Below are 57671 nucleotides of genomic sequence, written 5' to 3'. Positions count from 1 at the left end.
AGATATAAAAATAAAACTTACAAATGGTAAACATCATTTAGAGCATACTCATGGGGGAGATTTTAGAATAGCAACTATAAGAGCTATTTATCAAGCCATGGAGAAAAACAAGAATATAATTTTAGAGCCTATATATAAGTTTAAAATAGTAGTTAATAAAGAAATGGGCGGAAAGATCATGACTGATATTTTAAAGATGGGTGGAAGTTTTAATGAACCAGAAGTAAAGGGAGAGAAAATCATAATAACTGGAGAAGTGCCAGTTGCAACTTCTATGAATTATAAATTAGAACTTTTATCATCAACATCAGGAAAAGCTGTATTTAATATGCAGTTTTCAAAGTTTGAAGTATGTCATAATCAAGAAGAAGTAGTTAAGAACTCAGAAAACATAGTTGAAAAGGAAGATTCTATTTATAATGGAGTATCTTTATTTAGAGAAAAGAAAAAGATGAAAAAGGTAGTTTTAAATGAAAATTAAATTAATTAAATAAAAAAATAAATAATATAACTAAAAAAGCTATTCTTCAGTATGATTAAAATACTAAGAATAGCTTTTTATAATTAAATTAGTATACTTATAAAGTTTAAAGTTAAATTAATTATTTTAAAGTTCTTATTTTGTTTCTAAATATTCATCATAAGACATTTTCTTATCGATTATTCCATCAGGAGTAATTTCTATAATTCTGTTAGCTATAGTTTGTATAAATTCATGGTCGTGAGAAGTAAATAATACGTTACTCTTAAAGTCACGAAGACCATTGTTAACAGCTGTTATAGATTCAAGGTCAAGATGGTTTGTTGGTTGATCTAAAATTAATACGTTAGCGTTAGATAACATCATTTTAGATAACATACATCTTACCTTTTCTCCTCCAGATAATACATCAGCTTTTTTAAGAGCTTCTTCACCAGAGAATAACATTCTTCCAAGGAATCCTCTTAAATAGCTTTCAGATTTTTCTTCTGAATATTGACGTAACCAGTCAACTAAGCTTAAATCTACACCGTTGAAGAATTCAGAGTTATCTTTAGGGAAATAAGAAGTTGTTATAGTAACACCCCATTTAAATGTTCCACTATCAGGTTCCATTTCTCCAGTTAATATTTTAAATAGTGCAGTTTTAGCTATTTCATTTTCACCTACAAAGGCAATTTTATCATCTTTAGAAACTATAAAACTTACATTGTTTAAAACTTTTTCACCATCAATAGTTTTAGTTAATCCATCAACCATTAATATGTCTTTTCCAACTTCTCTTTCCATAGTAAATCCTACAAATGGATATCTTCTGCTTGAAGGCTCGATATCATCTAAAGTGATTTTGTCTAAAAGTTTTTTACGAGAAGTAGCTTGTTTTGATTTAGAAGCATTAGCACTAAATCTTGCAATAAAGTTTTGTAATTCTTTAATCTTTTCTTCTTTTTTCTTATTTTGATCTTTTGCCATTTGAAGAGCAAGTTGGCTAGATTGATACCAGAAATCATAGTTACCAACATATAATTTGATTTTACCAAAATCAACGTCAGCTATATGAGTACAAACATTATTTAAAAAGTGTCTATCGTGGGATACAACTATAACTGTACCTTCAAAGTCAATTAAGAAGTCTTCAAGCCAGTTTATAGATTGTATGTCAAGGTGGTTTGTAGGCTCATCTAGAATTAGTATTCCAGGCTTACCGAATAGTGCTTGAGCAAGTAAAACTTTAACTTTTTCAGCACCACTAAGGTCTGACATTTTCTTGTAGTGTAAATCCGTATCTATTCCAAGACCTTGAAGTAATGAAGAAGCTTCACTTTCAGCTTCCCATCCGTTTAGGTCAGCAAATTCACATTCAAGTTCTGAAGCTTTAATTCCGTCTTCATCTGTAAAAGGATCTTTTGCATAAAGAGCTTCTTTTTCTTTTATAATCTCGAATAATCTTTCATTTCCCATGATAACTGTTTCTAATACTTCGTGTTCGTCGTATTTGTAGTGATCTTGTTTTAAAACAGACATTCTAATATCAGAAGGAATACTTACATCTCCTGTATTAGGTTCTATTTCTCCAGATAATATTTTTAAAAATGTACTTTTTCCAGCACCGTTTGCCCCTATAATACCATAACAATTTCCAGGAGTGAACTTCAAATTAACATCTTCAAATAGTTTACGATCGCCGTATCTTAAACTTACGTTATTTACTGTAATCACTGCATTACCATCCTCTACTTAAATTTTCATAATCATTGCGATATTATATCATAAAATTCATTCAATTACATCTTGAAAATTTTTAATAACAGTAAAAATAAATATTTTAGGGAAAAAATTTACATAATATGGGACAGAAATAAAATTAAATGGTAATATAATAAAAGAGAAAACTAAGAGAGAAAGGTTATTATAAATGAATAAAATAAAAAAGTATTTATGCATAATATCCTTTGATGCACTTTCGTCATTGGATTTTGATTATATAAAGGAGCTTCCAAACTTTAAAAGTTTTATAAGAGAGGCATCTTATTGTAAAAATGTGCGTAGTGTATTTCCAAGTTTAACTTATCCAGCACATACTACAATAGTTACAGGCAAATATCCTAAAGGTCATGGAGTTATAAACAATACTTTGTTTCAACCTAATTGTAAAAACCCAGATTGGTATTGGTACAGAAAGTATATAAAAGGGGACACTTTGTATGATTTAGCTATAAAAGAAGGTATGAAGGTAGCAGCTTTATTATGGCCAGTAACAGGAAAATCAAAAATACAATATAATATGCCAGAAATATTTGCGAATAAGTTTTGGAAAAATCAAACGATGGTTTCACTTTTTAGTGGTAGTCCAATGTTTCAATATAAATTGAATAAAAAATATGGATATTTGAGAAGTGGAATAGGACAACCATACTTAGACAATTTTACGCATAAGTCCATGCTATACACTATAGAAAATAAAAAGCCAAATTTAACTTTTGTTCATTATACTGATTTAGATTCTATGAGACATAGATATGGATTTAATTCTAAAGAGGCAAGAGAAGCATTGTTAAGACATGATTCAAGACTTGGTGATATAATATCCACTTTAAGAAAAAATAATATGTACAAAGACACAACAATTGTTGTACTTGGAGATCATAGTAGTTTAGATGAAAATAAGATTATAAATTTAAATGTATTGCTAAAAGAAAATGGGTATATAAATGCAAATAAAAATGCAAAAATTATAGATTATAAGGCTATTGCAAATAGTTGTGATGGCTCAACATATATATATACAAAAAAGTATAATTTTCAGTTAGTGAATAAAGTGTATGATTTGTTAATGGAATTTAAGAAAAAATATAATTGTATAGAAAAGATTTATTCTAGGGAAGAAGCTACAAGGCTAGGAGCTGATCCTAATTGTACCTTTATGATTGATGCTAAAAAGGGATATTATTTTTTAGATAATATAAATGGGAAGTTAATTCAGGAAATAACTGATGATAATATTGATAAAATAGAAGGAGCTACAAGGGCAACTCATGGATATTCACCATTTAAACCTAATTATGATACAGTGTTTATGATGAGTGGAAGAGGGATTAATAAAGGAGTTATTGTAGATAAAATGAATTTAGTAGATGAAGCACCTACCTTAGCTAAGGTGATGGGACTTGACTTAAAAGATTGTGATGGTCGTGTTATAGAAGAATTTTTATTAAAAAAGCGAGGATAAATATATATCCTCGCTTTTGATTTTTATTAAATTTTATTATTTTATTTAAGAAGCTTCAACCTGTACTTCAGGTGAATTTTTTTCTTTAGCTAAAATTATTACTGAAAGTAATATTAAAATAGTTCCAAATATAATTGCTGAAGTTAATTTTTCTTTAAATAATAATATACCCATTATAATACTTACTATAGGTTCGCAAGTGGCAAGTATAGATGTAGAGGATGCACCTATTATTTTTAATGCTTTTATAAATAATACTGTTGCAGCAATAGTTGAAATAACGGATATACCTAAAATAGATACATTTGCATATAAATCAAAGGTTACTACAAAGTTTTTAGTTAAAAGAGAAAATATAAGTAGTGTTATTCCTGAAAAAAGTGAAAAATAAAATACAACTACAGTATTATCAAGTTCCTTTATTTCCTCTTTATTCATTGCAATAATACATGCTGCATATGTTAATCCAGATAAGATTGCAAGAGACACACCAAGTGGGTTTATGCATTGACCTGCTTTTCCAGCTAATACATATACACCAGCTAAAGAAAAAATTAGTGCTAAAACTTTGTTTTTAGTAAAGTTATCTTTATATAATATATAACTCATCAATATAACCGCTGCAGGATAAACAAAATGCATTGTAGTTGCAAGTCCTACAGATATATATTTATAAGATAAAAACAATCCAATTCCTGTAGAAGTATAACCTATGCTTCCTATTAAAAATACTTCATTTAGTTGTTTTTTATTTATTTTAAAGTCTATCTTTTTTATCATAAAATATACAAATAATATAAGTGCAGCAATTAAAAATCTAAAAGTTAAAACTGAAAAACAGTTACTGCCGTGATTATATGCTACTTTGGCAAAAATAGGCATAAATCCAAAAGCAGTGGATGATAAAAGAGCATAAATTATACCATTAATTCTTTTCATATTCTCACCTCAAAACTCTATAAGTTTATAGTAATTTAATTAAACCCAATTAAATACCAAAAGTTATTATAGCATAGAATTCATTTGTATTATCTATAAAATAAAAATAAATTTTAATAAAATAAAAGTACTTATTTTCATACTATTTTTTTAAGAAAAAATGGTTATATTTTAATATGAATTTTAAGAAAAAAATACAGGATATAATAAAAAAATTAAAATAAAAGAAAGATAATGTTCAGAAATTACTGAAAATTCAAGGGATAGCGGTTTAATTATAATATATACTAGTATATTGTCAAAAATAGCTCAATTTAAAAGTATATACAATATATATTTAGTATAAGGATAATTACAGTATTAAATTAAGCTAAATATTTAAAAAATAGAAAAAAAGTTAAAAAAACGAGAGTATTTTAAAGATTAACTTCCAAAATTACAATATATAAACAAATATCTAATGACAAAAATTTAACAATTGGTTTATAATAGTGATATATAAATATTAATCAATAAACCAATACATTGAAATTACATGGGGGTGTAGTTAATGGCTGTTATCACAACGACAGAGGAAGCGGTAAAGAATATTAAAGATGGTATGAAAGTGGCAATAGGAGGATTCTTCGGAGTTGGATCTCCTATAGAAACAATTGATGCAGTTGTAAAAAGTGGTGTTAAAGATTTAACATTAATTTCAGTTGCTGGTGGTTCACCAGGTGGCGGAAGAGATATAAATAAGCTTGTTAGAAATAGACAAATAAAAAGATTTATAGGAACTCACATAGGAACAGATAAAGACTTTATGGATCAATACAATAAAGGAGAAGTTAAAGTTGAATTTAATCCTATGGGAACTTGGATAGAGAGAGTAAGAGCTGGTGGAGCAGGATTAGGTGGAATAATTACTCCAACAGGACTTGGAACAGAAGTTGAAGAACATGCTGAAAAAATAACAGTAGAAGGAAAAGAATATTTATTATATCCACCACTAAAAGCAGATGTAGCAATAATTAAAGGATATAGAGCTGATAAATACGGAAACGTAGAATATAGAGGAATATCTTTAAATACAAATCCTGTACTTGCAACAGCAGCAGATATAGTTATTGCAGAAGTTGATGAAATCGTTGAACCAGGAGAAATAGAAGCAACAGCTATTGGAACTCAAGGTATTTTTGTAGATTATATTGTTAAGAGTATGCCTTTTGCAGAAAGAACTCAAAATTATGAAGAATATTGGAAAGAAAATAATAAATTAAGATAGGGGGCAAATAACGATGGATGCTAGAGATATTATGGCACGTAGAATAGCTAAAGAATTTAAAAATGGAATGGTAGTTAATTTAGGAATCGGAATCCCTACAGGATCAGCTAACTATATACCAGAAGGAGTAGAAGTTATACTTCAAACTGAAAACGGTGGACTTAGATTTGGAGCTGCACCAAAGGTTGGAGAATCAGATCCTGACTTTGGTAATGCAGGTGGAGAACCCGTAACAATGTTACCAGGTGGATCTGCATTTGATCTTGCTACTTCTTTTGGAATCATAAGAGGTGGACATGTTGATATGACAGTTTTAGGAGCTCTTGAAGTAGACCAAGAAGGAAACATAGCAAACTGGAAAATACCAGGAGTATTTGTACCAGGAATGGGTGGAGCTATGGATTTATTAGTTGGAGCGCAAAAAGTTATAGTTTCACTTACACATACAAATAAAAAAGGTGCACCTAAAGTATTAAAGAAATGTAAATTACCTTTATCAGCTGCAAAAGTTGTTGACTTAATAATTACAGAAAAAGCTGTTATGAGAGTAACTGACCTTGGATTAGTACTAGAAGAAGTTGCACCAGGAGTTACAGTGGATGAAGTTGTAAAACTTACAGATGCTGATTTAATAATTCCTGAAAATGTTAAAACAATGGATATATAGAATATAAATTTAATTATAAATACGTAAAGTAAAATTAAATAAATGAGTTAAATAAAAAAATCAGCTTGAATAAAGAGCTGATTTTTTTTATTTAATTATTTTTGGATAAATACTTAGATAAATAGAGAAAATAGTATAAAGAAGGGAAGTGAAGTATAAATGGAAAAAGAAATAAAAGATATGTTATCAGATATTCAATCTGAAATAAAAAAAATGAATGAAAAATTAGAAGGTGTTGCTAAAGTATCCCAAAATGGAGATTATACTTATACAAGTGACCCGAATGTTAGTGATGATAGAAATTAAAGAAAATTAAAATCGACAGGTAAGTTTTACCTGTCGATTTTAACCTTAACTATATTGAGTATTAAAGCTAGACAGTATAAAAATATGTGTTTTAATTATATGATATCCCTATATAGCTTAGTGTAATGAATTATATAGACAAGCTTTGGCTTAAAATTAGTATATGAGTATAATAGTATTATATTAATTAATAATAATAGTATGTAATAGCTTGTATTTTTCGTTAAAAAAGGTGTCATAATTAAATTTTTATTGTATAATTAAATGTATTATGTAGTTTTAGAGGAAAATATCGAAAGTATTAATATAATTAATATGTATAGTTAAATGAAAGAAAGGTGAAAAAAATGGAAAACAATAATTCTTCATCTAACTTTATAAAAAATATAGTTATAGAAGATTTAAAATCCGGAAAAAGAAAAGAAATAATTACTCGTTTCCCTCCAGAACCAAATGGATATCTACATATAGGTCATGCTAAATCAATTACATTAAATTTTGAACTTGCAGATGAGTTTAAAGGAAGAACAAATTTAAGATTTGATGATACAAACCCAATAAAAGAGGATACAGAGTATGTAGAATCTATAAAAGAAGATGTAAAATGGTTAGGATTTGATTGGGAAGAATTACATTATGCATCAGATTATTTTGATGAAATGTACAAAAGAGCAATTCTTTTAATTAAAAAAGGTAAGGCATATGTGTGTGACTTATCACCAGAAGAAATGAAAGAATATAGAGGTACTTTAACTGAACCTGGAAAAGAAAGCCCATATAGAAATAGAACTGTAGAAGAAAACTTAGATTTATTTGAACGTATGGCTAAAGGAGAATTCAAAGATGGAGAAAAGGTTTTAAGAGCTAAAATAGATATGGCATCCCCTAATATAAATATGAGAGATCCTATAATTTACCGTATAGCTCATGCAGAACATCACAACACAGGAAATAAGTGGTGCATATATCCAATGTATGACTTTGCTCATCCACTTGAAGATGCAATAGAAGGAATAACTCACTCAATATGTACACTAGAATTTGAAGATCATAGACCATTATATGATTGGGTAGTTACAGAGTGTGAAATGGAAAATCATCCACAACAAATAGAGTTTGCAAGATTAAACTTAACTAATACAGTAATGAGTAAAAGAAAATTAAAGCAACTTGTAGATGAAGGATTTACTGATGCTTGGGATGATCCTCGTATGCCTACTATCTCTGGATTAAGAAGAAGAGGATATACACCAGAAGCTGTACGTAATTTCTGTAGAGAAATTGGTGTTGCTAAAAATAATAGTTTAGTTGATGTAAGAATGCTTGAACATTTTATAAGAGAAGATTTAAAAACAAAAGCTGCTAGAACAATGGCTGTTCTAAGACCATTAAAAGTAGTTATAACTAACTATCCAGAAGGTCAAGTAGAAATGTTAGAAGCTGAAAACAATCAAGACAATCCAGAAATGGGAAGTCGTGAAATTCCATTTACAAGAGAAATCTATATAGAACAAGAAGACTTTATGGAAAATCCACCTAAGAAATATCATAGATTATATGTAGGAAATGAAGTAAGATTAAAAAATGCTTACTTTGTTAAATGTACAGATATAGTTAAAGATGAAAATGGAAATGTAGTAGAAGTACATTGTACTTATGATCCTGAAACTAAGAGTGGAAGTGGATTTACTGGAAGAAAAGTTAAAGGAACAATTCATTGGGTAAGTGCTGAATATGGTGTACCAGCAGAATTTAGATTATATGATTCATTAATACTAGATGATGAACAAGATGAAAATAAAACTTTCCTTGATAATGTAAACCCTAATTCTTTAGAAATACTTCAAGGATTTATAGAGCCATATATGAAAGATGCAAAACCAAATGATAAATTTCAATTTGTTAGAAATGGATATTTTAATGTAGATCCTAAATATACAACAGAGGATAAGTTAGTGTTTAATAGAACTGTATCTTTAAAGAGTTCATTCAAATTAGGAAAATAAGCACAACTTTTAAGTTTGCGATTTTAAATTTAAATTACTTTATAATATAAGTAATAAAATCCCTTTGTTTTTTAATAAGGGGATTTTATTTTTATATAAAAATTGAATACTTTGCCACGAGTGTCTATAATAGTAATTAAGAGCATATATTAAAATATAAAAGAAATATGGATTTAAATTAATTCAATAAAGTAATACTGAATTCTAAGATATTAAAATTGTGATAAGATACTACATGTCGTCACGAGAGACGACAAGAAATCAGAAAAACAACTAAAAAACAAAATAGTTTTTAAATGAAAATTTAAAAATAAAAAGTTAAAAAAAGTTGTTGACAAAGAGATTTCAAATTGATATAATGAATAAGCTGTCAAGAGATGGCGAAAGAAAATGGTCTTTGAAAATTAAACAGAATATAGGTAATAAACCAGTCAATAAATTTGAGTAAGATTAAACTTTTAAATTGAGAGTTTGATCCTGGCTCAGGACGAACGCTGGCGGCGTGCCTAACACATGCAAGTCGAGCGATGAAGCTTCCTTCGGGAAGTGGATTAGCGGCGGACGGGTGAGTAACACGTGGGTAACCTGCCTCAAAGAGTGGGATAGCCTCCCGAAAGGGAGATTAATACCGCATAACATTATTTTACGGCATCGTAGAATAATCAAAGGAGCAATCCGCTTTGAGATGGACCCGCGGCGCATTAGCTAGTTGGTGAGGTAACGGCTCACCAAGGCAACGATGCGTAGCCGACCTGAGAGGGTGATCGGCCACATTGGAACTGAGACACGGTCCAGACTCCTACGGGAGGCAGCAGTGGGGAATATTGCGCAATGGGGGAAACCCTGACGCAGCAACGCCGCGTGAGTGATGAAGGTTTTCGGATCGTAAAACTCTGTCATTAGGGACGATAATGACGGTACCTAATGAGGAAGCCACGGCTAACTACGTGCCAGCAGCCGCGGTAATACGTAGGTGGCAAGCGTTGTCCGGATTTACTGGGCGTAAAGAGTATGTAGGTGGGCATTTAAGTCAGATGTGAAATTCCCGGGCTTAACCTGGGAGCTGCATTTGATACTGGGTGTCTAGAGTGCAGGAGAGGAAAGTGGAATTCCTAGTGTAGCGGTGAAATGCGTAGAGATTAGGAAGAACACCAGTGGCGAAGGCGACTTTCTGGACTGTAACTGACACTGAGATACGAAAGCGTGGGTAGCAAACAGGATTAGATACCCTGGTAGTCCACGCCGTAAACGATGAATACTAGGTGTCGGGGGGTACCACCCTCGGTGCCGCAGCAAACGCATTAAGTATTCCGCCTGGGGAGTACGGTCGCAAGATTAAAACTCAAAGGAATTGACGGGGACCCGCACAAGCAGCGGAGCATGTGGTTTAATTCGAAGCAACGCGAAGAACCTTACCTAGACTTGACATCTCCTGAATTACTCGTAACTGAGGAAGTCCCTTCGGGGACAGGAAGACAGGTGGTGCATGGTTGTCGTCAGCTCGTGTCGTGAGATGTTGGGTTAAGTCCCGCAACGAGCGCAACCCTTATTGTTAGTTGCCACTATTAAGTTAAGCACTCTAACGAGACTGCCGCGGTTAACGTGGAGGAAGGTGGGGATGACGTCAAATCATCATGCCCCTTATGTCTAGGGCTACACACGTGCTACAATGGCTGGTACAACGAGCAGCAATCCCGCGAGGGGGAGCAAAACTTGAAAGCCAGTCCCAGTTCGGATTGTAGGCTGAAACTCGCCTACATGAAGTTGGAGTTGCTAGTAATCGCGAATCAGCATGTCGCGGTGAATACGTTCCCGGGTCTTGTACACACCGCCCGTCACACCATGAGAGCCGGTAACACCCGAAGCCCGTGAGGTAACCGTAAGGAGCCAGCGGTCGAAGGTGGGATTGGTGATTGGGGTGAAGTCGTAACAAGGTAGCCGTAGGAGAACCTGCGGCTGGATCACCTCCTTTCTAGGGAGAATGGAAGCAAAGCTTCCAGACTGGAAACCTGATTCTGTTTAATTTTGAAAGACTAAGTCTTTCAAAAAATTGTTCTTTGAAAATTGCACAGTGATAAAGAAACGAATTAATAAGATTAGAAATAATCTAAACCTAGACACTAATGAAAATTAGTAGATGATGATAGATCAAGCTACAAAGGGCGCACGGTGAATGCCCTGGCACTAGGAGCCGATGAAGGACGTGATAAGCTGCGATAAGCTACATGTAGGCGCACATAGCCTGTGATATGTAGATTTCCGAATGGGGAAACCCATCTAGCTTTGCTAGATACTGTATACTGAATACATAGGTATATGGAGGTACACCTGGGGAACTGAAACATCTAAGTACCCAGAGGAAGAGAAAGAAAATTCGATTCCCTAAGTAGCGGCGAGCGAAAGGGGAAGAGCCCAAACCAGGAACTTGTTCCTGGGGTTGCGGATAGATCACAACGCTTTGATTTCTTTAGTTGAAGAGAGCTGGAAGGCTCCGCCATAGAAGGTAATAGCCCTGTAAGCGAAAAGGAAAGAAAAGTAGATCTACTCCAGAGTACCACGAGACACGTGAAACCTTGTGGGAAGCTGGGAGGACCATCTCCCAAGGCTAAATACTACCTAGTGACCGATAGTGAAGCAGTACCGTGAGGGAAAGGTGAAAAGAACCCCGGGAGGGGAGTGAAATAGAATCTGAAACCGTGTGCCTACAATCGGTCGGAGCACATTAAAGTGTGACGGCGTACTTTTTGTAGAACGGGCCAGCGAGTTACGATGTGCAGCAAGGTTAAGCACTTATGGTGTGGAGCCGAAGGGAAACCGAGTCTGAACAGGGCAACTAGTTGCATATTGTAGACCCGAAACCGGGTGACCTATCCATGGCCAGGATGAAGCGGAAGTAAAATTCCGTGGAGGTCCGAACCACGTTGGCGTTGAAAAGCCATGGGATGAGCTGTGGATAGCGGAGAAATTCCAATCGAACTCGGAGATAGCTGGTTCTCCTCGAAATAGCTTTAGGGCTAGCGTCGGGTAATTAAGTAGTGGAGGTAGAGCACTGAATGGGCTAGGGGCTGACAACAGTTACTGAACCCTATCAAACTCCGAATGCCATATACTTGTACCCCGGCAGTCAGACTACGAATGATAAGATCCGTGGTCAAAAGGGAAACAGCCCAGACCATCAGCTAAGGTCCCAAAGTGTAAGTTAAGTGGGAAAGGATGTGGGATTTCTAAGACAACTAGGATGTTGGCTTAGAAGCAGCCACTCATTTAAAGAGTGCGTAATAGCTCACTAGTCGAGAGATCCTGCGCCGAAGATGTAACGGGGCTCAAACTTACCACCGAAGCTATGGATGTATACTTTGTATACGTGGTAGAGGAGCTTTCTGTACAGGTTGAAGCCATACCGTAAGGAGTGGTGGACAGTACAGAAGTGAGAATGCTGGCATAAGTAGCGAAAAACAAGTGAGAATCTTGTTGACCGAATATCTAAGGTTTCCTGGGGAAGGCTCGTCCTCCCAGGGTTAGTCGGGACCTAAGCCAAGGCCGAAAGGCGTAGGTGATGGACAACTGGTTGATATTCCAGTACCACCATAATGCGTTTGACAAATGGGATGACGCAGGAGGATAGGATGTGCGCACTATTGGATGTGCGTCTAAGCACTTAGGGTGTTAAGTAGGCAAATCCGCTTAACATTAAGCCTGAGGTGTGATGGGGAGTCATTTTTGACGAAGTATCTGATTCCACGCTGCCAAGAAAAGTCTCTATGGAGCAAAATGGTGCCCGTACCGCAAACCGACACAGGTAGATGAGGAGAGAATCCTAAGGTCGTCGGAAGAATTACTGCTAAGGAACTCGGCAAATTGACCCCGTAACTTAGGGAAAAGGGGTGCCTACGAGAGTAGGCCGCAGTGAATAGGCTCAAGCAACTGTTTATCAAAAACACAGGTCTCTGCTAAAGCGTAAGCTGATGTATAGGGGCTGACGCCTGCCCGGTGCTGGAAGGTTAAGGGGAATAGTTAGCGCAAGCGAAGCTATGAACTTAAGCCCCAGTAAACGGCGGCCGTAACTATAACGGTCCTAAGGTAGCGAAATTCCTTGTCGGGTAAGTTCCGACCCGCACGAATGGCGTAATGATTTGAGCACTGTCTCGGCAGTAAATCCGGTGAAATTGTAGTGCAAGTGAAGATGCTTGCTACCCGCGGTTGGACGGAAAGACCCCGTAGAGCTTTACTGTAGCTTAGCATTGAATTTCGGTATTGTCTGTACAGGATAGGTGGGAGACTTAGAAGCCAGGGCGTCAGCTTTGGTGGAGTCATCCTTGGGATACCACCCTGATAGTACTGGAATTCTAACTGGAGGCCATGAATCTGGTCACAGGACATTGCTAGGTGGGCAGTTTGACTGGGGCGGTCGCCTCCTAAAAGGTAACGGAGGCGCCCAAAGGTTCCCTCAGCGCGGTCGGAAATCGCGCGTAGAGTGCAAAGGCAGAAGGGAGCCTGACTGCGACACATACAGGTGGAGCAGGGACGAAAGTCGGGCTTAGTGATCCGGTGGTTCTGTATGGAAGGGCCATCGCTCAACGGATAAAAGCTACCTCGGGGATAACAGGCTGATCTCCCCCAAGAGTCCACATCGACGGGGAGGTTTGGCACCTCGATGTCGGCTCGTCGCATCCTGGGGCTGTAGTCGGTCCCAAGGGTTGGGCTGTTCGCCCATTAAAGCGGCACGCGAGCTGGGTTCAGAACGTCGTGAGACAGTTCGGTCCCTATCCGCCGTGGGCGTAGGAAATTTGAGAGGAGCTGTCCTTAGTACGAGAGGACCGGGATGGACCAACCTCTGGTGCACCAGTTGTTCCGCCAGGAGCACAGCTGGGTAGCTATGTTGGGAAGGGATAAACGCTGAAAGCATCTAAGCGTGAAGCCCACCTCAAGATTAGATTTCCCATAGCGTAAGCTAGTAAGACCCCTGAAAGACTATCAGGTTGATAGGTTGGAGGTGTAAGTACAGTAATGTATTCAGCTGACCAATACTAATAGGTCGAGGGCTTGATCAAATAATTATTATCACTGTGCAATTTTGAAAGAACAATCTGGTGATTATGGCTTGAAGGTAACACCCGTTCCCATACCGAACACGATGGTTAAGCTTCAAAGCGCCGATGGTACTGCACTGGAGACGGTGTGGAAGAGTAGGTCGTCGCCAGGTAACTTAAAGCACTAAGCTAATTTGCTTAGTGCTTTTTTATTTTTGAATTTATATTTATAGTATACTAAATTTTATAAACTAATAAAAAACACTATAGTTTGCAGCCTATAGTGTTAAAAATTAATTAAAAAATAAATATATTATAATGTTAAAATCTATTCAAAATATATATAAATAAAGTCCAATTAAAAGCATAATTAGTAAATTCCTAAAATTTTGATTTTATATTTTAATTTTAAAACTTCTAATGTTCTTAAAATATTTTCTTTTTCTTTGATTTTACCATTTAATTCAATGAAGAAATTATAACTACCCAGTTCTTTTTTTGTTGGTTTTGACATTATGGAAATAAGATTAACATTGTTTTCTGAAAAAACTTTTAAAATGCCAAATAAAACACCAGGTTTATGTGAGGCATTAAGAACATATAATGATACTTTTATATCTTTCTTTTTATTTATCTCAGTTTTATAATCCTGTGATTTAGTTAAAATTAAAAACCTTGTAGTATTATTTGAAGAATCAGTTACATTAGTAACACCAAAATTATTTTCATTTGAAGAAAAAATATGTTTGGGAATTATAGCTGAATCACCTACTTTTCCATTTATATATTTTTCGTAAGACTCCATATTACTTTCAGTAGTAATTATATGAGAATTTTTTAATTCTTTTATATATGTTTGTACATTGTTCTCTAGTTTTAAATTGTACGAATGTATTTTTAATTTCAGATATTTCTTTTACATTTGATATAAGAGAAAACTGGACAGGAATAAAGATTTCATTAACAATAGTAATTGACATTTCTAATAATAAATCTAAGGTTTTTTGAACATATCCAGCCAAAGTATTTTCAACTGGAACTATACACATATTACAGTCAGATTGTAGAGAATACACCACATCATCTATGGTATCGTAATATGTTTTAGTTATATTAATGTTATTCTTTGATATGTAACGATTTGCTGCTTCATCACTAAAAGTTCCCTTAGGCCCCAATACAGCTAGATTTTTCATAATAAATTTCCCCCTTATGCATATAAAAAATTCCAAGTGCATTACGCGTATTCTATCACATATACATAAAAAAGTCGATAACATAAAAAAAACCACCCTTTAGGTGGTTTCAGGCTGTTGATAAACATAATTTGTCAACAGCCTTTTTACATTTATTACAAAAAGGGTTTTTAGTTTTTATGTAGAATATATATTTTAAACCAATAAATCTTTTAGCCCGTTAGGGCTCCTACGGAGGAAAAATGCTTACTAATAATGAAAGAAAACAAAATCAATTAGAACTAGTTTATATAGAAAATTTAGTACCTGAAAATCATATACTTAGAAAAATAGATAAATACATAGATTTTTCATTTATAAGAGATTTAACTAAGGATTTATATTGTCCTGATAATGGCAGACCTTCAGTAGACCCAGTTGTATTATTTAAAATGCTTTTTATCGGATACCTATTCGGTATACGTTCAGAGCGTCAGCTTGTAAAAGAAATCCAGGTAAATGTAGCTTACAGATGGTTTTTAGGATATGGACTTACTGATAAAATACCAAGTCATTCCACTATAAGCCAGAATAGAACAAAAAGATTTAGTAATACAAATATACATCAAGAAATATTTGATAATATTGTATTTCAAGCTATTAATAGAAACTTGGTTGATGGCAAAATTCTATATACTGATTCTACTCACTTAAAAGCTAACGCTAATAAACATAAATTTATTAAAAAAGAAATAACTAAATCCACAAAGGAATACTTTGATGAATTAGAGAATGACATTAATAAAGATAGAATTAATCATAATAAAAAGCCTCTAAAAAAAAAGACTAAAATAGCTGAAACTAAGGAAATAAAAGTAAGTACAACTGATCCAGACAGTGGATATATGGTTAGAGATGGAAAACCTAAAGGCTTTTTTTATTTAGATCATAGAACTGTTGACGGAAAGTATAATATTATAACAGACGTTCATGTTACTCCCGGGAATATAAACGATGTAGATCCTTATGTTAAAAGAATAGAAACTCAAATAGAAAAGTTTAATTTTAATACAAAATATTTAGTAGCAGATGCCGGATATTCTACGAATCCTATTTGTAAACAAATTTCAGACAAAAATTATCAAGGTGTTTTTGGGTTCCGTTTAGGACCCCATGTTAAAGGAAAATATACAAAATATAGATTTCAGTATGTTAAAGAATTAGATGGATATGTGTGTATTAATAATTGCTTTTTAAAATATAGAACTACTACGAGGGAAGGTTATAAAGAATATTTAAGTAATGCGGAGCATTGTGCTTATTGCAAATATAAAAATAATTGCTTAACATCTGATAAATCCATTAATAGAACTATACGTCGTCATGTTTGGGAAGACTATAAAGATCAAATTTTTAGCTTTACTAAAACAGAAAAAGGTAAAAGTATTTACAAACGACGTAAAGAAAAGATTGAGCGTAGCTTTGCTGATTCAAAAGAATTACATGGGCTACGTTATTGTCGCATGCGAGGAATTAAAAATGTTTCTGAACAATGCTTACTTACAGCGGCAGTTCAGAATATGAAAAAGATAGCCATGGTGCTATCGCATTATTTTTTGTGTACATTAATTCAAATTTATTCCAAATTAACATACATAATAAATATTTTTCGAATGCTATCGCATAAAAGAATTTTGGCGTAAACAAAAGCCCCCAATTGTTGGGGGCTTTTTGAACAATCTGAAACCACCCTTTAGGTGGTTTCTTTGTGTTTGTAAGTTTGTAAGTTTGTATCAGGGGGATGATTCAAAATTATCCAATATGTTTTATTTGGCAAAAACACATTGTGTGACTTTTAATAATTCTTTAATTAAATAATATAATATTAAAAAAAGAATGTCAAGGAAAATTATTTAAAATCTTTAAATTACATAAAGAAGGATTATATATCGAATATTATCGAATACTAAAATTAAGATCTATAATCATTGATATATCCCCAGGAACTCCTAGAATTAAATACTGGATATATGGAATGAAATGTAACTATTATTTCAGAATTATTTAATTCAGGATAAGTTTTAAATAGTTGATTATCTCCATATATGATAGCTTTTAAAGCTAAAGGTAGTTCTTTATTAAATATGTCATATCGTTTGGATTGATTAATAAAATCAAATTCTGATCCACCAACATACAAGTCTACACTTAATACGTATTTTCCATTTAATTTTATCCATCTAGCTAAAACCTCATCTCTGAAAGAGGTAATTTTGTTAAGATTATAGTTCTGTCCTATATACAAAAATAAATCACCAGTTTCATCTGAATGTGTTAAAGTATATAGTCTAGGAATAATAGGTGATGTATAGGTTATGTTATTTTCAAATTCCACATATAGTTTTTCGGGATTAAAATTACTCAAAATAAGATCTCTCCTTATAATTAAATCAATATTAATATCAGTTTATTAAAATAATAAGAAATAGGATACAAAGTAGTAATACAAATTTAAAAACATTATTTACTTTAGCACTTTAATATGCTAAAATAATAAAATGTATAGAAGAGAGAACAATTATAATAATAAATTTTAAATTAGGTATATTAGTTGAGAAATATTAAATATTTTAATTTTAAAATTATGAATTAGAGGGGGGTCATAAATATGGTATTAATTAATCCTGTTGTAATTTCGGTAATAATAATGATAGTATTAAGTCTTTTAAATTTAAATGTTATTTTATCAATATTAATTGCAGCAATAGTAGCAGGCATTTCTGCAAGGTTACCTTTAACTCATACTATGAGCATACTTATAGACGGTATGGGGGGAAATGCTGAAACAGCGTTAAGTTATATTTTACTTGGATTACTTGCAGTTGCTATAAGTAAAACAGGACTTGCTAAAATACTATGTAATAAAATATCTACAGGGGTTAAAGAAAGAAAAATATTGTTTATTTTATTAGTAGCAGCTTTTTCTTGTTTTTCACAAAATCTTATACCAATTCATATAGCATTTATACCGATAATAGTTCCTTCACTATTAGGACTTATGAATAAGTTAAAAATAGATAGAAGAGCAGTAGCATGTGCATTAACTTTTGGTCTTGAGTTTCCATATGTAACTATACCAGTTGGATTTGGACTTGCGTATCATAATTTAATAAGAGATGAAATGACCGCTAATGGAGCTATTATAACAACTAACATGGTGTGGAAGGCATTATTAATTCCAGGACTATTTATGATATTAGGACTTTTGTTTGCAGTATTTATAAGTTATAGAAAGCCAAGAGAATATAAAGAAATAAATATAGATGGGTTTAACAATTCTAATGAAGATTTAAAAATGAATAAAACTCATTATCTTGCTTTAATTGGAGCTGTAATTGCATTTGGAGTACAAGTCATAACTAAATCATTACCTTTAGGAGCATTATCAGGAATTATATTTATGATTATAACAGGTACTATAAAGTGGAATGAAGTAGATGAATTTATGAGTGAAAGTATAAAGATGATGGGATTAATTGCTTTTGTTATGCTTGTTTCTAGTGGATACGGAAATGTTCTTAGACAAACTGGAGCTGTAGATTCTTTAGTACAATTAGTAGCTATGGGGCTTGGAGGAAGCAAGCTGTTTGGAGCATTATTAATGCTTTTAGTAGGCCTTTTAGTAACATTAGGAATTGGAACTTCTTTTGGAACTATACCTATTTTAGCAGCCATATATGTACCTTTAGCACAAAAGCTTGGATTTAGTATTCTTGGCATAATAGCATTAATTGGAGTAGCAGGAGCGTTAGGGGATGCAGGTTCACCAGCGTCAGATAGTACTCTTGGACCAACATCAGGGCTAAATGCCGATGGACAACACAATCATATATGGGATACTTGTGTACCAACATTCCTTCACTATAATATTGCACTAATTATTGGAGGGACAATAGCTGCATTAGTTTTATAGTAGATTATAATTAGTATGGAGCCATGTGTTTTATAAAGAAATTTTAATTTATAATGCATATGGTTCTTGTTTTGCTCTTTTATTTAAAATTTATTTATAACGGTGACTTATTTAAAAGATTGTTATAATAAGTAACTTTACTATAAGTTTTTATTATGGAACTATGAAAAATTTTAATTGGATTTTATATGTTAATAGTAATATTATTAAAATATAACTTTATTGAAGACGATTATAATTGGAGGGAATATTATGACTAAAATTAGTCAGAGTGAGATAGCAGAACTAAAAGGACAAGGATTCATACTACAAAGGGATAAAGAACATTTTGCATGTAGAGTTATAACAATTAACGGAACAATGACTCCAGAAAAAATCAGAAAAGTTTCAGATATAGCTGAAAAGTATGGAGAAAGTAAAATGAGTTTTACTACTAGATTGACTATTGAGATACCAGGAATTAAGTATGAAGATATAGAAAATGTAAAGAGAGAACTACAAGAGTATGGAATGTATTCTGGTGGTACTGGAAAAAGAGTAAGACCTGTTGTTTCATGCAAAGGAACTGTATGTAATTATGGTTTAATGGATACACAAGAATTAAATAAAAAAATTCATGATAGATTTTATTTAGGTTGGTATGATGTATCATTACCTCATAAATTTAAAATAGCAGTAGGAGGATGTCCTAATAACTGTGTAAAACCTAACTTAAATGATGTTGGTATTATGGCTCAAAGAAAACCAGAATTAAACTTGGACAAGTGTAAAAGCTGTGGAAAATGTGGAGTTATAGAAAAGTGTAGAATGAAAGCAGCATATAAAGAAGATAATAAAGTAGTTATAGATAGAGAAAAATGCATTAACTGTGGAAAGTGTATAGAAAATTGTTATTTTAATGCTATGGAAACAAATCAGGAAGGAATGAAAATTTATCTAGGTGGAAGATGGGGTAAGTATCCTAAGGCTGGATACTTAGTAGATAAAATATTTAATAAAGAAGAGGCAATGGATTTTATAGAAAAAGCCATACTTTATTTTAAAGAAAATGGAATTCTAGGAGAAAGATTTGGAATAATGATTGATAGAATAGGATTTGATAAGGTTGAAAAAGCTTTATTAAGTGATGAAATCATAAAAAGAAAAGAAGAAATATTAAATAAATAATATAAAAGATAGTCGTATGTATGAAATCATACGACTTTAATTTGCGTTAAATAAGTAAATAATATTATATTGTGGTATAATACTAAAATTGAGTAGTAGAAAGGAGGGTATTATGAATTTAGCTGTAATCGGAATAAATTATAATAACACCCCTATAGATATAAGAGAAAAAGTATCATTTTCAAAATCACAAAAATATAAAGCTTGTACTTATTTAATTAAAAAAGGAATAAGTGAAATAATAATAGTATCTACTTGTAATAGAAGTGAAATATATATATGTAGTGATGAAATAGATAGTCACATAAATGAAGTAGTAAATTTTTATAAAATCTTTTTTAATGTTGAAAGTGTAAATGAATATATTTTTATAAAAAAAGATAAAGAAGCCGTTTCCCATATATACAATGTTTCTGCAGGATTAGATTCTATGATTCTAGGAGAAGATCAAATTTTGGGACAAGTAAAAGAAGCATTAAGGTATTCTATGGAAAATAAATTTAGTAGAAAAGTGCTTAATAAACTTTTTAGAGAAGCTATAACTTCGGCTAAAAAGATAAAAAGTGAATTGAAAATTTCTGAAACTCCAATATCTATGGTTTATATTGCAATAAAACTATTAGAAAAAAATATTGGAACATTAAAAGGCAAAAAAGCATGCATAATAGGAGCAGGAGATATGGGAAGACTTGCTCTAAAGCATTTAATTAATGAAGAATTAGAGGAGATATTTGTTGCTAATAGAACTTATAACAATGTTATTGATTTATTAAAAGAGTTTCCTAAAATAAAACTTATAGATTATGAAAAAAAATATGAGATTTTAGATAATGTAGATATATTAATAACAGCAACAGCTGCACCTCATTTAATTATTAAAAAGGAACAATTACAAAATATAAAGCAAGAATTATATATTATGGATTTAGCCCTTCCAAGAGATGTAGAAAAAAGTGCTGGAGATATAGAAAATATTCATTTGTATGATGTTGATGATTTTAAAAACATTTCAGATAGTAACAAGATTAAAAGAGAAGAACTATCTTTGATTGCTAAAGATAGTATTGATTCATATGTTAATGAGTTTAATCAGTGGATGAAGTCTTTAAAAGTAGATAATACTATAAAAGATTTGAATAATAGATGCAGGGATATAAAAGATGAATACTTAGGGTATATAACTAAAAAAATTGATTTAAATGAAAGAGATAAGGAAATATTAGAAAAAATGCTATTTGGAGCTTTGAAAAAAGTTGTTAAAGAGCCTATTTTAAATCTTAAAGAGCTAAAAGATGAAGATGAGATAAATAAATATATAAAAAGCGTAAATGAATTATTTAAATTTTAAAAGGGTGTTTAGTTATGTATTATCCTTTAATGATAAGTATAGATAATAAAAAGATTGTTGTAATAGGTGGAGGAAATGTATCCTTTAGAAAAACTAAAAAACTACTAGAGTTTGGAGCATATGTTACAGTTATTTCTCCTAATATATTAGAAAAGTTCGATAGTTTAAAAATTAAATTTAATGATAAATTAAAAATAATAGAAGACTATTTTAAAAGTACATATATTGAAGATGCTTATTTAGTAATTGGAGCTACATCAGATAAGAATATAAATAAGGAAATAAGTAATTATTGTAGGAATAAAAACATTCTTTGCAATATAGTTGATAATATAAAAGAGTCGGATTTTATAGTGCCATCATCTATAAAACGTGGTGACCTTGTAATTTCTGTATCTACCATGGGAAAAAGTCCTATGTTAGCTTCTAAAATAAGAAAAGAGTTAGAAGAAAAATATACAGATGAATATGAAGAATATATATTTCTTTTAGGAGAAGCTAGGAATATTATATTACAAAAATTTAATGATGAAGAAAAAAGACAAATGTTAAAATCAATAATAGATATGAATATAGATAAGCTTAAAGAGTTTATAGAGAATAATAAGTAAAGTATTAGCAAATAAAAATTAATATTCATGGAGGGTATTATGAAAATAGTAGTAGGTTCTAGAGGAAGCAAGCTTGCTCTTACTCAGACTAATTGGGTTATAGATAAAATTAAACAAAAATATCCACAAATACAATTTGAAGTAAAAATAATATCCACAAAAGGGGATAGAATTCAACATATAGCTCTGGATAAAATTGGTGACAAGGGATTATTCGTAAAGGAAATAGAGGAACAGTTAATAAGTGGTGATATTGATATGGCAGTTCACAGTATGAAGGATATGTCCACAGAAATGCCAGAGGAATTAAAATTTTCATATGTTCCTAAAAGAGAAGACTATAGAGATGTTTTAATTTTGAACAAAAAGTATAATTCTATAGATGAGTTACCTATGAACGCAAAAATAGGGACAGGTAGTAAGAGAAGAAAGTATCAACTTTTACAGTATAGAGATGATTTAAACATAGTGCCTATAAGAGGAAATGTTGAAACTAGAATAAATAAAATAGAAATGGAAAATTTACATGGAGTAGTTTTAGCTTCGGCAGGTATAAAAAGATTAAATATACAAGAGAAACTAGACTATAATATTTTTTATTTAAATGAAGATATAATGTTACCTTCTCCAGCACAAGGAATATTAGCTTTAGAGATAAGAAAAGATAGAGAAGATTTAGAAGAAATTTTAAAGTCTATAGAAGATAAAAATTCCTCAATTCAAGCAGTAGCTGAAAGAGCATTTTTAAAAGGGGTAAATGGAGGATGTCATGTTCCCATTGGAGCAATATGCAATATAAATAAAGACAATGTAGAACTTACAGGGCTTTTGGGAAAAGAAGATGGTTCTAAAATTATAAGAAAGTCTTTAGGTGGAAAGATTGAGGATGCAGAAAAAATAGGATATGAACTTGCAGAAATTGTACTGAAGGAGATAAATTAATATGAGTGGAAAAGTATTTTTAGTTGGTGCTGGTCCTGGAGATTATAAACTTATAACTTTAAAGGGAATGGAATGTATAAAAAAGGCTGATGTTATTGTATATGATAGACTAGCAAACGTTAGACTTTTAAAAAATGCTAAAGAAAATTGTGAATTTATATATGTGGGTAAGAAATCTAGTAATCATACAAAAACTCAAGATGAGATTAATGATATTATAGTGGATAAGGCTAAAGAAGGAAAAATTGTTACAAGATTAAAAGGTGGAGATCCTTATGTCTTTGGTAGAGGAGGAGAAGAAGGAGAATACCTAAAGAAAAATGGAGTTGATTTTGAGGTTGTACCGGGAATTACTTCAGCAATAGGTGGACTTTGCTATGCAGGAATACCAATAACTCATAGGGACTACGCATCTTCATTTCATGTTATAACTGGACATTTAAAAGAAGAAAATAAAGAACTTAATTGGAAATCAATAGCTTCACTAGAAGGAACATTAGTATTTTTGATGGGTATTTCTAATCTACAAAATATATGTACATCTTTAATTAAAGAAGGAAAAGATATAAATACTAAGGTTGCTATAATAAATTGGGCAAGTACAACAAAGCAAAGAGTTGTAGTTGGAACTCTTGAAAATATATATGAAAAGGCAATAGAAGAAAAAATAGAATCTCCAAGTCTTATTGTTGTGGGTGAAGTTGTATCTTTACGAGAAGAACTTAACTTTTTTGAAAAAAAACCTTTGTTTGGAAAAAACATTGTTGTAACAAGGGCAAGAGCTCAAAGTAGTACACTTGTGGATAAAATAGATTCACTAGGAGGAAATCCAATAGAGATTCCTTCAATAAAAATAGAAGAAATACTTGAACGTGATGAACTTATAGAGGAAATAAAAAATATTGAAAAATATAGTTACTTAATTTTTACTAGTAGAAATGCGGTTAATATATTTTTTGAAAATTTATTTAAACTAGGTTTTGATAGTAGAAAACTTGGAAACTTAAAAATTGTATCAATTGGAAATGGAACCTCTGAAGAACTTAAAAATAAAGGAATTGTTGCAGATATTGTGCCAAAGAGATTTGTGGCAGAATCTATAGTAGAATCCCTAAAGGACATTTTGAGTAAAGATGATAAAATATTAATACCAAGAGCTAAGGAATCTAGAGAGTATTTAACTCAAGAATTAAGTAAGCTTTGCAATGTTAAAGAAGTTAAAATTTATGAAACTATAAAAATGCAAAACAATAAAGAGTATGTATTAAATCTTTTAGATAGTGATGCTATAGACTATATAACATTTACAAGCTCATCTACAGTAAAAAACTTTATAGATATTATAGGAAAAGAAAATATAGATAAATTAAAAGGTACAAAATTGGTTTCAATAGGACCTATAACTTCAAGGACTATAGAAGATTTTAACCTTAAGGTTTATAATGAAGCAGAAGAATACACAATAGATGGAATTTTAAAGGTACTTCAAAAATAAATAGAATAGTTAAAAGTAAGGAGCGGTTTTATGAAGATTTTAAAAAGACCTAGACGTCTTAGAGCTAACACAGTAATAAGAGATTTAGTTAGAGAAACAACTTTAAGTACAGATGATTTTGTATATCCTTTATTTATAGTTGAAGGAAATAACATAAAAAAAGAAATATCATCATTAAAGGGACAATATCAACTTTCTATAGACATGTTAGAAGAAGAAATAAAGGAACTTGTAAGTCTTGGTATAAAATCTGTAATGTTATTTGGAATTCCAGATGTAAAAGATGAAGTTGGTTGTGGTGCTTACGATCACAATGGAATAGTGCAAAAGGCAACTAGAGAAATTAAAAGTAAATTTAAAGATATGTATGTAATAACTGACCTTTGCATGTGCGAATATACATCTCATGGTCATTGTGGAATATTAGATGAAGATGGATATGTAAATAATGATAAAACATTAGAGTATCTTGCAAAAATAGCAGTAAGTCAAGCAGAAGCAGGGGCAGATATGATAGCACCTTCTGATATGATGGATGGAAGAGTTGCAGTTATAAGAGAAGCACTTGATAAAGAAGGATTTTGTAATATTCCAATAATGGCCTATAGTGCAAAATATGCATCAGCTTTTTACGGTCCATTTAGAGATGCAGCAGATTCAGCGCCATCTTTTGGTGATAGAAAGTCATATCAAATGGATCCAGCTAATGTAAATGAAGGATTGAGAGAAGTAGCACTAGACATAGAAGAAGGAGCAGATATTGTTATGGTAAAACCTGCACTTCCATATTTGGATGTACTAAGAAAAGTAAAGGACAATTTTAATATGCCCATCGCCGCTTACAACGTTAGTGGAGAATATGCTATGGTTAGAAATGCTGTAGATGCAGGACTTTTAAATGAAAGTGCTATTTTAGAATCATTAATATCTATAAAAAGAGCAGGAGCGGATATAATAATTACTTATTTTGCAAAAGATGCAGCAAAAATGCTTAGGGGGTAGTTAAAATGAAAGAGTTAAAGCATACTAAATCAGAAGCTATGTTTAAAGAAGCAGTAAAGTATATACCAGGTGGAGTTAATAGTCCAGTTAGAGCATTTGGTTCAGTTGGATTAAACCCTATATTTATAGATAGAGCTAAGGGTTCAAAAATATATGATGTTGATGGAAATGAGTACATAGATTATATATGTTCTTGGGGACCGCTTATACTAGGACATAGTAACGAAAAGTTATATGAAGGAATAGAAGAAACTTTAAGACGTGGAACAAGCTACGGAGTTCCAACAGAAATAGAAGTTAAAATGGCAAAGTTAATTACAGAAGCATATCCATCAGTTGACATGGTAAGAATGGTTAACTCAGGTACAGAAGCTACAATGAGTGCATTAAGAGTTGCTAGAGGATATACAAGAAGAAACAAAATATTAAAATTTGAAGGATGTTATCATGGTCATTCTGATGCATTACTTGTAAAATCAGGTTCAGGAACTATAACTTTTGGTGTTCCAACAAGTCCTGGAGTGCCAGAAGGAACAGTAAAAGATACTTTGGTTTGTAGATATAATGACATAGAAGCTGTAAAGAGGATATTTCAAGAACAAGGAAATGAAATAGCAGCAGTTATAGTTGAACCAGTATCAGGTAATATGGGAGTTGTGCCAGGAAAACAAGAATTCTTACAGTTTTTAAGAGATATAACTAAGGAATATAAATCTGTTCTTATTTTTGATGAAGTTATAACAGGATTTAGACTTGCCTATGGTGGAGCTCAAGAAGTATACGGAATAGAAGCTGATATGACTTGCTTTGGAAAAATAATAGGAGCAGGGCTTCCTGTAGGAGCTTATGGTGGAAAGAGAGAAATAATGGAGTGTGTATCTCCAATGGGTCCAGTATATCAAGCAGGAACTTTATCCGGAAATCCTCTTGCCATGCATATGGGATATAAGAATTTAAATATTCTTAAAGAAAATAAAGACGTATATGAAAGACTTGAAGAAAAAGCTAAAAGATTAGAAGAAGGATTTAATAAAAATATAAAAGAATTAGGAATAAAGGCTACAGTGGTTAGATTTAAAGCAATGTTATGTTTATTCTTTGCAGAAGGACCACTAAATAATTATGATGAAGTTTCAAAATGTGATACAGAAATGTATGCTAAGTATTTTGGTGAAATGTTAAAAAGAGGAGTGCTTATAGCACCAGCACAATTTGAAGCATTATTTTTATCAGATGCACATACAGATGAAGACATTGAATACACAATTAAGGCAAACTATGAGGCGCTTAAAGAGTTAAAATGTTAAATAAAGAACATATACTTATGATTCCTATGTTTCAAGGTTTAAAAAAGTCTACTTTAGATATGCTAGAACAGTCTGCTAATATCTGTACACTAAGTAAGGGTGAAATTTTATTTAGGGAAAGAGATAAAATAGATACAGTATATATAATTTTAAATGGAAAAGTAACGATGTATAGAAATAATGCAGAAGGTCATAAAAAAGTTGTGTATATTTTAGATAATGGTCAAATAATAAATGAAGTTATATTTGATGGCTTATCTGCATCTATTAACTGTGAAGCTTTTGAGAAAACAGAATTGCTGTGGTTTAATAGAGAAAAATTTTTAGATATAATGAGTAAAGATTTTGATTTAACGAAAAAAGTAATAGATATGATGGCAAAAAAGATAAGAAGATTATATAGACAACTTAAAAATACAGTTCCCATAAGAGTAGATAAAAAAGTAGCAGCAAAGTTGTGGAAACTTGCTAAAGATTATGGCACAGATGAAAACGGAGAAACAAAAATACAGTTAAAAATTACAGTAACTTCTCTTGCGGAAATGTTAGGGTCATCAAGGGAAACCATATCAAGAGCATTAAAACTATTAACAAAGGAAAACCTAATAAGGTATGAAAATAAAAAATTTATAGTTAATAAAAGTAAACTTGCAAAATATTTTAAGGGTGTGTGATGAAAATCACATACTCTTTTTTTTATATATTTTATTATTAACATAAAATATATATTTTTAAAAGTTCGGGAAAGGTGGTATTCATGTGGGTATTAAACTAAGTCGTGAGAAATTTGATGGTTACATAAATAAACTAAAACAAGATTATAAAATATATGCACCGGTTGTTATGAAAGGCAAAGGAGCATTTTCGGATACTGATGTTATAAGATACTCAGAAGTTAATAGCATAAATGAAATAGAGTTTGATAAAAAGTCTAATTTTTCTCCAAAGGAAATAATTAATCCAATTACTCAAACTTTATTTTACTTTACTGAAGATTCGTATATAGAACCTAAAGTAGATGAAAAAGGAGCTTTAGTGTTTCTAAGAAGTTGTGATATTCATGGAATAAAAAGATTAGATGAAATATATTTAAGAAATGGCAAAGAAGATTCTTATTACAAAAGGTTACGTGAAAAAGTTAAGTTTGTCCTTATAGGATGTAAGGAAAGTTTTGATAACTGTTTTTGTGTAACCATGGGAAGTAACAAGACAGAGGAATATGATATGTATGTAAAAACGGAAAATAATGAAATTTTCCTTGATATAAAAAATGAAGAATTAATATCTTTATTTGAAGGTGAAGAGATAAAAGTAACTATAGATTATGTAACGGAAAATAAAGTAAGTGTTAATATACCAGAAAATATTGATGAAAGAATATTTAAATCTAATATGTGGGATGAATATTCAACAAGATGTATTGCCTGTGGAAGATGTAATTTTGTATGTCCAACATGTACTTGCTTTACTATGCAAGATATTTTCTATAGAGATAATCGAAAAAACGGTGAAAGAAGAAGAGTGTGGGCATCTTGTCAAGTAGATGGATTTACTAATATGGCTGGTGGACATGGATTCCGTAAGGACAATGGTTCAAGAATGAGATTTAAGGTAATGCATAAAGTCTATGATTTTAATAAAAGATTTGGTTATCACATGTGTGTAGGATGTGGAAGATGTGATGATGTTTGTCCTGAATATATTTCCTTTTCAAACTGTATTAACAAACTAGAAAAAGCTATGGAAGGAGTACAAGAATAATGAGTAATATATATATGCCAATAAGATCAAAAATTTTAAGTATAACTCCACATACAGATATAGATTATACATTTAGAATGGAGTATATGGGTGATGCAAAACCAGGTCAGTTTTTTGAAGTATCCATTCCAAAGTACGGAGAAGCACCTATATCTATATGTGAAATAGGAGAAGGATATATAGACTTAACTATAAGAAGAGTTGGAGTTGTAACAGATGTAATTCATACATTTTTCCCGGGAGATAATCTATTTTTAAGAGGACCTTACGGAAATGGATTTGATGTGAATTTATATAAGAATACAGAAGTTATAGTTGCAGCAGGGGGAACGGGACTTGCTCCAGTTAAAGGAATAGTAGACTATTTTTCAGAGCATAGAGAAGAAGTAAAAGATTTTAATCTACTAGTAGGATTTAAGTCACCTGATGATATACTTTTTAGAAAAGATTTAAAAGAGTGGGAAAAAAGCATAGAAGTTACTGTAACTGTTGACTCAGCTCATGAAGATTACACAGGAAACATTGGATTAATAACTAAATATGTTGAAGGAATAAAAATAGAAAATATAGAAACGGCTAAAGTTGTAATTGTAGGACCTCCAATAATGATGAAGTTTACTGTAGCAGAATTCTTAAAAAGAGGAATAAAGGAAGAAAATATAACAGTATCTTATGAAAGAAAAATGTGCTGTGGTGTAGGAAAATGTGGTCATTGTAAAATGGATGATACTTATATTTGTTTAGAAGGTCCAGTATTTAATTATGCAAAAGCAAAGAACTTAATGGATTAGGGGGAAATGGTTATGGATATAAATACAAAAGCTTTGATGAAAAATGCTTATAGAGTAACAAAAGAAAAAGGAATAACAGCCCTAAGAGTGAGAATTCCAGGAGGTCATTTACCTGTAAAGTATTTTGATGTAATAAAGAAGATTGCTGAAGAATATGGTAATGGTGATGTTCACATGACTACAAGACAAGGGTTTGAAATAATGGGTATAGATATGAAGGATATACCTGAAATTAATAAACTAATACAACCTGTAATAGAAGGATTAGATATAAATCAAGAAGTTAAATATAAAGGATATTCAGCTGCGGGAACAAGAAATGTAGCAGCTTGTATTGGAAATAAAGTATGTAAGTTTGCCAATTACAACACAACTAAATTTGCAAAACGAATAGAGAAAGCAATATTTCCAAATAACTATCATGTAAAGATAGCCTTAACAGGATGTCCTAATGATTGTATAAAATCGAGAATGCATGACTTTGGTATAATAGGAATGACTATGCCAAACTATGAATCTTATAGATGCATATCATGTGGTGCATGTGTTAGAACATGTAAAAAGAAATCAGTAGGTGCATTGCATTTTGAAAATTTTAAAGTTGTTAGAAATCAAGAAAAATGTATTGGATGTGGAGAATGTGTTATCCAATGCCCAACTGGTGCGTGGACTAGAAGCCATGAGAAATATTATAAGTTAGCTATAATGGGTAGAACGGGAAGAAAAAATCCTAGAATAGCTAAAGATTTCATAAAGTGGATAGATGAAGATAGTATAATAAAAATTATCTTAAATACTTATGATTATATAGAAAAATTTATTTCTAAAGATGCTCCAAATGGAAAAGAACATATAGGGTATATTGTAGATAGAACAGGATTTAAGGTGTTTAAAGAATGGGTGCTAAGAGATCTTAATTTACCTGAAATAGCACAGGTTCAAGATAATATTTATTGGGATTAAGAGATATTAAAGTAAAATAAAAGGACTGTCATACATAGAATATTTCTAATGTAGATAGTCCTTTTAACTTTATATTATTTTCTCATAAAGAAAGCGAATTTTTCTTTTTTAGGTGTTGTAGAATCTATATTTCTTTTGTGATAAGTGTTTCCATACTCAGCAACTTGGCTATCTGATACATATGCATAGTCAGTTTTACCTTCTTGAACCCATCCCATAAATACATAAGTATGAGCAGGAGGACCACTAGATTTTGCTGATGTTGTAAAGCATATGTCGCCTTTTTTAAGTTGTTTATAATCAGAAATAATCTTCCAACCATCTTTTTGCAATGCTCGTACAAGACTTGCTGTGTTAATCACAGAATTGTCCATTTTATATCCATTGTCTCTTAAAACTTGAGCTATGTATATTGAAGCTAATCCTTTTTCACTTTTATTATTTAATTGTTTTGCTCTATAATAAGAAACTGCTCTTTTTTCTGATAACTTTAAGTAATTAAATAATCTATCATTTAATTGATTAACTGAAGCAGTAGCTGTTGGAACTGTTTTAGCAGCATTTGCATCAGATTTTGTATTAGCTTTAGCTAAATCTTTCTTTACATCAGTAGTATTAGTAGGATGTGATGTAGAAGCCACTTGTTTATTTTTAGATGAATGTACTGAAAATGAAATCATTTGTATTACTACAAATAATAATATTATAGCTATTGGAATTCCAATTGCTACAAAAGACATAAAGCTTCTTTTTTCATGTTTTTCAGCTAGATCATACATTTCTTTTACATACTTTTTCGTATTCTCGGAACTTTCAAGATTACTAAATTTATTATTAAATTTATTTTTAGCCATTAATTATCATACTCCTATTTTTAATTTGTAACCGTATTGATACCATTGAATTTATTTTAACAGATATTTTGATCATAGTAAACTATTGTAATTTGAACAAAATGAAAACTTTTTACAAAGAGGGTGTTTTAAATAACAAATCTGTTGCCTGGTGTATCTATATTATAAAATAAGAGAAAAGAATAGAAATATAAAGAAAAGAAAATATAAATTTATATTTTAGGTTAATATAAATTTATATAAAATCTTTTTTATGATAAGATACTACATGTCGTCACAAGAGGCGACAAGAAATCAGAAAAACAACTAAAAAACAAAATAATTTTTAGATGAAAATTTAAAATTAAAAAGTTAAAAAAAGTTGTTGACAAAGAGATTTCAAATTGATATAATAAATAAGCTGCCAAGAGATGGCGAAAGAAAATGGTCTTTGAAAATTAAACAGAATATAGGTAATAAACCAGTCAATAAATTTGAGTAAGATTAAACTTTTAAATTGAGAGTTTGATCCTGGCTCAGGACGAACGCTGGCGGCGTGCCTAACACATGCAAGTCGAGCGATGAAGCTTCCTTCGGGAAGTGGATTAGCGGCGGACGGGTGAGTAACACGTGGGTAACCTGCCTCAAAGAGTGAGATAGCCTCCCGAAAGGGAGATTAATACCGCATAACATTATTTTACGGCATCGTAGAATAATCAAAGGAGCAATCCGCTTTGAGATGGACCCGCGGCGCATTAGCTAGTTGGTGAGGTAACGGCTCACCAAGGCAACGATGCGTAGCCGACCTGAGAGGGTGATCGGCCACATTGGAACTGAGACACGGTCCAGACTCCTACGGGAGGCAGCAGTGGGGAATATTGCGCAATGGGGGAAACCCTGACGCAGCAACGCCGCGTGAGTGATGAAGGTTTTCGGATCGTAAAACTCTGTCATTAGGGACGATAATGACGGTACCTAATGAGGAAGCCACGGCTAACTACGTGCCAGCAGCCGCGGTAATACGTAGGTGGCAAGCGTTGTCCGGATTTACTGGGCGTAAAGAGTATGTAGGTGGGCATTTAAGTCAGATGTGAAATTCCCGGGCTTAACCTGGGAGCTGCATTTGATACTGGGTGTCTAGAGTGCAGGAGAGGAAAGTGGAATTCCTAGTGTAGCGGTGAAATGCGTAGAGATTAGGAAGAACACCAGTGGCGAAGGCGACTTTCTGGACTGTAACTGACACTGAGATACGAAAGCGTGGGTAGCAAACAGGATTAGATACCCTGGTAGTCCACGCCGTAAACGATGAATACTAGGTGTCGGGGGGTACCACCCTCGGTGCCGCAGCAAACGCATTAAGTATTCCGCCTGGGGAGTACGGTCGCAAGATTAAAACTCAAAGGAATTGACGGGGACCCGCACAAGCAGCGGAGCATGTGGTTTAATTCGAAGCAACGCGAAGAACCTTACCTAGACTTGACATCTCCTGAATTACTCGTAACTGAGGAAGTCCCTTCGGGGACAGGAAGACAGGTGGTGCATGGTTGTCGTCAGCTCGTGTCGTGAGATGTTGGGTTAAGTCCCGCAACGAGCGCAACCCTTATTGTTAGTTGCTACTATTAAGTTAAGCACTCTAACGAGACTGCCGCGGTTAACGTGGAGGAAGGTGGGGATGACGTCAAATCATCATGCCCCTTATGTCTAGGGCTACACACGTGCTACAATGGCTGGTACAACGAGCAGCAATCCCGCGAGGGGGAGCAAAACTTGAAAGCCAGTCCCAGTTCGGATTGTAGGCTGAAACTCGCCTACATGAAGTTGGAGTTGCTAGTAATCGCGAATCAGCATGTCGCGGTGAATACGTTCCCGGGTCTTGTACACACCGCCCGTCACACCATGAGAGCCGGTAACACCCGAAGCCCGTGAGGTAACCGTAAGGAGCCAGCGGTCGAAGGTGGGATTGGTGATTGGGGTGAAGTCGTAACAAGGTAGCCGTAGGAGAACCTGCGGCTGGATCACCTCCTTTCTAGGGAGAATGGAAGCAAAGCTTCCAGACTGGAAACCTGATTCTGTTTAATTTTGAAAGACTAAGTCTTTCAAAAAATTGTTCTTTGAAAATTGCACAGTGATAAAGAAACGAATTAATAAGATTAGAAATAATCTAAACCTAGACACTAATGAAAATTAGTAGATGATGATAGATCAAGCTACAAAGGGCGCACGGTGAATGCCCTGGCACTAGGAGCCGATGAAGGACGCGATAAGCTGCGATAAGCTACATGTAGGCGCACATAGCCTGTGATATGTAGATTTCCGAATGGGGAAACCCATCTAGCTTTGCTAGATACTGTATACTGAATACATAGGTATATGGAGGTACACCTGGGGAACTGAAACATCTAAGTACCCAGAGGAAGAGAAAGAAAATTCGATTCCCTAAGTAGCGGCGAGCGAAAGGGGAAGAGCCCAAACCAGGAACTTGTTCCTGGGGTTGTGGATAGATCACAACGCTTTGATTTCTTTAGTTGAAGAGAGCTGGAAGGCTCCGCCATAGAAGGTAATAGCCCTGTAAGCGAAAAGGAAAGAAAAGTAGATCTACTCCAGAGTACCACGAGACACGTGAAACCTTGTGGGAAGCTGGGAGGACCATCTCCCAAGGCTAAATACTACCTAGTGACCGATAGTGAAGCAGTACCGTGAGGGAAAGGTGAAAAGAACCCCGGGAGGGGAGTGAAATAGAATCTGAAACCGTGTGCCTACAATCGGTCGGAGCACATTAAAGTGTGACGGCGTACTTTTTGTAGAACGGGCCAGCGAGTTACGATGTGCAGCAAGGTTAAGCACTTATGGTGTGGAGCCGAAGGGAAACCGAGTCTGAACAGGGCAACTAGTTGCATATTGTAGACCCGAAACCGGGTGACCTATCCATGGCCAGGATGAAGCGGAAGTAAAATTCCGTGGAGGTCCGAACCACGTTGGCGTTGAAAAGCCATGGGATGAGCTGTGGATAGCGGAGAAATTCCAATCGAACTCGGAGATAGCTGGTTCTCCTCGAAATAGCTTTAGGGCTAGCGTCGGGTAATTAAGTAGTGGAGGTAGAGCACTGAATGGGCTAGGGGCTGACAACAGTTACTGAACCCTATCAAACTCCGAATGCCATATACTTGTACCCCGGCAGTCAGACTACGAATGATAAGATCCGTGGTCAAAAGGGAAACAGCCCAGACCATCAGCTAAGGTCCCAAAGTGTAAGTTAAGTGGGAAAGGATGTGGGATTTCTAAGACAACTAGGATGTTGGCTTAGAAGCAGCCACTCATTTAAAGAGTGCGTAATAGCTCACTAGTCGAGAGATCCTGCGCCGAAGATGTAACGGGGCTCAAACTTACCACCGAAGCTATGGATGTATACTTTGTATACGTGGTAGAGGAGCTTTCTGTACAGGTTGAAGCCATACCGTAAGGAGTGGTGGACAGTACAGAAGTGAGAATGCTGGCATAAGTAGCGAAAAACAAGTGAGAATCTTGTTGACCGAATATCTAAGGTTTCCTGGGGAAGGCTCGTCCTCCCAGGGTTAGTCGGGACCTAAGCCAAGGCCGAAAGGCGTAGGTGATGGACAACTGGTTGATATTCCAGTACCACCATAATGCGTTTGACAAATGGGATGACGCAGGAGGATAGGATGTGCGCACTATTGGATGTGCGTCTAAGCACTTAGGGTGTTAAGTAGGCAAATCCGCTTAACATTAAGCCTGAGGTGTGATGGGGAGTCATTTTTGACGAAGTATCTGATTCCACGCTGCCAAGAAAAGTCTCTATGGAGCAAAATGGTGCCCGTACCGCAAACCGACACAGGTAGATGAGGAGAGAATCCTAAGGTCGTCGGAAGAATTACTGCTAAGGAACTCGGCAAATTGACCCCGTAACTTAGGGAAAAGGGGTGCCTACGAGAGTAGGCCGCAGTGAATAGGCTCAAGCAACTGTTTATCAAAAACACAGGTCTCTGCTAAAGCGTAAGCTGATGTATAGGGGCTGACGCCTGCCCGGTGCTGGAAGGTTAAGGGGAATAGTTAGCGCAAGCGAAGCTATGAACTTAAGCCCCAGTAAACGGCGGCCGTAACTATAACGGTCCTAAGGTAGCGAAATTCCTTGTCGGGTAAGTTCCGACCCGCACGAATGGCGTAATGATTTGAGCACTGTCTCGGCAGTAAATCCGGTGAAATTGTAGTGCAAGTGAAGATGCTTGCTACCCGCGGTTGGACGGAAAGACCCCGTAGAGCTTTACTGTAGCTTAGCATTGAATTTCGGTATTGTCTGTACAGGATAGGTGGGAGACTTAGAAGCCAGGGCGTCAGCTTTGGTGGAGTCATCCTTGGGATACCACCCTGATAGTACTGGAATTCTAACTGGAGGCCATGAATCTGGTCACAGGACATTGCTAGGTGGGCAGTTTGACTGGGGCGGTCGCCTCCTAAAAGGTAACGGAGGCGCCCAAAGGTTCCCTCAGCGCGGTCGGAAATCGCGCGTAGAGTGCAAAGGCAGAAGGGAGCCTGACTGCGACACATACAGGTGGAGCAGGGACGAAAGTCGGGCTTAGTGATCCGGTGGTTCTGTATGGAAGGGCCATCGCTCAACGGATAAAAGCTACCTCGGGGATAACAGGCTGATCTCCCCCAAGAGTCCACATCGACGGGGAGGTTTGGCACCTCGATGTCGGCTCGTCGCATCCTGGGGCTGTAGTCGGTCCCAAGGGTTGGGCTGTTCGCCCATTAAAGCGGCACGCGAGCTGGGTTCAGAACGTCGTGAGACAGTTCGGTCCCTATCCGCCGTGGGCGTAGGAAATTTGAGAGGAGCTGTCCTTAGTACGAGAGGACCGGGATGGACCAACCTCTGGTGCACCAGTTGTTCCGCCAGGAGCACAGCTGGGTAGCTATGTTGGGAAGGGATAAACGCTGAAAGCATCTAAGCGTGAAGCCCACCTCAAGATTAGATTTCCCATAGCGTAAGCTAGTAAGACCCCTGAAAGACTATCAGGTTGATAGGTTGGAGGTGTAAGTACAGTAATGTATTCAGCTGACCAATACTAATAGGTCGAGGGCTTGATCAAATAATTATTATCACTGTGCAATTTTGAAAGAACAATCTGGTGATTATGGCTTGAAGGTAACACCCGTTCCCATACCGAACACGATGGTTAAGCTTCAAAGCGCCGATGGTACTGCACTGGAGACGGTGTGGAAGAGTAGGTCGTCGCCAGGTAACTTAAAGCACTAAGCTAATTTGCTTAGTGCTTTTTTATCGTATTATTTTTAATTTCTTATTCTCTCAAAAATTTGCTATATTAAAAAGTTGTTAATCTTAAATATTAAATACAAGAATTTAAATAAAAATTACTATGAGTATTGTAATGCATAAAATTTACCTTAGAATAATATATAATTATAGGAGGTGAATTTTATGAAGATAGAATTCTTTTATAAATGTAAGGATGGAAGAGTTATAGGAAAAGAAGCTGAATGCAAAGATAAGTACGAAGAAGAAGTTGAAGAAATCAAAAAATATACTAAAACTATGGAAGACAATAGCTATAAAAAAGAATCGGTATTAGAAATAGATGATGAATAAAAAATAGCTAATGGACATTAATTTTAATCCATTAGCTATTAAACATATATTAAATATTTGCTAAAGTTTTAGATGCACCTTGTATATCATCATTTTTTAAAATAGCAGATATAACAGAAATGCCATCTACACCAGTTGCTAAAACTGATTTGGCATTTTCTTTATTTATTCCTCCTATAGCTACTGAAGGAATAGTTATTTTTTCAGTGATTTCTTTTAAACCAGCAAGTCCTATTGGTTCATCAATATCTTTTTTAGTTCCTGTAAAAAATACTGTTCCAAGTCCTACATAATCTGCTCCAGCTTTTTCAGCTTCAATGGCTTCTTTAACATTACCGGCAGAAATTCCTATAACTTTATCATCTCCAAGAATTTTTCTTGCAAGTTCTATTGGCATATCACTTTGACCAAGATGAACTCCATCTGCATTTATGGCAAGTGCTATATCAATTCTATCATTTATTAAAAGAGGAACATTGTATTTAGTTGTAACCTCTTGTACTTCTCTTGCTATATTATAAAAGTCACGAGTAGATATATTTTTTTCTCTAACTTGAACAAGAGTTGCACCACCTTTTATAGCATCTTCAACACATTCTGCTAAAGAGCGTCCATTTAAAAAGCTTCTATCTGTAATTAAATATAATTTATAGTTTATATCCATTTAATTTTACCTTCTTTCCTTAAATGATTTTCCTTTAATAAATAAATATTGTCTATAAGTTTAACTTTAAAGCTACCAGGTCCAATAACCTCTTTTTCAGTATGCTCTGCTGCTATATTCATAGATAATATGGATGTGATTGTAGCAATAAATTTGTCATCTTCAACTCCAGCAGTTGCAGCAGTTAAAGCTCCAACCATACATCCAGCACCAGTAATTAAAGTTAACATTTTAGATCCATTTTCAATTAATGCTGTTCTTTTTCCATCTGTTACTATATCTTTAACCCCAGTTGCAGCTACTATGCATTTATATTTTTTAGCTAGAGAAATACAAGCATCTATAGAATCATTGCCATTATCTATGGAGTCAACTCCTCGTGTTTTAGCATTATATCCTGCAAGAGATTTAATTTCGCCTATATTTCCTTTTATAATGTCAATTCTTCCTATTTCAAAAAGCTTTTCTATAAGAGCTATTTTATGTGGAACTGCACCACAGGCAACAGGGTCAAGTACAACAGGAATATTATTATTCTTAGCTGATATACATACCATTAAAATTGATTGTTCTTGTTCTCGTGTTAATGTGCCTAAGTTTATATAGATACAAGAAGCTAGTTTAGCAAAATCATAACTTTCATCAAATGATTCTACCATAGCAGGGGAAGCTCCATAAGCTAATAACATATTGGCACAATCATTTATAGTTACATAGTTTGTTATAGAATGTACTAATGGAGTTTTCTCTTTAACTTTTTTAAAGTTAATACAAATATTTTCTAACATTTAATATCCTCCTATTTAAATAATAAAACTATTTATAGTTTAAATTAGCTCTTTCATATAGGTCTATAAAGTGTCCAACAGGACCAACTCCATGTCCAATTGGAAAAGAGTTTTTAATTGCTACAGTAATATATTCTTTAGAAAGCTTTACTGAATCTTCTATACTGTAGCCTTTAGCTATGTAACTTGCAATGGCTGAAGAAAGGGTACATCCAGTACCATGTGTATTTTTAGTTGCTATTCTTTTTCCTTCTAATGTTATAAATTTTTTATCATAATAAAGAATGTCTGTTGAGTCATTACATCTATGTCCACCTTTAACCAGTACGTTTTTAGCACCTAATTTATTTATTTTTAATGCAGCTTCCATCATTTCTTCTTGGCAAGTAATTTTCATGTTAGAAAGCTCTTCAGCTTCAGGTATATTTGGTGTCACTATGTCTACAATTTTAATTAGCTCTTTTAATTCTTCAATAGCTTCTGGCTTTAAAAGATAATATCCACTTTTAGATATCATTACAGGGTCTAATACTATATTTGTTACTTTATATTCTATTAAAAGTTCTTTTATTGTTTTTATAATTTCTGAATTAGATACCATACCTATTTTTACAGAGTCAACTTTAATATCATCAAATATAGCTCTAATTTGAGCTTCTACTATTTCTTTTGTGATTTCTTGAACAGCAATAACTCCTTTAGTATTTTGGGCTGTTACAGCTGATATTACACTCATTCCATATACTCCAAGAGCACTCATGGTTTTTAAATCAGCTTGTATACCAGCACCGCCACAACTATCGGAACCGGCAATAGTTAATACATTTTTCATAGATTATTCCTCCTAATATAATAGACACAAATTTTTAATGTTATGTAGTAATCCTGCATTTTTAGGGATACCTTGTAATAATTAATTAACTAACGGAACCTAAGTTTATAACTTAATTAATAAAAAAGCGCTCATATGTAAAACATTATGAGCGCATAAAAGCAATAATAAAAATATGAAACTATATTGCTTCCTCCGCTAGAATTACCTAGTTTCAGGTTCTAAGGGTTAGAAAAATTTCTTCTCAGCCTAAGTTAGGCACCCCTGCAACTTAATGTTTGATTTTATTATAATTATAGCATAATTACATATTTTTTGCATTTTATTTAAATGAAGTAATTAATAAAGTTTATTTATTTCATCATAATTTGTGGAAATGTATATAATTTGTATGTAACTTATAATGATATGAAGAATATTATAAAGTGAATGAATATATTTAGGAGTTATTATGAAAATTGATGCTGTATTTGAAGGTGGAGGAGTAAAAGGAATTGGTTTAGTTGGAGCTGTAGCGTGTTTAGAGGATAAAGGCTGTATAATAGAGAATGTTGCAGGAACATCGGCTGGAGCGATGATAGCTGCATTAGTAGCGGTAGGATATACTAGCAAAGAACTAAGAGAAATTATTATAAACATAGATTATAGTAAATTTTTAGATGAAAAGTTTTTATATAATTTTAAGCCTACAGAGTTTATAAGTAAGGGCGTCTCTTTGATAAAAAATAAGGGGATATATTCTGGAGATGCTATAGAAAAGTTTATGAGAATGTTACTTATTGCAAAGGGAAAAACAAAGTTTAAGGATGTAAGTAAAAATGGAAAAAGTCGTTTAAAAATAATTGCTTCGGATATAACTAGAGGAGATATGCTTATTTTACCTGATGATATAAAAAAATATGGCATTAATCCAATGGAAATGGATATTGCAAGAGCTGTTAGAATGAGCATAAGCATCCCCCTTTATTTTAAACCAGTTAAGCTTAAATACAAAAATAAAGTAAGCTTTATAGTTGATGGAGGAATACTTAGCAATTATCCTATATGGATATTTGATGTAGATGGAATACCTAAATGGCCTACCATAGGAATGAAACTTATATCTAATAGTAGTAGTTTTACATCTAAGGGAGAGGATGATTTTATTCATTTTGTAATGGATATAAATAAAGCTATGTTAAATAAAAATGAAGAGGTATATGTTACTAATAAAAATTGGGTAAGGACAATACCAATACCTACATTAGGTGTTAATACAACAGATTTTGATATAGATAAAAAAACTAGCTTAAAGCTTTTTAAAGCAGGGTATAAAAGTGCAGAAAGGTTTTTGAGTAAGTGGGATTTTAATGAGTATAAAAAGAGATATAGAAGTCAGAATAAAAATTGATTGCAAAGTAGTAATTGCAATCAATTTTTTTATTTTGAAAAAATGGGGTTTACAAACTTAAGTAATAGCATTATACTAATAGTGTACTAAGTGTACTAGTTAAATTAATACACTTAGTACACTTAATACACTTCATATATTTAAATGTATTTTATTAAATTCAATGTGGCGTATGTTAAGTAGATTTTTATTTGGGAGGTGAAAGAAATTTGATAAAAATCGATAGTAGAAATAGTCGGCCTATATACGAGCAAATAATAGATTCAATAAAAGAGAATATTTTAAAGGGGATACTAAGACCTGGAGATAAGCTTCCGTCAGTTAGAGAAATGTCATCCATGATTACTGCTAATCCTAATACTGTTAGTAGAGCATATATGGAACTTGAAAGACAAGGAGTTACTGAAACTCTAAGAGGAAAAGGTACATTTGTATCTTCTAATTATAAACCTAAAGTGGAGGAAGAAAGCATGGAAAAGTTAAAGGATGATATTAAAAAAATTATAGTAGAAGCATATTATATGGGAATTGAAAAGGAAGATATGATAGAAATTATAGAGGATCTTTATAAAGAGGTGAAAAAGAAATGATAAAGGTTACTGATGTTTCAAAAACATTAGGTGATAAGAAAGTTTTAAACAATATAAGTTTTGAAGTGAAAAAGGGAAGTATTTTTGGACTTATAGGACCTAATGGAGCAGGTAAAACAACTATTATAAAGCATCTAGTGGGAATTTATGATGTGGATAATGGAAAAATAACAGTAAATGACGAGCCAATTTATGAAAATCCTAAAATAAAGAAAACTATTGGATATATAACTGATGATAATAATTTTATTAATACGTTTAACTTAAAAACTATTGCTAAGTTTTATAAGTTATCTTATGAAAATTTCGATATAGAAAAATTTTTTAAATTAAATGAGATATTTAAGTTACCTGTAAAAAAGTCCATAAGAAAATTTTCAAAAGGTATGAAAATGAGAGTTTCAATAATGATTAATTTAAGTATTATGCCAGATATATTAGTTTTAGACGAGCCTACAAATGGACTTGATCCTATAGTTAAGAAGAAGTTTTTTAAGATTTTACTAGAAGAAGTGGTAGATAGGGGAACAACAATTATAATATCATCACACAATTTAAATGAACTTGAAAGAATTTGTGATAGTATTGCAATAATCAATGGAGGTGAGATTAAATATTTAAATTCCATAGAAAATATGAAACAGTCTATTAGAAAAATACAGGTAGTATTTAGAGAAAATCCTCCAAAAGATTTAGAAAAATGGGACGATGTGATTAATGTTGAGAAAATAGGAAGAGTGCATAATATAGTTACAAAAAATTATGGAGAAGAATTTTTAAATAAATTAGATAGCTGTGGAATTATGTTTAGAGAGGAAATAGATTTAAGTCTTGAAGATATGTTTATATACTCTGTTGGGGAGGAGGTAAATTATGAAGAATTATTTTAATAAAGCTCTGTTTTATAAAGAATGGAGAAATATAAGAGCAATAGCAATAATATTTTATTTGCAAGTGTTATCAATGATTATAATGCCATTTATAAATACAATTGATTCTATAAAGGAATGCAGAAATTATGGAGATATGTCTCAATCACAAATATTTGCAATGAACAAACAGTCATTATTTAGGCATTTAGAAAATAGAGATACGTTTGTTCTTATGGCTATTTTAATTATAGCTATTGCTACATGTGTTGTTGGATATGACTTAATTGGGAGAAAATATGATATTTTAAGTTCCATGCCATTTAAAAAGAAAGAAATTATATTTACAAAATGGCTTTCTATATTTATAACAATGATAGTTCCTTTAGCCATAGGATATTTTATCATATATGCAGTGTATCTTATGAATATAAACTTGCTTGGAAGTTATGTTACTTCTAGAATGATTTTAACTTGGATTTGTATGAATTTATTGGTTAGTATATTTATTCTTACATTTATAATGCTTATACAATGTTTAAGTGGAATATGTGGTTTAGGTGGAATAGTAGGAGCAATATTTTTAATATTACCAATTGGATTATCAATGCTTGTAAATGAAATTATATCATTATATGGATTTAGTAAGGATTCTACATACTTTCAGGGTATACAAGATAAAATAGTTGATATATGTTCTTCATTAACGCCTTCATCTTATTGTTTTAGAATTGTATACGAGATACCTGACCATAATGAATCTTACAATTATTATACTAACATGTATTACTCTAATAGGTATTGTATACCCAATAAATTTAAAATTTTAATATTAATAATTGCTACTATAATTACATTTGCATTGATGATTTATGCATTCAATAGGTTTAAACTTGAAAAGATAGGGAATATTATTGCCTTTAAGCCACTAGAACCTATATTTAAAATCGGAGTATCTGTATGCTTTGGGTTACTTGGAGCGGCTTTTACATCTTCAATAACATCTTCACATTATGATTTATGGAAGTTAAGAGAAATAAATGCTCCAGAATTAGTAACTTTAAGTAATAAAGCATTTACAATTACAATTCTTATGGGAATACTTTGTGGATGTTTGGTTTATGTTATAACAAATAAAATTCTTGAAGCAAATAAAAAATAAAAGGGAGGCAATATGATGAATGTTCTTGAAGTTAAGAATGTACGAAAACGTCTTGGTAAAAGAGATATTATAAAAGGAATAGATTTTGAAGTCAAAGAAGGAGAAATTTTTGGATTTTTAGGTCCAAATGGAGCTGGAAAAACTACTACTATAAGGATGCTTGTAGGACTTATTGCTCCAAACTCTGGTAACATAATTATAAATGGACATGATATTTCAAAAGAAAGAGAATTAGCATTAAGTGCAGTTGGAGCGGTTGTTGAAAATCCTGAACTTTATACTTATTTATCAGGAAGAGAAAATTTAATGCAAATTGCAAGAGTAAGAAAGATTGAAAAAAGCTATGTGGAGAAAATTATTGAACTTGTTGGATTAAAAGAAAGAATAAATGATAAAGTAAGAAAGTATTCTCTTGGTATGAAACAAAGATTAGGACTTGCGGCATCATTAATAACAAAACCAAAACTTTTAATATTAGACGAACCAACCAATGGACTTGATCCTACTGGAATTATTGAGTTTAGAAAGATTGTGAAGAAGGTAGCGAAAGAAACAAATGCAGCAATTTTTATATCTTCTCATATATTAAGTGAAATTCAAGTTATGTGCCATAAGGTAGCTTTTATAAATAATGGAGTTATTCAATCTATTGAAAGTATACATGGTGATGTTATAAATAATGAGTTTGAAAATATAGTTTTATCAGTTAAGAATAAAGAAAAATGTAAGGATATATTAGCTACATTAGAGTTTATAAGTGATATAAAGTTAAAAGAAGGATTATTCAAAATGCATGTAAAGAAGGGCTTTGTACCTAAGATTGTATTTGAGCTTGCAAAACGTGATATTGAAATAGAAGAAATATATAAGAGTCACGCAGAACTTGAAGATAGGTATATAGAACTTGTAGAAGGAGGTAAGAACTAATGATATTTACACTTATAAAAAATGAATTTATAAAGATTATGAGTAGAAAAAAAACTTATGTAGTTATTATGGCATTTATTTTATTATTGGGATTTATAGGATTTGGGGTTTACAATTCAGCAAAGAATATGAAAAAAAATAATAAACCAGAAAATAGAATAGCAAGACAGCATGAACAAATAAAAAGTCTAAATGAGATGAAAAATGATCCTAAGATTTCTAAAGAAGATAAAAAACAATTTGATAATGAAATAACTGAAGCATATAAAAGAATAGATGAGATAAAAGAGGAAGTAAAAAAAGGAAAAGTTGATTGGAGAGTTACATTAAAGAAGGAAATTAAAGATACAGAGGAGCAATTAAAACAATCTAAAATTGAAGATGAAGAAAAGGAAAGATTAACTTTAGATTTACAACAAAAAAAGTATTTATTAAGTCATGATATTGAGCCTAATGAAAATAATTTTGATGTAAGAGCCATAGATTATTTACAACAATTATTTATGTTACTTGGAGCTATATTTTTAGTTGTTGGAGTTATAGTGTTTGGTTCTGATATGGTATCAGGTGAATATACACCACCTACAATGAAATTTTTATTAACAGAGCCTGTTTCAAGGGGCAAAATATTATTTTCAAAATTTGTAACATTAGTAGTTTCATCAACTGTATTTATAGTAGGAATTGAGCTTGTAGCTTTTCTAGTAATGGGGCTTATATTTAAATTTGGAGATTTTAATTACCCAGTACAAGTTGGAACAAAATTTGTATATAATTTAGCAGCAAAACCTGAAATGGGTCAGTCTGCTGTAAAGGCAATAGCTGGAACTACATTTATAATTCCTATGTGGAAACATATAATCAACATGTTTTTATTACAAGCATTATTTATAGTTGCTTGTACAGCATTTACTTTTATGCTATCTACTGTATTAAAAAGTAGTATGGTATCAATGGCATTAAGTATAGTTTTAGTAATAGTATTTAATATATTCTCAGAATTCCCTGCATTAAAAAAGTTAGCACAATATTTATTTGTTAGCTTTGGAAATCCAGAAAATGTTTTAACAGGGCAACTTGTATATAAATTTTCAAATATTAATCTGACTCCAACATTTTCAATTACTGTATTGTTGGTTTGGACAGCTATATGTTATATAATCTCTCACGTTATATTTGTTAAAAAGGATATATTAATCTAATTAATTAATATTTAGAGATAAGTTATAGTTGATAAAGTGCGTATAATAAGGTAAAAACTATAAGGATTATTAAAATATGTAATCAAATTAGATTATAAAAATAAATATATAAAATAAAAAGGTAGATGTTACATTATATAACATCTACCTTAATCTATATGATCAGAAGTTAAAATTTACTCAGCTATTGATTTATTAATAGCTATTTTTATAAATAAGTATTAATAAATTTATCAATAGCAATTAAAAATTCCCAACGGAAACACCTCCAAGTAATTTACAAAGTAATCTTACTATAAGGTACTCTTTAAAAATTTTTAATGCTTTCGTAAAACTTAATTCCTTCTGACAATATATATGATACCCATTTAAAAAGAATATATGTAAAAATTTTTGATATAATATTTTTAAAACACATAATTATAATATTTAGTTGAGGTGATAAATATGGAAGACAAATTAATGTACAATGGATGGCTAAAGGTTTATGGTAGAGAGATTGAAGGAAGAAAATATGATATATTAAAAAATTATGATGCGGTAGCTGCAATCGTATTAAATGAATTTAATGAAATTTTACTTGTAAAGCAATTTAGACCAGCTGTTATGGAAGAAACTTTAGAAATACCAGCAGGTTGCCTAGATATAGAAGGAGAAAGAAAAGAAACTTGTTTAGTTAGAGAATTAAGAGAAGAAACAAATTTAGAAATAAAGGAAGAGGATGTAGAAAAGGTATTAGAATATAAACCAATTATGGGATTTAGTAATAGTACCATGAGTATATTTGAAGTTCGTGTAAAGAAAGATCAAGTAAAAAGTAAAAGTATTTTAAATGATGAGGATGTTACTGAAATTACATGGATTCCTTTAAAAGAATTTGAAGAACAAATTAAAGAAGGAAAAATATTTGATGGTAAAACATTTATGTCATATTTTTATTTAAAATCTAAATCACAAAATTTTAAATAGTAAGAAAATTTTAAGCTTAAGAATATTAATATTCTTAAGCTTAAAATAAATAATGTATGATTCCTAAATAAATCTAATTAAAATACTATGAATAATTAAAAATTAAAACCAAAGCTTAATTTCTTTTTCAGCATTATCAGGACTGTCAGAAGAGTGTACTGAATTTTCAGTCTTTGATATGCCAAAAGTTCCTCTTATAGTATCTTTATCAGCTTTTGAAGGATCGGTATTACCATTAGTTTTTCTAACTGTAGCAATAGCATCTTCTCCTTCAACAACCATAGCGCATAATGGGCTACGAGTTATAAATTCTATAAGTTCCTCATAGTAAGGTTTACCCTTATGTTCAGCGTAATGTTGTTCTGCAATTTCTCTTGTTGCTTTAAGTAATTTTAATGCTGTTATTTTTAAATTCTGTCTTTCGTAAAAAGATATGATTTCCCCAATAATGTTTCTTTCTACTGCATCTGGTTTGATTAATACAAGACTTTTTTCCATATGTATCCCCGCCTTTTTCAGAATTTTAAAAAAATGCTTAAATTTATTATATAACATTTAAGGAATAAAATACAGTAGGAACTAAAAATATACATAGAGTTATATTAGTATCTTATAATATGCATAATAGGAAAATAGTTCATAAAGTGATATAATTATAGTATTAAATGGAAAAATAATACTGAAAAAGTAAGGAAGTGAGTTTGTGGAGCTAATTAACAACAAGTATAAAATTATAAAAAAAATTGAGCAAAATAGGAAGAGTTCATCATATGCTGTACAAGATATTGTAGATAATAAAATAAGAAAATTAATAATAATTAACTCCGATTATTTGTCAAAAACTTTAATTAACTTTCTTATAAACAATTTTACTGACTTATCAAATGTTGAAACAGAAGGAATTTTAAAAGTTTTTAACTTTGGATTAGTAAGTTCAATTGATAATAAAAGATTAGCATATAAACAGTACTATTATACAAGTGAGTATCTAAAGGACTATTACAAAGCAAATGATTTAATAGAAAATCTATCATATAAAGAAATAATTGATGTATATGTTCAAGTATGTATGGCGATAAATTATCTTAATTTAAGGGGAATAAAGTATGAAGAAATAAATCTTGAAAATATTTTATTATATAAGAAAGACAACAAATTAAAAGTTAAACTTATGGATTTAGTTACCTTAGAGGTAGAAAGTTCATACTTAAAAGGGGAAATAAAAGGAGGTCTAATATTTAAGGCGCCAGAAATATTAAATGGTGACAATCCAACTATTGAAAGTGAGATATATTCTTTAGGGGTGTTGGCGGTTATATTATTTTTTATAAAAAATAATATAAAAGTTGATTTTAAAACAGACGTATATTCAACAATTAATGATAATCTATTAGAGTTTGATCAATTATATTTAAATGAAAAAATAAAAAAAATAATAAAAATAATAAAAAAAATGATTAGCAATAATCCAAAGGATCGTTATCACAATATAAATAAAATGGTTCATGATATGAATAAGGTATTAGGAACTAATTATGCGCCATATAATATTAGCGAAATAGAAAAAATTAATGTTAATACTCCAGTGGTAGATAGAGAGTATGAATTAAAAACAATCATATCAGAATATAGATTTATGAAAGAAAAACATGGGGAAAATAAATGTATATTTGTTCATGGAGAAACTGGAATAGGAAAGACTAAAATACTAAAAGAAGTTGAAAGAATTCTAAGTTTAGATGGAGTAAGTGTATATTCAACTTTTCCATCATCTAATAACGGAAGAAATAAAAATCTTATTGAGTTTTGTAAGAAAATTATTTATTCTTGCAGAGAGAGTATTGGAGAAACATACAAAGAGGAGTTTGAAAAGTTTATACCGCAGACAGAAGAAGATAAAAACTTTATATCATTAGAATCTATGTGTTCATTCCATGAAAAGGTAAGGTTATTTAAGATATCTGAAAATTTTATTAAAGAGGTATTCAAAGAAAAATCTAGTGTCATTATTATAGATAATATAAGTGTGTTTAAAAAGATTTCATTAGAAGCATTAGAATATGTTTATAATTCTGAGTCCATTAAAAATTTAATTATAATTTTATCTTATAATGAAGAAGATTTACTAGAACCAGGGTTTTTCAATTTTATAAATAGAATGAACAAAAACAATTCAACAATAAACATTCCGCTAAAAGGATTATCATTTGAAGGTACAGCTTGCTTAATAGAAAAATTATTAGGACTTTCAGAATATCCTATAAAGTTTTCTAAAAAAATATATTCGGAGACTTATGGCAATCCTTTATTCATAGAAGAAACTATTAAAAATCTTTTATTAAATGAAATAATATATGTTGAAGAGGAAACGGGCAAATGGGATATTGCTTATAATGGAGATTATGATTCACTACCTATGCCAAAGTCCATAGAACAAGCTTTTGTTAGTGAATTGAATAAAATAGGGGCAGAGTCTTACTTTATACTTGAATTTATATCTATATTTACAGATGGAGTATCTCAAAAAATAATAGAAGAATTCATGAAAAAAGATGGATTAAATTATGATGATATTATAGAGGACTTAACTTCTAAAGGTATACTATGTAGAAAAATAGAGGATGCGGGCTTTGTTTATGATTTTTGTAGTAAGATTTTAAAAGATTTGGTTTATGAAAAAATAGATGAAAAAGTGGAAATGCATAGAGAAGCTGGAGAACTTCTGATAAAATGTGGAGAAAATAATATAGAAAATAGGGAAGAAGTTATATATCATCTGGAAAGATCAAATCAAAATATAAGAGCGGTTGAGTATTACATTGAAAATGCAAGTAAAATGATCTTATTAAGAAATCATAGAGAAGCGTTGTTTAATTTAAAGAAAGCATCTCAATTGTTACCTTATAGATATAATGATGAGAAAACAAGGATATTGTTAAAAATGGCAGATATATATATGGATTTATTTAAATTCAAATCTGCTAAAAAGATATTACAGTCAGCAAAAAATATAGTTTTAGAAACAAAAAATAAAAAGGATGAAATAGATGTATTAAACAGAGAGGGAAATATATATCTAAACGAAAATAATTATATTATGGCCTTTGAAAAGATTAATTTAGTTGATGAAATATTAAAGGAAATAGAGTATAAAAAGGGATTTATAGATAGTAGGATAATTTTAGCCAATATATATTACAAAAAAGATGAATATGATAAGGTTGTTGATACTTGTAATGAAGGAATAATTGTTTGTGGAAATGAATTCATTAAACCTAAAGTTGTTTTATACAATATTCGAGGAAATGGAAATAGGTATTTGAAAAATTTTGATGAAGCAGTTAGAGATTATGGTCTGGTTTATAAAAATAGTAAGAGTACAGATTATAAAAAAGGTATTGTATTTGCGTATATTAATTTAGCTAAAATATATGAAGATTATTATCAAATATCTGATATATCAGAAGAATATCTTATGAAGGTAACTGATATTTGTGAAAAAAATAAATTTTTATATTATGAAATCGTAGCTTTACAAAAGTTGGGAGAAGTATATAATAGAAGATTTGAATATGAAAAAGCATTAAAAATATTTAAGGATGCTTTATTTAAAGCTGAATGTATAGAATATAAAAATGGAATAGTTGAAAGTTTAAGTTATATAGGAATACTTCAGTTAAAGTTAAGTAATTATAAAGCGGTATTTAAAAATCTTAATTTAGTTGAAAAGTACATTGAAAGAAATAAGAGTAGTATAGAGAATATACACCAATATTATTTACTAAAGGGAGAAATATTAATAGAATTAGGATTATTAAAAGAGGCTAAAGAATACTTAATAAAAGCTCTAAAAGCTTATGAAAAGGAAGAGAGTTTATTAAAATTAAAAATAAAAGAACTTCTTGTATTTATAAAACTTTTAGATGAATATGGTGAAATTGATTTAGAAGAATATATAGAATATATAAAGAATATGGCTAGTAACTATAAAAATTATTCAAATAAGGTAGATTATATTTATAGTTGTGCAATTATCCTGTATGAGCAAGGATACATTAAATATGCATTAAGGCTAGTTGAGTATATATCTCAAGATAATTGGATTAGTGTTAGTGAGTGTGTTAAGTTTAAAGAAATGTACTTTAAAGGTTTAATGTTTAATGACGATGAGAAATTAGCATTTTTATATGAAGCATTGAAACTGGTAAAAGCATTAAAAAATAAGAAAATAGAATGTAATATATATATTAAATTAGGTGATTACTTTAATGAAAATGGGCAGTATAATTTTGCAGCATATTACTATTTTGAAGCTTGTGAAATAATAAGAGTTATAACTGAGCAAATACCTAGTCAATATAGATTAAAATATTTTAAATTCAATAACTTTATTAAGCCATTTGAAAAAATAAACTTTATAAAACATGAATATTTTGAAAATAAGATTTATGATGAACAGTTATATAAAAAGATGAACGTAGCTTCAGAAAAAGACTTAAAAGAAGTATTGCAGTTTAAAAAGTTTATAAAGCTATTAGATAATAAAAAATTCATGAAGTCTATGGGAAAAATATATAATGAATTTTTTTCAATAAAGATTAAACACCAAAAAGATATAATATCTAAGTTACAATGTGATTCTATTAAAAATTTAAAATTGATTATACAGTATATAGCATCTAAAACTTTAGCCACTGAAGCAGAAATTGTAATTGAAGATGGAGTAAACAATTTTAAAACAATAGCATCTTTAACAGGAAATGATATAAGAGAAGAAAATAAAGAGATTATTGAAAGAGTGAAAAAAACTAAAAGTACATTTTATGTATTTAATAATGAAGTTTATTTTACTAATTTTAAATACAAAGCTTCCATGGATTGTAAAAGGTCATTTATGTGTATTCCTATAATGTCATATCCTACGGAGAATTTAAATTTTAATGAAGAAAAAAGACATATAAAAATAAATGCCACAATAAATGGATATATATATATAAGTTCCAATAAATTTTTAAATAGTATAAATCAAAATACCTTAGAGGAAATTATGAAATTAATTAATTTAATTGCGTATATAATAGACAAATATCAGCTTACTATTAGTTGTTCTATTGATAAGCTTACAGGAGCCTATACAAGAAAATACTTAGAAGATAAGTTAAGTGAAAGTATTGAATGTGCAAATTTTAATAATGATAAATTTTCCATAATAATGTTTGATTTAGATCATTTTAAAAATGTAAATGATACTTTTGGACATCAAGTGGGAGATAAGGTTTTAAATAATGTATGTGGTATAGTTATGAAAAATTTAAGAGATGGAGATATTTGTGGAAGATATGGTGGAGAGGAATTTATATCGATACTACCTGGAATAGGGGAAAGTAAAGCTTTAAATATAGCTGAAAGAATAAGATCGGCTGTAGAGGATAGTAAAATTTTAGGAGAGAAACATCCTGTAACAATTAGTATAGGAATATCCACTTATCCACAACAAGCACAACTAAAGAGAGAACTTATTGAAAAAGCTGATCAAGCATTATATATAGCAAAGGATTCTGGAAGAAATAGATGTAAGGTATGGAAGAAAGAATTTGAAAATAAAGTTAAAGTTACAAGTAAATTAACAGGAATAATATCTGGGAACTTTGCTCAAGATTCAAGAAATGTACTTGCAATGATTGAGCTTATGGATATAGTTAATTCGGATTTAAAATTTGAACAAAAGGTATATAAGGCTTTAGGACATATTACAGGTATAACTGAAGCAGAATATGGCAATTTGATATTTTTATCAAATGATAATAAGATAAAAGAAAACTTTGGTAGAAAAAAACTTCAAGAAGATTGGTCTTATGAATATGTATGTAATAAAAAGATACTTCAAGATGTTATTAATCAAAAACAAGGAACTTGTATTATGGAATGGAATGAAACTTTTAATTCAGATTTACTAACAGTTTTGCCAGAATGGTATTCTGTTATGGTAGTTCCTATTATTAATAAAAATGTTATGAAGGCTATATTATATTTAGCTATTCCATCCAAAATAAAAAAGTTTACAAGAGAAGAGCTAAACTTCGTTACAATTTTAAGCAAAATAATGAAAGATATATAAGTAAAATTTAAACAGATTTTAAAGCTATATGGAGAAATAATTATATTATTCTCCATATAGCTTTTTATAATTAATTTGGAGATTATAATGATAAATCGTCAATGCATTTTTTGATAGTTTTAGCTGAGTCTACTAACTTAGTTCTTTCTTCATCATTTAATGAAATTTCTAAGGCTTTTTTAACACCGTTAGCGCCAACGATTGAAGGAATACCAAGATATATATCATTAAGACCATATTGTCCTTCAAGAAGACTTGAAACTGTTAAAATTGAATCTTCATTTCTTAAAATAGCGTCTACAATACGTCTAACAGCTAGACCAATTGCGTAGTAAGTAGCACCTTTTTTTTCTATTACTTCATAAGCAGCTTTTTTAACACTATTTTCTATATCATACTTTTCTATTCCGTTGCATTTGTGGCAGAAACGAGAGCAGTATTCTTCTATATCCATACCAGCTACAGTTGTTGTGCTCCATGTAGCAATTTCAGAATCTCCGTGTTCTCCCATAATGTAAGTGTGGATATTTCTTGCATCTATATCGAAGTGTTCACTTAATAAATATCTAAATCTTGAAGTATCAAGAACAGTACCTGAACCGATTACTCTTTCCTTTGGGAATCCTGATAATTTATAAGTGATGTAAGTTAATATGTCTACAGGATTTGATACAACTAAAAGTATTGCGTTAGGGCTATACTTTGTTATCTCTGGAATCATTGATTTAAAAATTTCATAGTTTTTGTGTATTAAATCAAGTCTAGTTTCTCCTGGTTTTTGAGCTGCTCCAGCAGTAATGATTACAATATCAGAATCTTTTGTATCGCAATAATCACCAGCGTAAATGTCTACAGGGCTTACAAAAGATACACCATGTGACAAGTCCATAGCTTCACCAATAGCTCTATTTTTATTTATGTCAACAATAACTAGTTCTGATACTAGAGATGACATCATTAATGCATAAGCTGTAGTTGAACCAACAAGTCCAGCACCGATAATTGATATTTTCGTTTTCTTTGGATTCATAAGTAAATACCTCCATTTTTCTTTAGTGTACAATGTTAAAAATTTATTTTGGAATACTAGTATACCATATATTCTTTTCAAAATGGAATAATAATATTTATTAAAATTTTTAATAATAAAAAGTAATAATAATATTCAAATAAAATAAATATTTAAAACTAATATTATGGAAATTTTTTACGTAAAAAATGTAAATGAATAATTTTATTTTTAAATTTCAATATTTTGATAATGCTATTTATGAATAGAATTTACGTTAAAGGTGAATATAGCACCATAATTAACGATTTATAATGGGGATTATTATAAGGAAAATAATCTTTTCAAAAACAATAATGAATTTTAATAAAAAAAACTTGCAAAAAATTAAATTAGTAGTAATATATATATATAGTAAAAAAGAGTGAAATGTAAATTATTTTTCCTTTATACATTTAAAAAATAATAAAAAATAGGGGTAAGCCCTATGGAAAATCAAGAAATAAAAACTGTAAAATCTAATTTTTATTATGTAATTGTATCAAAATTTAGTGAAGATATTAACATACAAATCCAAAAAAATACAAAATGTATTATATTAAATGTAATAATATAGATTTAATGGATAAATATTTTGGGCGAAATTTATAAATAAAGTTGGAACAAATTTAAAATCTATAAGCCAAAAAGGTTATGCTATATTAAAATTTTTGCATAACCTTTTTATAAAATAAAAATTATCCATTTAAGAAATTGAGAACATCATCTACTTTATTAGCGAGTCCAGCAATTATTAGTCTATCTCCTTTTAAAATTTGAGTTTCTGCAACGGGAAGTATTTCTTTGCCATCTCGTATTATTAAGAATACTCTAAAACGATAGGGAAAAGATATTTCTTTAAGGGATTTTCCTAAGATATCTTCATTCATAGGTACAACTTCCATGATTGAAATATGATTTGTGGGTTCTATATCCATTTCTTCTATATTATCTCTTTTGAATACTTTATCAAAGAGCATAGGGAACAGTATACATGATATTACTGTAGTAAGTATAAAAGTTGAGTAATCAGATGAACTAATAATTTTTAAGTTATATGCCATTTGGGCTCCTACTATAAACAAGCTTAATTGGGCTGATAAAATTAATCCACCAGATAGAGCTTTGTTAAAACCAAATGAGTATGACATAAGTAAAAATGGCACTATTTTAATTATAAAAATTATTAATAAAAATAGAGGAATCTTAAGTAGTGATTTAGGATCAGCAAATACTGACGATATATCAAGGTTAACTCCAACCATAATAAAGTATATAGGAATTAAAAATCCATAGCCTAGTATATCAAGTTCATGCATAAGATCTTCTCTACCTTTATCAAGTATAAGTGTAAAAATAAATCCAGCTAAGAAAGAGCCAAGTATTATTTCTGCACCTATTTTATTAGAAAGTGTTACAAGTAAAAGTATCAGTGCAAAAGCAGCTCTAACACCTATGTGTAAATTTCTAAAAGTGGCTGTTGATAAATCTAAAATATGAGAAAACTTTTGAATTATTTTAAAGATTAAAAATGCTGCTATAAATAATATTATAAATAAAAAGTTTTTATAAGTTAGACCACTATTAATAGTTGAAGAAATAATAGGTAGTGCTAGTAAACATATAAACTCACATATAAGTGTGTATATAAGTAGTGTTTGACCATATTCGGTATTAAGTAAATTTTTCTCCTTTAAAAAAGGAACAATAAGTCCTGGGGCTGAAGCCGAAAATAAAAACGCTAAAAAACTTACATTGTTTATAATACCAAAGTGACGTAGTGAAAAAGATAAAACAAATGATACTACAAGAGAAATACCAAACATTCCAAAAGACATTAAAAGTCTTTTTACCAGTTGTTTTTTATTATTACCTGCTCTTAGTTTATCAAAGTCTATCTCTAGACCACTTAAAAAAAGCAGATAAGCTAAACCTAGGTGAGATAAAAAACCTATCCATATATCTTCATTAACTAGGTTTAAAAAGCTTTTACCAATTATAATTCCAATAAAAATTTCTCCAACAACAAATGGAATTTTAAATTTTTTAAAGGAATTTATTATAATCGGTGTTATAAAGGCAAATATGGATAATATAAGCATTGAATCAAAATTAATGTTTTCTACCATGAAATCACTTCCAATCTTAGTAAAATACTTACTGTAATTTATTATTATAGTTTAGCAAAAAAAATTTAAATTACAAGTAAAATATTTTTAACTATTTATAGTATGTGTAAAAATTATATAAATAATTATAGGGGGCTGGGGATATGAGTATTAAAAATAAAGAAATATTATCAAAGAATCATGTGCTTTTTGACAATATAATAGATGAATTTTCAAGTGTCGCAGAAAAAAACAATATTATAAATCCGTTGTTATATAAAAAGTATGATGTAAAAAGAGGACTTAGAAATGAAAATGGTACAGGAGTTTTGGTGGGACTTACTGAGGTAGGGAATGTTCATGGTTATAAGATAGAAAATGGCAAAAGGATTCCTGATGAAGGAAAGTTAACTTATAGGGGTATTAGTATAAATGACATTGTAGAGGCTTGTAATAAAGAGAAAAGATTTGGATTTGAAGAAGTTATTTATCTATTGTTATTTGGAGAATTACCTACTAAAAATGAATTAGAAAAATTTCAATATGTAATTTCAGAAAGTAGAGAACTTCCAGAAGATTTTACAGAAGATATGATTTTAAAGTTTCCAAGCCATAACATAATGAATAAACTTCAAAGAACTATACTTGCAACATATTCATTTGATGACAATCCAGATGACATAAGTACAAAAAATTTACTTAGACAAAGTATAGAATTGATTTCGAGAATGCCAACAATGATAGCACATGCTTATCAAGCAAAAATTCATTATTATGATAATAAAAGTTTAGTATTACATTCGCCAAGGAAAGATTTAAGTACAGCAGAAAATATTCTATATATGATAAGACCGGACAATAAATATACAAGAACAGAAGCTGAAATGTTAGATTTATCTCTTATAATTCATGCAGAACATGGTGGCGGAAATAATTCAGCTTTTGCAACTCATGTAGTTTCATCTACAGGAACAGATACGTATTCCGCAATTGCAGCGGCAGTAGGATCTTTAAAAGGACCTAAACATGGTGGAGCTAATATAAAAGTTACTAACATGATGAAAAATATAAAAGAAAACATAAATGATTGGGAAGATAAAGATGAGATAAGAAAATATCTAATAAAAATATTAAAAAAAGAGGCTTTCGATTATTCAGGATTAATATATGGTATGGGACATGCAGTATATACATTGTCAGATCCAAGAGCAGTATTACTTAAAAAGAAAGCAGGACAATTGGCAAAGGAAAAGGGAAGAGAAAAGGAATTTAATTTATATAAAAGTATAGAGGAAGTGACTAAAAAGATATTTAGAGAAATTAGAGGATATGATTCAATTACAGCAAATGTGGATTTATATTCTGGACTTGTGTATGATATGTTGAATATACCTAATGATTTATATACTCCTATTTTTGCGGTGGCTAGAACTCCAGGATGGTGTGCTCATAGAATAGAACAAATACTTAGTGAGTTTAAAATAATAAGACCAGCTTATAAAAATGTTAAATTAGAAAGAAAATATGTATCTTTAAGTGAAAGATAAAAAATAAGCCAATCTTCTTAATTTGAAGGTTGGCTTATTTCAATATTAGGATTATTTTGTTTGTGTGCAAAGAAGCTTGTACCCCAAACTCCTAATATTATCATTATAGCTCCGACACCATGATAATATTTAAGTTTTTCATGTAAAAATACAACTCCACCCAATATAGATATTATAGAAGTTACATTTTCAAATACAGAATACTTTGAAACATCTATTTTAGAAATTGTAAAATTAATTAAGAAAAATCCTACTACAGAAGATAAAATCCCTAAATATAAAATAGATATAATAAAATTAGTATTCTTCAAAGGGTCAAAATATAAATTTAATGTATGTGATCTTAAATGAATTATAAGTGATATAGAATTAAAAATAACAGTAGCAATACCACTCATAAAATAAGTTATTTCTATTGGTTTAAACTCTGATGATAGCTTTTTAGATAATATGCTAAAAGTTGAACCGCATAAAACTGATCCAAATAGAAAAAATATACCAAGTAGAGTACCTTTATTAGAATCTGATGATTGCATTAAAA

The 57671-nt window shown here is 31.1% G+C and carries 43 protein-coding genes, 6 rRNA genes and 1 riboswitch (2 of these 50 only partly in view); of the genes, 36 read left to right on the top strand and 13 right to left on the bottom strand.

What is annotated here, in order from left to right; translation table 11 throughout:
• Nucleotides 1-481 carry the end of a GTP-binding protein gene (locus NT01CX_RS09060; protein WP_011722765.1) on the top strand. The gene continues 1520 nt to the left of window position 1, outside the view, so 481 of the gene's 2001 nt are visible here — the last part of the coding sequence; its start codon lies off the left edge, out of view; the stop codon is at nt 479-481.
• 135 nt (nt 482-616) lie between these two features.
• Here the strand turns inward: NT01CX_RS09060 and NT01CX_RS09055 are convergent, their stop codons facing one another.
• Nucleotides 617-2200 carry an ABC-F family ATP-binding cassette domain-containing protein gene (locus tag NT01CX_RS09055; protein WP_011722764.1) on the bottom strand — a complete coding sequence of 528 codons (1584 nt, stop codon included), beginning with the start codon at nt 2198-2200 and terminating at the stop codon, nt 617-619.
• 196 nt (nt 2201-2396) lie between these two features.
• On the opposite strand from NT01CX_RS09055, the gene NT01CX_RS09050 reads away from it, so the two are divergent.
• The gene (locus NT01CX_RS09050; protein WP_011722763.1) at nt 2397-3710 is read left to right on the top strand and encodes an alkaline phosphatase family protein; all 1314 of its coding nucleotides are present in this window, start codon (nt 2397-2399) and stop codon (nt 3708-3710) included.
• Between the two features lie 45 nt (nt 3711-3755).
• Here the strand turns inward: NT01CX_RS09050 and NT01CX_RS09045 are convergent, their stop codons facing one another.
• On the bottom strand, nt 3756-4649 hold the full coding sequence (locus NT01CX_RS09045; RefSeq protein WP_011722762.1) for a DMT family transporter: 894 nt from the start codon (nt 4647-4649) through the stop codon (nt 3756-3758).
• Nucleotides 4650-5199: 550 nt separating this feature from the next.
• On the opposite strand from NT01CX_RS09045, the gene NT01CX_RS09040 reads away from it, so the two are divergent.
• The 7 genes from NT01CX_RS09040 to rrf (NT01CX_RS09015) all read left to right on the top strand — a co-directional run bounded on the left by NT01CX_RS09040 (nt 5200) and on the right by rrf (NT01CX_RS09015) (nt 14098).
• Nucleotides 5200-5916: a CoA transferase subunit A gene (locus tag NT01CX_RS09040; protein WP_011722761.1), complete on the top strand. Its 717-nt coding sequence runs from the start codon at nt 5200-5202 to the stop codon at nt 5914-5916.
• Nucleotides 5917-5929: 13 nt separating this feature from the next.
• Nucleotides 5930-6583, top strand: a complete 654-nt coding sequence (locus tag NT01CX_RS09035; RefSeq protein ID WP_011722760.1) for a 3-oxoacid CoA-transferase subunit B — start codon at nt 5930-5932, stop codon at nt 6581-6583.
• 159 nt (nt 6584-6742) lie between these two features.
• Nucleotides 6743-6889, top strand: a complete 147-nt coding sequence (locus NT01CX_RS12335) for a hypothetical protein (RefSeq protein ID WP_011722759.1) — start codon at nt 6743-6745, stop codon at nt 6887-6889.
• 347 nt (nt 6890-7236) lie between these two features.
• Nucleotides 7237-8895 (top strand): glutamine--tRNA ligase/YqeY domain fusion protein, encoded by a 1659-nt coding sequence (locus NT01CX_RS09030; protein ID WP_011722758.1) that lies wholly within the window; start codon nt 7237-7239, stop codon nt 8893-8895.
• A 459-nt stretch (nt 8896-9354) separates the two neighbouring features.
• A 16S ribosomal RNA gene (locus NT01CX_RS09025) occupies nt 9355-10867 on the top strand.
• 174 nt (nt 10868-11041) lie between these two features.
• Nucleotides 11042-13946: ribosomal RNA gene (locus tag NT01CX_RS09020) — 23S ribosomal RNA — on the top strand.
• 35 nt (nt 13947-13981) lie between these two features.
• Nucleotides 13982-14098, top strand: a 5S ribosomal RNA gene (gene rrf / locus NT01CX_RS09015).
• Together the 16S, 23S and 5S rRNA genes form the textbook arrangement of a ribosomal RNA operon.
• Before the next feature lie 197 nt (nt 14099-14295).
• Here rrf (NT01CX_RS09015) and NT01CX_RS12490 read toward each other — a convergent pair.
• On the bottom strand, nt 14296-14730 hold the full coding sequence (locus NT01CX_RS12490; protein WP_011722757.1) for an ACT domain-containing protein: 435 nt from the start codon (nt 14728-14730) through the stop codon (nt 14296-14298).
• Nucleotides 14731-14737: 7 nt separating this feature from the next.
• Nucleotides 14738-15121 carry a prephenate dehydratase domain-containing protein gene (locus tag NT01CX_RS12485; protein WP_011722756.1) on the bottom strand — a complete coding sequence of 128 codons (384 nt, stop codon included), beginning with the start codon at nt 15119-15121 and terminating at the stop codon, nt 14738-14740.
• Nucleotides 15122-15363: 242 nt separating this feature from the next.
• On the opposite strand from NT01CX_RS12485, the gene NT01CX_RS09005 reads away from it, so the two are divergent.
• Nucleotides 15364-16803, top strand: coding sequence for an IS1182-like element ISCno1 family transposase (locus tag NT01CX_RS09005; protein WP_011721056.1), 1440 nt, complete (start codon nt 15364-15366; stop codon nt 16801-16803).
• Nucleotides 16804-17072: 269 nt separating this feature from the next.
• On the opposite strand, the gene NT01CX_RS09000 is transcribed toward NT01CX_RS09005, so the two are convergent.
• Nucleotides 17073-17525 carry a staygreen family protein gene (locus NT01CX_RS09000; protein WP_011722755.1) on the bottom strand — a complete coding sequence of 151 codons (453 nt, stop codon included), beginning with the start codon at nt 17523-17525 and terminating at the stop codon, nt 17073-17075.
• Nucleotides 17526-17768: 243 nt separating this feature from the next.
• On the opposite strand from NT01CX_RS09000, the gene NT01CX_RS08995 reads away from it, so the two are divergent.
• From NT01CX_RS08995 to asrC, 12 genes are all read left to right on the top strand, one after another.
• Nucleotides 17769-19073 carry a Na+/H+ antiporter family protein gene (locus tag NT01CX_RS08995; protein WP_011722754.1) on the top strand — a complete coding sequence of 435 codons (1305 nt, stop codon included), beginning with the start codon at nt 17769-17771 and terminating at the stop codon, nt 19071-19073.
• Nucleotides 19074-19325: 252 nt separating this feature from the next.
• Complete coding sequence (locus tag NT01CX_RS08990; RefSeq protein WP_011722753.1) at nt 19326-20240, top strand: 4Fe-4S binding protein; 915 nt, start codon at nt 19326-19328, stop codon at nt 20238-20240.
• A gap of 112 nt (nt 20241-20352) precedes the next feature.
• Entirely contained in the window at nt 20353-21588 is a 1236-nt protein-coding gene (gene hemA / locus NT01CX_RS08985) for a glutamyl-tRNA reductase (RefSeq protein ID WP_011722752.1), read from the top strand.
• Between the two features lie 14 nt (nt 21589-21602).
• Nucleotides 21603-22199: a precorrin-2 dehydrogenase/sirohydrochlorin ferrochelatase family protein gene (locus NT01CX_RS08980; RefSeq protein ID WP_011722751.1), complete on the top strand. Its 597-nt coding sequence runs from the start codon at nt 21603-21605 to the stop codon at nt 22197-22199.
• A 39-nt stretch (nt 22200-22238) separates the two neighbouring features.
• Nucleotides 22239-23141 (top strand): hydroxymethylbilane synthase, encoded by a 903-nt coding sequence (hemC, locus tag NT01CX_RS08975; protein ID WP_011722750.1) that lies wholly within the window; start codon nt 22239-22241, stop codon nt 23139-23141.
• 1 nt (nt 23142) lies between these two features.
• The gene (gene cobA, locus NT01CX_RS08970; RefSeq protein WP_011722749.1) at nt 23143-24636 is read left to right on the top strand and encodes a uroporphyrinogen-III C-methyltransferase; all 1494 of its coding nucleotides are present in this window, start codon (nt 23143-23145) and stop codon (nt 24634-24636) included.
• A gap of 30 nt (nt 24637-24666) precedes the next feature.
• A complete protein-coding gene (gene hemB / locus NT01CX_RS08965; protein WP_011722748.1) occupies nt 24667-25638 on the top strand; it encodes a porphobilinogen synthase in 972 nt (323 codons plus the stop codon).
• 5 nt (nt 25639-25643) lie between these two features.
• Nucleotides 25644-26945 carry a glutamate-1-semialdehyde 2,1-aminomutase gene (hemL, locus tag NT01CX_RS08960; RefSeq protein ID WP_011722747.1) on the top strand — a complete coding sequence of 434 codons (1302 nt, stop codon included), beginning with the start codon at nt 25644-25646 and terminating at the stop codon, nt 26943-26945.
• On the top strand, nt 26939-27619 hold the full coding sequence (locus NT01CX_RS08955; protein WP_011722746.1) for a Crp/Fnr family transcriptional regulator: 681 nt from the start codon (nt 26939-26941) through the stop codon (nt 27617-27619). The genes hemL and NT01CX_RS08955 overlap by 7 nt, the downstream gene beginning before the upstream one ends.
• Before the next feature lie 85 nt (nt 27620-27704).
• Nucleotides 27705-28706, top strand: a complete 1002-nt coding sequence (gene asrA, locus NT01CX_RS08950) for an anaerobic sulfite reductase subunit AsrA (RefSeq protein ID WP_011722745.1) — start codon at nt 27705-27707, stop codon at nt 28704-28706.
• Nucleotides 28706-29497 (top strand): anaerobic sulfite reductase subunit AsrB, encoded by a 792-nt coding sequence (gene asrB, locus NT01CX_RS08945; protein WP_011722744.1) that lies wholly within the window; start codon nt 28706-28708, stop codon nt 29495-29497. Before asrA ends, asrB begins: the two co-directional genes overlap by 1 nt.
• Nucleotides 29498-29509: 12 nt before the next feature.
• A complete protein-coding gene (asrC, locus tag NT01CX_RS08940) occupies nt 29510-30460 on the top strand; it encodes a sulfite reductase subunit C (RefSeq protein ID WP_011722743.1) in 951 nt (316 codons plus the stop codon).
• A gap of 74 nt (nt 30461-30534) precedes the next feature.
• Here asrC and NT01CX_RS08935 read toward each other — a convergent pair whose 3' ends face one another.
• Complete coding sequence (locus tag NT01CX_RS08935) at nt 30535-31314, bottom strand: peptidoglycan amidohydrolase family protein (RefSeq protein WP_011722742.1); 780 nt, start codon at nt 31312-31314, stop codon at nt 30535-30537.
• A 492-nt stretch (nt 31315-31806) separates the two neighbouring features.
• Here NT01CX_RS08935 and NT01CX_RS08930 point away from each other — a divergent pair.
• The 4 genes from NT01CX_RS08930 (at nt 31807) to NT01CX_RS12330 (ending at nt 36916) form a co-directional block, all read left to right on the top strand.
• A 16S ribosomal RNA gene (locus tag NT01CX_RS08930) occupies nt 31807-33319 on the top strand.
• 174 nt (nt 33320-33493) lie between these two features.
• A 23S ribosomal RNA gene (locus tag NT01CX_RS08925) occupies nt 33494-36398 on the top strand.
• Nucleotides 36399-36433: 35 nt separating this feature from the next.
• A 5S ribosomal RNA gene (rrf, locus tag NT01CX_RS08920) occupies nt 36434-36550 on the top strand.
• 198 nt (nt 36551-36748) lie between these two features.
• Nucleotides 36749-36916, top strand: coding sequence for a hypothetical protein (locus NT01CX_RS12330; RefSeq protein WP_011722741.1), 168 nt, complete (start codon nt 36749-36751; stop codon nt 36914-36916).
• 49 nt (nt 36917-36965) lie between these two features.
• Here the strand turns inward: NT01CX_RS12330 and thiE are convergent, their stop codons facing one another.
• From thiE to thiD, 3 genes are read right to left on the bottom strand one after another with little or no spacing between them, the layout of a single operon-like run.
• A complete protein-coding gene (thiE, locus tag NT01CX_RS08915) occupies nt 36966-37580 on the bottom strand; it encodes a thiamine phosphate synthase (RefSeq protein WP_011722740.1) in 615 nt (204 codons plus the stop codon).
• Entirely contained in the window at nt 37571-38368 is a 798-nt protein-coding gene (gene thiM / locus NT01CX_RS08910) for a hydroxyethylthiazole kinase (RefSeq protein ID WP_011722739.1), read from the bottom strand. The genes thiE and thiM overlap by 10 nt, the downstream gene beginning before the upstream one ends.
• A 28-nt stretch (nt 38369-38396) precedes the next feature.
• Nucleotides 38397-39200, bottom strand: a complete 804-nt coding sequence (gene thiD, locus NT01CX_RS08905; protein ID WP_011722738.1) for a bifunctional hydroxymethylpyrimidine kinase/phosphomethylpyrimidine kinase — start codon at nt 39198-39200, stop codon at nt 38397-38399.
• 173 nt (nt 39201-39373) lie between these two features.
• Nucleotides 39374-39476: riboswitch (TPP riboswitch) on the bottom strand.
• A 175-nt stretch (nt 39477-39651) separates the two neighbouring features.
• Here thiD and NT01CX_RS08900 point away from each other — a divergent pair.
• From NT01CX_RS08900 to NT01CX_RS08870, 7 genes are all read left to right on the top strand, one after another.
• On the top strand, nt 39652-40590 hold the full coding sequence (locus tag NT01CX_RS08900; protein ID WP_011722737.1) for a patatin-like phospholipase family protein: 939 nt from the start codon (nt 39652-39654) through the stop codon (nt 40588-40590).
• Nucleotides 40591-40799: 209 nt separating this feature from the next.
• Nucleotides 40800-41180 (top strand): GntR family transcriptional regulator, encoded by a 381-nt coding sequence (locus NT01CX_RS08895; RefSeq protein ID WP_011722736.1) that lies wholly within the window; start codon nt 40800-40802, stop codon nt 41178-41180.
• A complete protein-coding gene (locus NT01CX_RS08890; protein WP_011722735.1) occupies nt 41177-42070 on the top strand; it encodes an ABC transporter ATP-binding protein in 894 nt (297 codons plus the stop codon). Before NT01CX_RS08895 ends, NT01CX_RS08890 begins: the two co-directional genes overlap by 4 nt.
• Nucleotides 42054-43211, top strand: coding sequence for an ABC-2 transporter permease (locus NT01CX_RS08885; protein ID WP_011722734.1), 1158 nt, complete (start codon nt 42054-42056; stop codon nt 43209-43211). The genes NT01CX_RS08890 and NT01CX_RS08885 overlap by 17 nt, the downstream gene beginning before the upstream one ends.
• Before the next feature lie 15 nt (nt 43212-43226).
• Nucleotides 43227-44138 (top strand): ABC transporter ATP-binding protein, encoded by a 912-nt coding sequence (locus tag NT01CX_RS08880; protein ID WP_011722733.1) that lies wholly within the window; start codon nt 43227-43229, stop codon nt 44136-44138.
• The gene (locus tag NT01CX_RS08875) at nt 44138-45340 is read left to right on the top strand and encodes an ABC transporter permease subunit (protein ID WP_011722732.1); all 1203 of its coding nucleotides are present in this window, start codon (nt 44138-44140) and stop codon (nt 45338-45340) included. The genes NT01CX_RS08880 and NT01CX_RS08875 overlap by 1 nt, the downstream gene beginning before the upstream one ends.
• 447 nt (nt 45341-45787) lie before the next feature.
• Entirely contained in the window at nt 45788-46309 is a 522-nt protein-coding gene (locus tag NT01CX_RS08870; RefSeq protein ID WP_011722731.1) for an NUDIX hydrolase, read from the top strand.
• Between the two features lie 102 nt (nt 46310-46411).
• Here NT01CX_RS08870 and ndk read toward each other — a convergent pair whose 3' ends face one another.
• Nucleotides 46412-46807, bottom strand: coding sequence for a nucleoside-diphosphate kinase (gene ndk / locus NT01CX_RS08865; protein ID WP_011722730.1), 396 nt, complete (start codon nt 46805-46807; stop codon nt 46412-46414).
• 205 nt (nt 46808-47012) lie between these two features.
• Here ndk and NT01CX_RS08860 point away from each other — a divergent pair, with 205 nt between their 5' ends.
• Nucleotides 47013-52427 carry a diguanylate cyclase gene (locus tag NT01CX_RS08860; RefSeq protein ID WP_011722729.1) on the top strand — a complete coding sequence of 1805 codons (5415 nt, stop codon included), beginning with the start codon at nt 47013-47015 and terminating at the stop codon, nt 52425-52427.
• Nucleotides 52428-52509: 82 nt separating this feature from the next.
• Here NT01CX_RS08860 and NT01CX_RS08855 read toward each other — a convergent pair whose 3' ends face one another.
• Nucleotides 52510-53457 (bottom strand): L-lactate dehydrogenase, encoded by a 948-nt coding sequence (locus NT01CX_RS08855; RefSeq protein WP_011722728.1) that lies wholly within the window; start codon nt 53455-53457, stop codon nt 52510-52512.
• A gap of 466 nt (nt 53458-53923) precedes the next feature.
• On the opposite strand from NT01CX_RS08855, the gene NT01CX_RS12540 reads away from it, so the two are divergent.
• Nucleotides 53924-54052, top strand: coding sequence for a hypothetical protein (locus NT01CX_RS12540; protein ID WP_256995288.1), 129 nt, complete (start codon nt 53924-53926; stop codon nt 54050-54052).
• 121 nt (nt 54053-54173) lie between these two features.
• Here the strand turns inward: NT01CX_RS12540 and NT01CX_RS08850 are convergent, their stop codons facing one another.
• Complete coding sequence (locus tag NT01CX_RS08850; RefSeq protein ID WP_011722727.1) at nt 54174-55604, bottom strand: cation:proton antiporter; 1431 nt, start codon at nt 55602-55604, stop codon at nt 54174-54176.
• 143 nt (nt 55605-55747) lie between these two features.
• On the opposite strand from NT01CX_RS08850, the gene NT01CX_RS08845 reads away from it, so the two are divergent.
• The gene (locus tag NT01CX_RS08845) at nt 55748-57130 is read left to right on the top strand and encodes a citrate/2-methylcitrate synthase (RefSeq protein ID WP_011722726.1); all 1383 of its coding nucleotides are present in this window, start codon (nt 55748-55750) and stop codon (nt 57128-57130) included.
• 17 nt (nt 57131-57147) lie between these two features.
• On the opposite strand, the gene NT01CX_RS08840 is transcribed toward NT01CX_RS08845, so the two are convergent.
• Nucleotides 57148-57671 carry the 3' portion of a DMT family transporter gene (locus NT01CX_RS08840; RefSeq protein WP_011722725.1) on the bottom strand. Its footprint extends 421 nt past the window's final position, so the window shows 524 of its 945 coding nt (coding positions 422-945); the start codon falls outside the window, past its right edge; it ends in the stop codon at nt 57148-57150.

This window comes from Clostridium novyi NT (genome assembly GCF_000014125.1).
In the GTDB taxonomy this organism is placed as follows: Bacteria; Bacillota; Clostridia; order Clostridiales; family Clostridiaceae; genus Clostridium_H; species Clostridium_H novyi.
Note: the sequence above shows the minus strand (reverse complement) of the source record. Positions and strands in the feature narration are given on the sequence as shown.

Excerpts from the sequence above, each read along its gene's own strand:
- NT01CX_RS09050 (WP_011722763.1), top strand. The coding sequence starts at position 2,397 with ATGAATAAAATAAAAAAGTATTTATGCATAATATCCTTTGATGCACTT.
- NT01CX_RS09045 (WP_011722762.1), bottom strand. The coding sequence starts at position 4,649 with ATGAAAAGAATTAATGGTATAATTTATGCTCTTTTATCATCCACTGCT.
- NT01CX_RS09040 (WP_011722761.1), top strand. The coding sequence starts at position 5,200 with ATGGCTGTTATCACAACGACAGAGGAAGCGGTAAAGAATATTAAAGAT.
- NT01CX_RS09035 (WP_011722760.1), top strand. The coding sequence starts at position 5,930 with ATGGATGCTAGAGATATTATGGCACGTAGAATAGCTAAAGAATTTAAA.
- NT01CX_RS12335 (WP_011722759.1), top strand. The coding sequence starts at position 6,743 with ATGGAAAAAGAAATAAAAGATATGTTATCAGATATTCAATCTGAAATA.
- NT01CX_RS09030 (WP_011722758.1), top strand. The coding sequence starts at position 7,237 with ATGGAAAACAATAATTCTTCATCTAACTTTATAAAAAATATAGTTATA.
- NT01CX_RS12490 (WP_011722757.1), bottom strand. The coding sequence starts at position 14,730 with ATGGAGTCTTACGAAAAATATATAAATGGAAAAGTAGGTGATTCAGCT.
- NT01CX_RS12485 (WP_011722756.1), bottom strand. The coding sequence starts at position 15,121 with ATGAAAAATCTAGCTGTATTGGGGCCTAAGGGAACTTTTAGTGATGAA.
- NT01CX_RS09005 (WP_011721056.1), top strand. The coding sequence starts at position 15,364 with ATGCTTACTAATAATGAAAGAAAACAAAATCAATTAGAACTAGTTTAT.
- NT01CX_RS08995 (WP_011722754.1), top strand. The coding sequence starts at position 17,769 with ATGGTATTAATTAATCCTGTTGTAATTTCGGTAATAATAATGATAGTA.
- NT01CX_RS08990 (WP_011722753.1), top strand. The coding sequence starts at position 19,326 with ATGACTAAAATTAGTCAGAGTGAGATAGCAGAACTAAAAGGACAAGGA.
- hemA (WP_011722752.1), top strand. The coding sequence starts at position 20,353 with ATGAATTTAGCTGTAATCGGAATAAATTATAATAACACCCCTATAGAT.
- NT01CX_RS08980 (WP_011722751.1), top strand. The coding sequence starts at position 21,603 with ATGTATTATCCTTTAATGATAAGTATAGATAATAAAAAGATTGTTGTA.
- hemC (WP_011722750.1), top strand. The coding sequence starts at position 22,239 with ATGAAAATAGTAGTAGGTTCTAGAGGAAGCAAGCTTGCTCTTACTCAG.
- cobA (WP_011722749.1), top strand. The coding sequence starts at position 23,143 with ATGAGTGGAAAAGTATTTTTAGTTGGTGCTGGTCCTGGAGATTATAAA.
- hemB (WP_011722748.1), top strand. The coding sequence starts at position 24,667 with ATGAAGATTTTAAAAAGACCTAGACGTCTTAGAGCTAACACAGTAATA.
- hemL (WP_011722747.1), top strand. The coding sequence starts at position 25,644 with ATGAAAGAGTTAAAGCATACTAAATCAGAAGCTATGTTTAAAGAAGCA.
- NT01CX_RS08955 (WP_011722746.1), top strand. The coding sequence starts at position 26,939 with ATGTTAAATAAAGAACATATACTTATGATTCCTATGTTTCAAGGTTTA.
- asrB (WP_011722744.1), top strand. The coding sequence starts at position 28,706 with ATGAGTAATATATATATGCCAATAAGATCAAAAATTTTAAGTATAACT.
- asrC (WP_011722743.1), top strand. The coding sequence starts at position 29,510 with ATGGATATAAATACAAAAGCTTTGATGAAAAATGCTTATAGAGTAACA.
- NT01CX_RS08935 (WP_011722742.1), bottom strand. The coding sequence starts at position 31,314 with ATGGCTAAAAATAAATTTAATAATAAATTTAGTAATCTTGAAAGTTCC.
- NT01CX_RS12330 (WP_011722741.1), top strand. The coding sequence starts at position 36,749 with ATGAAGATAGAATTCTTTTATAAATGTAAGGATGGAAGAGTTATAGGA.
- thiE (WP_011722740.1), bottom strand. The coding sequence starts at position 37,580 with ATGGATATAAACTATAAATTATATTTAATTACAGATAGAAGCTTTTTA.
- thiM (WP_011722739.1), bottom strand. The coding sequence starts at position 38,368 with ATGTTAGAAAATATTTGTATTAACTTTAAAAAAGTTAAAGAGAAAACT.
- thiD (WP_011722738.1), bottom strand. The coding sequence starts at position 39,200 with ATGAAAAATGTATTAACTATTGCCGGTTCCGATAGTTGTGGCGGTGCT.
- NT01CX_RS08900 (WP_011722737.1), top strand. The coding sequence starts at position 39,652 with ATGAAAATTGATGCTGTATTTGAAGGTGGAGGAGTAAAAGGAATTGGT.
- NT01CX_RS08890 (WP_011722735.1), top strand. The coding sequence starts at position 41,177 with ATGATAAAGGTTACTGATGTTTCAAAAACATTAGGTGATAAGAAAGTT.
- NT01CX_RS08885 (WP_011722734.1), top strand. The coding sequence starts at position 42,054 with ATGAAGAATTATTTTAATAAAGCTCTGTTTTATAAAGAATGGAGAAAT.
- NT01CX_RS08880 (WP_011722733.1), top strand. The coding sequence starts at position 43,227 with ATGAATGTTCTTGAAGTTAAGAATGTACGAAAACGTCTTGGTAAAAGA.
- NT01CX_RS08875 (WP_011722732.1), top strand. The coding sequence starts at position 44,138 with ATGATATTTACACTTATAAAAAATGAATTTATAAAGATTATGAGTAGA.
- NT01CX_RS08870 (WP_011722731.1), top strand. The coding sequence starts at position 45,788 with ATGGAAGACAAATTAATGTACAATGGATGGCTAAAGGTTTATGGTAGA.
- ndk (WP_011722730.1), bottom strand. The coding sequence starts at position 46,807 with ATGGAAAAAAGTCTTGTATTAATCAAACCAGATGCAGTAGAAAGAAAC.
- NT01CX_RS08855 (WP_011722728.1), bottom strand. The coding sequence starts at position 53,457 with ATGAATCCAAAGAAAACGAAAATATCAATTATCGGTGCTGGACTTGTT.
- NT01CX_RS12540 (WP_256995288.1), top strand. The coding sequence starts at position 53,924 with ATGGAAAATCAAGAAATAAAAACTGTAAAATCTAATTTTTATTATGTA.
- NT01CX_RS08850 (WP_011722727.1), bottom strand. The coding sequence starts at position 55,604 with ATGGTAGAAAACATTAATTTTGATTCAATGCTTATATTATCCATATTT.
- NT01CX_RS08845 (WP_011722726.1), top strand. The coding sequence starts at position 55,748 with ATGAGTATTAAAAATAAAGAAATATTATCAAAGAATCATGTGCTTTTT.